Raw genomic sequence first — 57671 nt, 5'->3', positions numbered from 1 at the left:
AAACAAAAACAGAACGTTGTTAATACGCTTCCTATGAGAACCAGGAAATCATTAAAAGAAACTACTGACGAAGAATATATTCAGCATATTCTCAATAATATAAAAGTTACCATTACTCATACAGACTCAAAAGGTAAAGTCAAAGACAGTTCTATTATAGATGTTACAGGAAAATCACAAAAAATAAACCATCACATTGACAAAAAAAAGCCGGAGGCTCCCTACTGGGCGCATGATTATATAAAACAGCATACGGATATCGATAAGGCCAGTGTTGAGCAGAAGTCTTTTTATAAAATATTTAGAGACAAATTTATAAAAGGAGAATACCTGGAGATAGGAAAGAATGTAAACTATGCGTCAGTTTTACTACTTGAGCTCCTGAATGATTATGAAAAGGATAAAAATATTGTAAGACTTGAAAGTCAGCTCAAATTGCTGGCACAAAACTACCCACGTGTAGAGTCAGCCGCAATTAACGCTCTGATAAAGAAGATGGAAGAGCGCGGTGATGATGAAGAAGCAGAGCGGATAAAAACAGAGATTGATGCAACTACTGACGGATATGATACCAGTTCAGACTTCTGGAGATTAGGCCGAAAGTACAATGTTTTATTAAATCTGGATAATGAGCAGGCGAGCCTGCTGGATAGAATTACACATCCGACTAATAATTTCTGTGATATTGAGTTTTGCCTGATTGCCACAGTAAAGCTATATGTTGCTTTAATTGATGAGTTAAGAAAAAAGTATAAAGAAGAAGGTTCTTCTTTTAAAGATATCATTGAGGAAGCTGCGGATATCATTGTAAGAAAAGAACATAAATATAGAAAAGGATCTAATGACTATAAATATTTTATGAAAATTTGTGCCGATGGTATACATACAACTACATTTCAATATTGTGAAAATGCAGTTCGTATAAAACATGGGTATAATCGTAAAATAAATACTGATACCGGTTATTCTAATAAGGACGTAAATAGTATTCTGGAAGAAAAATACTTCTCTAAAGTCAAAGAGTTACTACCTGCTTTATCAGAGCAGATTGAGCTTCCTGATCAAAAATCGGAAGTAGCGCTGAATGCAGTCAGTACTACCCGGTGGAAAAAGCAGTTTGAGGAATTAACAACTGTATTTGATGGAAATGCTAAAAAGTTTGTAGAATCGGTCATTAACCTCGGTAAATTAAATAAAAAAAATCCCAGCGTTGAGAATATCTTTTTTGAGGCCTCAAAATTTATTTCTAAAAGCGACAGGGAGTCTGCTATTTCTCTTTATTTGTATTATTTACATTACGATTTAAAATCGGCTTCTTTTAACAACAAACAACTTACTAAAACAATTCAGAAAAGTTTATTTCAAACGAATGAACAATTACATGCTTTTGAAAAAATTGTAAGTGATCTGATTCATGATAAAGATTTAAAAAAAGCACTTCGTACTGTTCCTGTATTATATGAAGTTAAACGTAAGAAAATTAAACTCGATTCTTCGTTTATAAAAGAAGCCCGGCAACAACATTCAGAAACAGTAGAACTTCTGAACGAATACCTGAAAGATGATTTTGAAGATGATAATACCTCTATTAAAGCGGTGGAAATTAATAGTGAGGAGGTGAAAATGGAAATTGTTAAAAAGAATGAATTGGAACATGCTTCGCCTTTTGTAAACGAATTAGTTTTGAATAACCACCAAACAGATGTTATCGGGCTATTCGTAAAGAGTAACTTTTCTTTAGCAGTAGAGGATTTCGAAATTTATTCTAAAACAAGAGGTCTTTTCAGTAATCAGCTTATAGAAAGCATTAATGAAACATGTTACGAATTATTAGATGATCTACTAATTGAAGAAGAAGAAGGTTTTTATACCATCAACCCTAATTATTTTCAACGAATCAGCGCAATATGATAGATAATATTAAACCTAAAGAAGCTACATCGATTATCAATTCACTTATCGGTGGAGTTGTTCCGAAAATTGGTGTACAGCATATCGCAGTTGGTCGCTCCGAAGAAATCAGTGCCGTTATTACAGCTTTAAATGATGTAAAGGAAGGACACAGTATGGTGAAATTCTGGATTGGCGACTTTGGTTCTGGTAAATCCTTTATGCTTCATCTGCTAAATACTGTTGCCTTAAAGCAAAAGTTTGTTGTATCAAATGCAGATTTTACACCTGACAACAGGCTTTACTCTAATGATGGTAAAGCAGTCATATTATACTCCGCTATCATTGACAACATTTCGATTCAGACAAAACCTGAAGGCGGCGCATTACCAACCTTATTAGAAAAATGGATAGAACAAGCAGTTCTTCAGGCGTCCAGGGTTAACAACATCCCTCTCACAGAAATTCGTAATGAACAGCATTTGCCGTTGGTACAGGCTACCATTATGGAAACGATCAATGAGATTACAGAAGTGGGAAGTTTTGACTTTGGTACAGTGATAATGAAATATTATGAAGGTTATATTAAAGATGATGATTTATTAAGACGGAGTGCATTGAAGTGGCTTAAAGGTGAATACAAAACAAAAACAGAAGCAAAACAAGAGCTGGGTGTAAGGGAAATCATTAACGACCTGAATTATTACGATATGCTTAAAAACTTCTGTCGCCTGTTTGTAAACATGGGCTATAGCGGTTTTATGATCAATCTGGATGAAGCCATTAATCTGTATAAAATTTCAACCTCTGCTATGCGTGAGAAGAACTATGAAAAAATTCTCACTATTTATAATGATTGTTTACAAGGTAAAGTGAATCATCTTTTTATAAACTTTGCTGGAACAAAAGAGGTACTAGAAAATGAGCGACGGGGATTGTTCAGCTATCATGCTTTAAAATCAAGATTATCTACCAATCGGTTTGAAACACAGAATATCCGCGATTTCGCACAGCCTGTAATCAGATTGTTTCCACTTAGTCATAATGAAATTTTCGTGTTACTTCAGAAACTGAAAGCTATTTTTGACTTTCACTATAAAACGCAAATATCCATTACTGATGATGAAATACATCAGTATATGGAAGTTATGTTCAATAAGCCCGGGGCTACGGAGTTTCTCACGCCCAGAGAAGTCATTCGCGACTTTTTGAGTATCCTCAATATTCTTCGTCAGAACCCGCATGTTGATAAGGCTACTCTTTTCGGAGATATTGAAATAACAGACGAACGGCCAGACGAAATCTCATTTGACAGTATAGAAGAATTATAAATGTCGTTTAATTTACTTTCAGAACCTATACGACGATATATTCGTGATCAGGGTTGGGATGAACTTCGCCCTATCCAAAATGCTGCTATTGATCGGATCATAACATCTGACAGTAATTATATCCTTGCATCCAGAACGGCCTCCGGTAAAACCGAAGCGGCATTCTTACCAATTCTAACAAAAGTTAACTTTAAAGAGCCGGGTGTTCAGGTGCTTTATATTTCCCCGTTGATTTCTCTGATCAATGATCAGTTTAATCGAATTGAAGAACTTTGTAAATATCTGGACGTTTCTGTTACCAAATGGCACGGTGAAGCCAACAGATCAGGAAAAGAAAAACTAATTAAAGAGCCCAATGGAATTGTATTGATTACACCCGAATCAATCGAAGCAATGTTCGTAAACAAAACCCATCAGGTAAAACATCTTTTCGGAAATCTCAAGTATGTGGTGGTTGATGAAGTTCATGCATTTATTGGCACAGATCGGGGTATACAGCTGAAATCAGTTTTATCCAGACTACAACAGCTGAACCAAGATTCTTTTAAAATAGTCGGATTATCGGCAACGATCGGAGATTATAGCGAAGCTAAAAAGTTCACGGGAGATGAATTAAATACAAAAGTTTTATTAGATAGAACTGCCAAAGAAATAGCGGTGGAATTCCGCTATTTTAAAAGCACAGGTGATGCCTTGCCGCCCGATCTGTTAGATGATTTGTACGAAGAAACAAAAGATAATAAAGTATTGATTTTTCCGAATAGCAGAGGTCGTACAGAAGAAGTTGCCGTAAGTCTTAAAAAAATTGCTGCCAGGAAAAAAGGACACACGAATTACTTTTCACATCATTCTTCAGTAGATCGTGAAGTAAGAGAATATGTTGAATACTTTGCAAAGAATAATATCCGACAAAATTTTTGTATTTCCTGTACTTCAACACTGGAATTAGGAATAGATATCGGTAGCGTAGATGAAGTTGTTCAGATTGACGCAACGCATAGTATTGCCTCATTGATTCAGCGGGTGGGGAGAAGCGGTAGAAAAAAAGGTCAAACCAGTAACCTGTTTTTGTATGCTACAAAAGAGTGGAGCCTTATACAATCGATCGCCTGTTGGTTACTCTATAAAGAAGACTTTATTGAACCTCCATTTATTAAGGAAAAATCATTTGACATTCTGGCGCATCAGATTTTGTCAATTGTTAGAGGATCTTCAGGAATTAGACCTTCCTCTTTAATAGAAACCCTTAGAAAGAATACTGCTTTCAGCACTATTGAAATACATGAAGTAGAGGCTATCATTACATATTTACTGGAAAATGATTGGTTGGAAAAAATTCAACAGGATTTGATTATTGGTGTTAGCGGTGAAAAAATCGTTAATCACCGAGACTTTTATAGTGCTTTTAAAACAGAAAAAAACTTAAAAGTAATAAATGCCGGAAACAAGATCGGCGAAATTCCTTTTTCTCCACAAATAATACAAGATGAAAATATATTGCTCGCTGCTAAAATCTGGAAAATAAAAGATATCGACCAGGCAGCCGGAAAAATTCATGTAATACCGGCGAATGATGGAAAGAAACCTATGTTTTTTGGAACTGCTGGTATGACTCATTCACGAGTCAGAGAAAAAATGATTGAAATATTATATGAAAAAGAAAGTTACAGCTTCGTTGATAATCCGGGAAGACAGGAAATCAACTCAATGCGTGATTTCTTTTCTTCTTTCAGAATTGATAATATCCGAATCCAACGGCCATTGCTCGTTGCCGATAACTATCTTGAATTGTTTACGTTTGAAAGTACACGAATCAACAGAACATTACAATTGTTCTTAAATATAGCAGAGATAAAAAATGATCTAAAAGAGGATGCCAGTTGTTTCAGGTTAGAAATTTCTAAAGAAGAATTGTTTACGAAATGGAATTCGCTATTAAGCATTGTTCCGCAAATTGACAACCACATCAGTCATCTTTTAGAAACCTGGTCCGGTACTTTAGATCGTTCAAAATGGAGCTTTCTGCTTCCTCTACCTTATCAGGTCGAACTTTTGAAAGCAAACTATTACGATATAGCATCAACTGTCAGGTTTCTGGAAACAGTTGTTTGGGTTAGTAACAGTGTTGAATAATAGTATATATTAATTGGGAATGCTGAAAACCGATTTTACTTCATGTTTAACCGTATTGGATGGCTATCACAAAACCTATGCACCAATAAAAAAATCAAACAAAATATAGAGTGGTTGAACATTAACAACGACTTTATATTTAGTACAACGAAAGTTGTACTAATTTGAATACGTTTTACGTATCAATGTTTTTTAGTTTACTTTATTATTAACAACCTCACTTGCAATGAGTTTTATTTATTTCTTTTTTATAGAATAACTTCAGACATACCCAGGGTAATTATCTAGTGCCATATTTTTCGACTAGTGTATTGATTTCTGTTATACATAACCGTATATTTATTGATACAATTAAACCAATGTATCAATATGACAAAATATATTCCCTTCAGTGGTGCTACCGCCAGTTTTATTGCTAACATCGATGAGGTAAAAGATCAGATTGAGCTGGAATCTGAAAATTTGCTGCGATTAGTTAACTCTAATCAGGTGCAGTTACCTACCAGGTTGAGTGAGCTCGACAGAGAAACCGTTGATATCATTGACCTTTCAGTTGATACGGCACTGGCGCTCCGCATTCCTTTTGGTGCTACAGATAATAAACTGTCGAGAAGAGTGTTTATTCAGGAGTATAAAAAGTATAAAGAAATTACTCAGGGAACCGATACACTTCATTGTGGTATCAGTATCCGTTGGATTGTAAATATTAAAAAATTGAATGCATCAGCCGATGTTTCTTCCTTGCCGATGGTGACGGCTTCTGCCCAGTTTAATAATCTAAGTGCTTCCGTACGTTTTGAGGTAGTCGGAATTTCTTCGAGCGAGATAACCGGATTGCTTCCCTCAAATGTTGACTTGAAAGCAGATACGTATGTAGAACTAAAAAATGCTTTTGAGAAAATCAAATCTAAAATCTGGGAAACGAATACGACAATTCTTCCTGCAATATTGGGTGTTTTCGGTACGATTAAAAGCGAAGAAGAAAAAGTAATGAATGACGCAGTTGCAATTGCTTATGCTTTAAAGAAAATAAAAGACGGAAGAAATTTGCAAAAGGCACTGAGTGATGTTGCTGCTAAACCGGAAACAGTGAAGGATATTGTCAAATCTGTTTATTCGGAAATTAATAAATCTTCGTCTCTGACAGCAGATGTAACCGCCACAGCTAAAGATAAGGCTAAGCAGATTTTGAATGATCTATTGTAGTTAGATTTAATTAGTTAAGAGTAGGGCAGGATTCTTATACCTGAAATGTCACATTTTTACAAGTTTTGGTCTTCTCTTTTTACGAAGATCACCGGAGCAGTTTTTGGAAAATTCAATTTTTTTTCGTATTTTATTATTATCGGAGAACATTTGCTGATGTTCTTTCATAACCTCTTTGGTTTCAGACAGTACGTTGATTTTAAAAAACACCACCTTATGCGGGATGTTCAGAATGTTGAAATACCTTTTAATAAGCTCAGAGCAGTAATACTTTTGCTGATTTCTATCCTGTTTTTGTTAGCAGGTATCTGGCTGATAGTCAGCGATCCTCAGTCTGGTAATTCTTTCTTTGATAATCCTGTGCTAAAAGTAATTGCAAAATATGGTGCCTTAATGTTGGGCACTTTAGGAATATATTTTTTTTCTAAACAACTGTTCAGAGAAAATGCTGCTTTGTTGTTGAGTCAAGATGGAGTATCGGAGAATGTTACCATTTTTAAAAAGGGGCTGATTCCGTGGACTGATATAAAATCAATTGAAGATTGCTCTATTCGAACGGCTGTTTCAAAACAATCATTTGTTGTATTAAAACTTCATGATCCGGAAAAATATATTTCAGCAGAAGCTAATCAGTTCAAGAAAAACCTGTTGAAATCGAATCTGAAACATTATGGTTCTCCTGTATTAATTACTACGAATGATGTAAAGATGGAGCACCGTGAATTATTGAGCTTGTTACATAAATACTTTGAAAGATATAAAATCGCATAAAAGAAAATCCCGGTGAACTTTACCGGGATTTTCTTTTATTCAAACTTGTTTAGGGGAATATTCAATAAACGTGCTGCGTTTTTATAGTAAACTTTCTTTAAAACTTCGTCACTCAGCCCCATTCCATACATTGCCCAAAAAGCATGATACTTCTTATGATAAGGAAAATATTCGTCGTTGGTTTCCAGTACTCTGAAGTAGGTTGTATATTCAGCAGGAACCCAGCTGTCTTTACCAAACAAAATTCTGTCTGAATATTTATCAAAGAATGCTTTTGCTGCTTTAGGCTGGCGGCCAAGTTCAGCAATAACAGCTCCGAACTCAATCATCATATTCGGCATTTGATCGAGGAGTGTTGATAAATGCTGCAGGTCGTTAGGATACCATCCGAAGTGAGCAGCGATAAATGTCGTTTTTGGATGATTTTTGAATAGGCGGTGTTGCTGTGCGATCAATGTATCAAAAGGTGCGGGATCGTTTGCTGAACGCTTCCGGTTAGGATGCGTTAACAGTTCTAACCATCTTTCGTTTGATTCGTCGGGTTCTCCCCAGAAGGAGGGAGGGTCGGCAGTATGGATAAGTACCGGTACTTTTAATTTGCCACAAAGATCCCAAAGCGGCGCCAGGCGTTTATCATCAATTGCCACGTATTTACCATCGGTGTCTTTAACGCTAAAACCAAGGCTTTTAAAAATCTTTACTCCTTTTGCCCCATAGGCAATATCCTCTTTTAATTGCTGTACTGCTTTTTCCGTCCAGCCGGCATTTCCGATGCCATTGAAATCGATATTGGCAAACACTACAAAACGGTCACTGCCGGTTTGTTTCAATGCATCGATCTGTTGTTTTAACCGATCTCCCGAACCACCACTCAGGTTTACCATTACCCGCATATTTAAAGTGTCCATTGCTGAAAGCAGTTGCTTTTGGGCCGCAGCATCCAGATTACGTTGGTGATTGTGTACGTCAATAAAAGGGAACTTCGCGCGTGTTTGTACATGTGCTGCTACTTTTAGTGTACTGGGTGGGTTATAGCTTTCAAAATCAATTCTAGCTTTTTCCTGTGCATTTAAGGTGCTGGTGGATACAAGTGTACCCAGTAATAAAGAGGTTAATCTCATATGGAAGGGGTTAGTCTTTTTGAATTTCTTTTTTTACGAGTTCAATTCTTTCTTTTAAAGTTTCATAAGGAGTAAAGCCGCTACCAATCATATAAAACTTTTGCTCTCCGGCCTGAAAAAAAACTGCAGGATAACCTTTTACCTGTAGTTGCTGACACAGTGCAAACTCATAATGTGCCAGTTCTTTGTATTTTTCACTGTGAAGTTTTTCATAGAACTCCTGGTGATTGATATTGTATTTGTCGAGTAAATGTCTGTAGGCTTCATCATCACACAGATCTCTGCCTTCATAATTGAGTGCATATTGAAGATCAGCTGCGAAATCAACCTGTAAAGACGGGTACATTTCTTTGAAAATGGATAATGCGATGGCTGGTTTTTCTGAGTTTGGGTACCAGTCGCTTTGATCGGTATTGAAAACATGCCAAAGAAAATCTTCACCAAAAGTAACACCGGTTAACTCTTCTACTCTTTTATAATTTTCTTTAATTACCGTTGCCATCGCAGTGATGTGTCGTGGTGTTTCGGGAAGAATCATTCCTCCTGAAAGCACTTCAAACTGCAGCTCTTTTTTATATTCGTGTGCTATTTTTCTGATTACCTTACTGAATCCGTAACACCATCCACAATAAGCGTCGTAGCAATAAATGATTTTGTTCATAGCTCAAATTATTATACAAGTATAACAATATAACTGCTAAAAAGATCTGAAAAAACAACTGTTCGGGCTTGTTTAATAGGAGGAAATAATCTGGATATAAGAACTTGTATTGCGATCTGGAGAGTCATTCAGCTGCATAGAATAGCAAAAAAATACCCTCCATACATTTTGGAGGGTATTTTAAACTTTACATATGTTTATGGTCTGCCGTTACTATTACTACTTGATCTTGAAGGAGCACCGCCACTGCTTCTGGATGACTGGCTACTGCTTCCTCTGGAAACACTGCCACTGCTTCTTGAAGATTGACTGCTGCTACCTCTGGAAACGCTGCTGCCTGAACTTCTGCTAGGGCGTTCGCTGCTGCGTTGAACCGACGCTCCGCTTTGACGGCTTGGAGCACTACTTCCACGCTGTACGCTTCCAGACGATCTGTTAGGCGCCTGCTGTTGCGGACGGCTAACACTGCCACTGTTTCTTTGTGGTGGCGTATTGTTTCTACCGTTATTATTCGGAGTTACTCTCGTATTATTGTTCGGACGGTTAACCTCTCCTCTGTAAGATCTTTCCGGTGTACGGTTTTCACTTATTTGAGGTCGCTGTCCGTTATTTGGTCGTTGCGTACGATCATTGCTGCGGAATGTTCTGTCAGAACCCGCTTGCGGAGCTCCTGCATTTCCACCCGCATTATTGTTGCGATACTCTCTATTAATACCATTGTTTCTGTTTTGTGTAACATTTCCTCTGTTATTAATATTGTTGTTTCGTGTTGAGTTATTATTTCTATAACTACGATCAATCGCTTGTCCGCCGTTTGTTACTCCTTCTCTGCTATTACCATTGTTTCTGTAGCTGCGATCAATTCTTTGACCTCCATTATTGGCCGTTCCTTCATTTCTGTTACTGCGGTCAATACGTCCACCATTTGAAGGATTATTTCTTACCACACGTTCGCCTGCATTCGGATTTTGAAATCTGGCAGAGTTTCTTTCAATATTTCTTGGCGGTCTGGTAATCTGACCATTGTTTCTTTCCGGTTGAATAATTCTACCTCTGTCTCTGCTCACAATATCTCTTCTGTCGCGGTAGATGTTATTATTTCTGATACCTCTGGTAATCTGAGGGCGATAGTTGTTATAATATCTATTGGAATAAAATCCGGTTCTAACCATTTGTCCTCTGAAATAATGTGGTCTGTAAACATAGGAAGGGCGATACATTCTTGGTCCCCACCAACCGCAGTTATTCCATCTCCATGGATTATAGAACCATCCGGAATAGTAATTAAATCCAAACCCGTAACCATACCACGGATTATATCTGATATTGAAGCCCCAGGTATAAGGTCGCGCATAGTAGTGATTTCCGATCCATGGTCTATAAAAATAACCGGTACCGTAAACAACAGTTGGTCCATAGATGTAAGTGTTCAAATATCCAGGTGTATACCCCATGTAAACATAGTCGGGAGTTACGTCATAGATGTAAACATACTTTACGTTGTACACAGGAGAACTTGGTGGAATCAAAGCTACCTGGTCAGGGCGATCAGTTGCTACCTGCCACGGGCCTTGTGCCGAATTTGAAACATACCATACTCCATCTTCTACTGCGTAGAATCTGCCCTGGTATTTAATAACAGAAGCGGGTGAGTTTACAGCATATTGCATGTTGGTGCCATCAATGCTTTCGAACTGAGGCTGGCCGTCATAAGAGATGTTTGTATTAGAAGAAGATCTGCTGATTTTAGCGGTTTGCGGAATCTGTGCATCCAATACAGCCTCTTTTGCGGCATTCGTACCTGCCACAGATGCTAATACATTATCTTTAGAAGAACCTTCAATGATTTGTGCAAAGTCTTTCGGAAGACTTTCGGATGCAATATATTTCCAACTGTTGTTCAGGTTGTTGCTGGTATACCAGCGGCCTGCCAACAATGTATAATATTGCTGAGAGTTGATGTCCATAAAAATGTCATCATCTGAGTTTTCTACAAACAATAGATTGGTTCCTGTAACCGGTGAAAAGTTAGCTTCACCATTACTTTGAATTAATTCTGCCGGTTCAGTACTTACTATAATATCGTAAATAGTGTTTTCATCGTATTCTTCGAATTCCTGGCTATTATTATCTTCCTGAATTTTCTTTAGTGAGCTCTCTACCTGGCTGATTTTTGGTGGAAGATTGGTGGTTAGAGCATAGTTTCCTTTTAGTGAATTAGCTACATACCAATGTTTACCTCCGTATACATAATGTTTTCCGTCAGTATTTTGTACAATAGCGAACGGCGAGTTCACCACCATATTCACTCCTAATTCTTCATTTTTCTGATAATTAGGTGTTCCATCTACCAGAATCAGAATACTTGGCTTTTGGGCATAAATAATTTTTGGAGCATTATGCTGAATGTTTTTAGACAAAGCATTTTCTTTTTGATATAGCTGTAGGGCATTATCAAACTGAGACTTGGTTAGCGTGAAATTAATTTTATCGGACTTAGCCGTTAAATCTGCTTTCAGTGCTGCTTCGGTTTCATCATTCAGTTGTGGAATTTTAATGTCGGTAACATTAATATTTTGAAGTTGAATCTGGCTACCATCTTCAACAGAAGTAGCAGAAATCCACATCATTCCAAAAACAGGGTCTTCGTTGCCTTTATTATAGCTGATCGCTACTTTAGCATTTACCTGATTGCCTGATTTTGATTCTGGTTCTAATTGATAAATCTTCAAATTAGCCCCATCGTTAAGCGGAACTGTTTTGGTTTGAGCATTCACAGCAAAACCAAAAAGAACGCCTAATGTTGTCAGTAAAAATGATAAGTATTTCATAACGGAATCATTAAGAGGTTAATCCAATATACAACGATTAGACGACTAAATCTAGTGTAGGATTAATCGGAAAGTCTTGTTTGTGAAAACTTTATCAAAAGGAAATGTTAAGTGAATTTACACATTAAAGGAGCTGTTATCAGTTGAAAACCGATAACAGCTCCTTTAAGAATGCTTAGATAAAGTGAAACAATTACTTATATAAAAAAGTAGTGTATAAGTATTTGTATCAGAATTAATAAATTTACAGGAGAAATTAAAATGATATTAATGTGCTTCTAACCAATTAAATCCTGCGCCAATTTCAGCTTCTACAGGAACATCATTGGGAAGAGGCAGTGCAGAACGCATACAATCAAGAATAATCGGTTTGATAATATCTACTTCATCTTTATGAGCGTCAAATACCAATTCGTCATGTACCTGAAGAATCATTTTTGATTTAAAGTTCTCTTCTTTAAATCGATTATGAATTTTAATCATAGCGATTTTAATCATATCGGCAGCAGTTCCCTGAATAGGTGAGTTGATGGCGTTTCGTTCAGCAAATCCTCTTACTGTAAAGTTTGAGGAGTTGATATCTTTTAACCAGCGTTTTCTACCCATGAGTGTTTGCACATAACCATTTTCTTTTGCAAAATTGATCATGTTGTTCATGTATTCCTGAATAGCCGCAAACTGTTTTTTATAGTTGTCGATAATTTCTTTTGCTTCAGTTCTGGAAATTCCAAGATTATCGGCTAAACCAAATGCTCCTTGTCCGTAAATGATTCCAAAGTTTACGCTTTTCGCTTTATAGCGCATTTCTTTACTTACTTCTTCTTCTGCTACAGCGTATACTTTTGATGCAGTGGCTGTATGAATATCTTTATTGGCTTTAAAGGCTTCGCACATTGCCGGATCGCCACTAATAGCTGCTACGATTCTCAGTTCGATCTGAGAATAGTCTGCAGAGAGCAGAATGTGGTTTTCATCGCGGGCGATAAATGCTTTTCTGATTTCCCGTCCTCTCTCAGTTCTGACAGGAATATTCTGAAGGTTCGGATTAATGCTTGATAATCGCCCCGTTACAGCTACCGCCTGTGAGTACGAAGTGTGTACTCTACCGGTTTTACTGTTAATCATAGTTGGCAAAGCATCTACATAAGTAGATTTTAACTTCGTTAATTCTCTGAAAGCAAGAATATTGTCTACTATTTTATGTTCTTGTGATAATTTGGTTAACACATCTTCTCCGGTAGCGTATTGACCTGTTTTGGTCTTTTTTGCTTTGGGATCTAATTTCAATTTTTCAAACAAAACTTCCCCCAGTTGTTTTGGAGAAGCAAGATTAAACCTGACGCCTGCTTGTTCGTAAACGGATTCTTCTGCTTCTTTTGCAGCGATTTCCAACTCTTTCGAGTAATTATTTAAGAAATCCGTATCTACTTTAACGCCGGTAAATTCGATATCAGTTAATACCGGAACAAGCGGGTTTTCAACTTCACCGAAAACTTTTTCTACTGCTTTTTCTTTTAATAATGGTGTAAACTGGTGTTTAAGCTGTAATGTGATGTCGGCATCTTCTGCAGCATATTCGGTAATTGTAGGGATATCAACATCGCGCATGTTACCCTGATTTTTTCCTTTTTTACCGATTAGTTTTTCAATTGAAATGGGCGTATAGTTTAAAAATTGTTCACTTAAAAAGTCCATACTTCTTTTACCATCCGGGTCAATTACATAGTGCGCCAGCAGGGTATCGAATGTTTTTCCCTTAAATTCAAAGCCGTACCATTTGAGGATGAGCATATCGAATTTAAAGTTATGGGCTACCCATGTAATTTCAGTATCATCAAACAAGGCTTGTAAGAGTTGAAGTTTTTGAATAGCTTCCTCTCTATCAGGAGGCATTGGGATATAATATCCTTTATTTTTTTCAAAGCTGAAGGATACGCCAACAAGTTCAGCTTCGTTTGCATCCAGGCCAGTCGTTTCGGTGTCAAAGCAAATTTCTTTTTGCTGCAATAAAACTCTTACCAATCCATCAATCTCTTCATCACTTTGTATGGTTTGATATTCGTGCGGCGTGGTTTCAATGGTTTGATGTGTGGAAAAAGTATAATCTTCTTTTTCTTCTTCAGATTCTGTGTTGGTGGTTGCCACAACATTTCCGAACAAGTCGGTTTGAACACCTGCGGCAGGAATTTTACCCGCCACAACGATTTCTTCACCTAGAATTCTGGCTCCGAGCGTTTTGAATTCTAGTTGTGTAAATACCTCTTTTAAGGCAGAACGGTTCCATTCTTTTAGTAAGAAGTCTTCTTCATGAAATGAAACAGGAACATTGGTAATGATGCGCGCCAACTTTTTAGAGATGATGGCGTTGTCTTTACCATTTCTTACTTTTTCGCCTAGAGCTCCTTTAATTTTATCTGCATTTTCCAGCACACCTTCAAGGGATCCCCATTCTTTTAAAAGTTTAGCAGCTGTTTTTTCTCCTACACCTGCAATACCAGGGATATTGTCTACTGCATCGCCCATCAGGCCCAGGATATCTACTACCTGATCAACATGCTCAATGTTCCATTTTTCGCAAATATCGGCAGGGCCTAGTATTTCTGCTTTACCGCCTTGATAACCGGGTTTATATATTTTAATATTTTCTTCTACTAATTGACCGTAATCTTTATCGGGTGTTACCATATACACATCGTATCCCTGAAGTGCAGCCTGCTTGCTAAGTGTTCCGATGATATCATCTGCCTCGTAGCCATCGGCTTCAATGATAGGTATATTAAAGCCTTTCAAAAGTTCTTTAATATCCGGAATTGCGATGATGAGATCTTCCGGAGCTTCCTGGCGGTTCGCTTTGTAATCTGCAAAATCTGTATGTCGTTCGGTAGGGGTCTGTGTATCAAAGCACACGGCCATATGTGAAGGCTTTTGGTTATTGATGAGCTCAAGAAGCGTGTTTGTAAAACCAAACTGAGCATTCACGTTTTTACCTTTAGAAGTAATTCTGGGACTTCTGATAAGAGCGTAGTATGCTCTAAAAACCAATGCCATTGCATCTAAAAGAAATAATTTTTTTTCCATACGCTGTGGTCCTTACTTTTTCATTTGTTTAAGTTTTTCCTGCATTGCAAACATCTGGTCTCTCAAGCGAGCTGCTTCCATAAAATCTAAATCTTTTGCAGCTTTTTCCATTGTCTTTTTCACGTTTTGAATTGCTTTTTCAAGCTGTGGAATCGTTTGATAGATTGTTTCTTCTTCTGCTACTTTAATAAAATCCGCATCTGCGAGTTTTGCTTTTTCATTTTCTGGATCATATCCCTTGATGTCGAGTACAGATGTTTGTGCGAAAACCTGGTCTTTTGATTTTACTACAGTTTTCGGAGTAATTCCGTGTAGTTGATTATAGGCGATTTGTTTTTCTCTTCTTCTGTCGGTCTCTTCCATTGTACGTCGCATACTTTCAGTAATCTTATCTGCATAGAAGATGACTAATCCTTCTACATTTCTTGCTGCCCTTCCTGCTGTTTGTGTAAGTGATTTCTCATTTCTTAAAAAACCTTCTTTATCGGCATCTAAAATTGCGACGAGAGAAACTTCCGGTAAATCTAAACCTTCTCTCAGTAAGTTTACACCCACCAGTACGTCAATGTCTCCAAGTCGGAGTTGTCTTAATATCTCTACACGTTCTAAGGTATCCACTTCGCTGTGAATATATTTACTCTTGATATTTATTTTATGTAAATATTTATCCATTTCTTCTGCCATTCTCTTGGTAAGTGTTGTTACCAATACGCGATCACCTTTTTTTACTCTCTTATCAATTTCTTCTAAGAGATCGTCAATTTGATTATGGCTCGGCCTTACTTCAATTGGTGGATCTAATAGTCCGGTTGGACGAACAACTTGTTCTACAACAATACCTTCACTTTTCTCTAATTCGTATTCTCCTGGCGTGGCTGATACAAAAACTGTTTGATCGATCATGTTTTCGAACTCATGAAAGTTCAATGGCCGGTTATCAAGTGCTGATGGAAGCCGGAAGCCATAATCAACCAAAACAAGCTTTCTGCTTCTGTCTCCTCCATACATTCCAGAGATTTGAGGGATGGTCTGATGACTTTCGTCAATCATACACAAAAAGTCTTTAGGGAAGTAGTCCAGTAAACAGAAGGGACGTGTTCCTGGTCTTCTACGGTCAAAAAATCGTGAATAGTTTTCTACTCCATTACAATATCCTAGTTCCCGAATCATTTCGAGATCATAATTAACTCTTTCGTTGAGACGTTGTGCTTCTATAAATTTTCCTTGTGATTTATAGTATTCAACCTGGGCCTGGCATTCATCCTGTATTTCATGAATGATTTCCTGTAGCATATCTTTTGGTGCAACATATAGATTGGCTGGAAATATAGCCGCTTCTGTTACACGTGCAATTCTTTTATTGGTATCAACGTCGATCGTTTCAATGCTTTCAATTTCATCGCCAAAAAAAGTAACTCTGAATCCATGGTCAACATAGGGTAAATTGATGTCTACCGTATCTCCTTTAACCCTGAAGTTTCCTCGTTTAAAATCTATTTGCGTGCGTGAGTACAGGGCATTTACTAAAGAATGTAGAAAGCCTTGCCTGGAAATTGTTTGTCCCTGAGTGATTCGTACGATACCGTTTTCAAACTCAGCAGGGTTACCAATACCATATATACAGCTTACGGATGCTACGACTATAATATCGCGTCTTCCGGATAATAGTTCGGTAGTGGTTTGCAAACGGAGTTTTTCAAGTTCTTCATTAATACTTAAATCTTTTTCAATATAAGTATCAGATACAGGCATATATGCTTCAGGTTGATAGTAATCATAATATGAAACGAAGTAGCCTACAGCATTATTCGGAAAAAATTGTTTGAACTCTCCATACAGCTGAGCTACCAGGGTTTTATTATGGGTTAAAACCAGGGTAGGCCTTTGTACATTTTGAATAACATTGGCCATTGTGAATGTTTTACCGGAACCGGTAACACCCAATAATGTCTGAAACTTTTCACCTTCTAAAAGCCCGTTGGTCAACTGAGCAATTGCTGTTGGCTGATCGCCAGACGGCTGATAGGGAGAATGTAATTGAAAAGGCATAAACTTAAAATTTCTTCTTCACTATATTATACGAAACACACAGTCAGTTTGGATGACTTATTCTATTTTTCTTTTCAGATAGCCAGAATAGTCTTGCAGTTTTATAGTATATTCTTCATGCATCAATTTAGATGTTAGCACAAAGTCGGCTGTTGAGCGATCCATTGCAACAATACAATTCCATGCCACAGCAACACGTAAAAGCGCTTTTACATCACTGTCATGTGGTTGTGCTTCCATTGGGTCCCAAAAGAAGATGAGTGCGTCTATTTCGCCCTGAGCGATCAAAGCTCCTATTTGCTGGTCACCACCCAGCGGTCCGCTTAGTAGTTTTTTAACGGGGCGATCGAGTTCTTCTTCTAAAAGTTTTCCGGTGGTACCAGTTGCTACTAACTCATGTTTTGCCAGAGCTACTTTATTAAAAATTGCCCAATCGATCAGATCCTTTTTCTTATTGTCGTGTGCCACCAGTGCAATTCTTTTTCTTGCGTGAAGCTTTCTAGATGTATCCATTTGGTTATAAGTTACTTGATAGGAGGTGTTAAAGATACTGTAAATGTATAAGTTGGTTATTTTTTATAATTTTTGAACGGCTTCGTAAGCAATTGAGTTACTTGTTTGAAAAACAAATGCTTACACATTGTTTTTATTTTAATTTAAAACTCCTTGGTTTAGAGCAGTTAATTGATTTTAACAAAGTTGAGCATCAATTAACAATTAATTTAAAAATAACCTTTAAATAGTATTGTGTATTAGGAAAATTGGACTTATTTTTACCTCGGTTTTTCATAGGATATTGGATTTTAAAAGCGGGGTTGAATTTCTATTCTGACCCCTTTTTTTATGTATATAGTTCATTATGAATAATTTGTATATAAAAAATGGCCTGCAACGTAATCGTTGAGACCATTTTTCTACTTTACTAACCCATCCAAGATTTTATGCTTCCTGCATTTCTTTAATTTTTTCTCTGATTTTAGCTTCGATTTCGTTGGCAAGTTCAGGATTATCGATGAGTAATTTTTTCACCGAATCTCTTCCCTGACCCAATTTATCGTTGTTGTAGCTAAACCAGCTACCACTTTTACCAACAACACCGAGATCAACACCCATATCCAGTATTTCACCTGCCTTAGAGATTCCTTCTCCGAAAACGATATCAAATTCTGCACTTCTGAAAGGAGGAGCCACTTTATTTTTTACCACTTTCACTTTCACTCTGTTTCCTACTGCTTCATCACCGTCTTTGATCTGAGCCATACGGCGGATGTCTAAACGTACGGATGAATAGAATTTTAAGGCGTTACCTCCCGTTGTGGTTTCAGGGTTTCCGAACATTACACCGATTTTTTCTCTCAACTGGTTGATAAAGATGCAAATCGTGTTTGTTTTATTAATAGTTGCGGTTAATTTTCTTAAAGCTTGTGACATCAGGCGGGCTTGTAATCCCATTTTACTGTCTCCCATTTCTCCTTCCAGTTCACCTTTAGGAACGAGGGCGGCTACTGAGTCGATCACCACTACGTCTAAAGCTCCTGATAGTATCAGCCGGTCTGCAATTTCAAGTGCCTGCTCACCATAGTCAGGTTGTGAGATTAATAAATTATCAACGTCAACGCCCAATTTGCGTGCGTAAATGCTGTCAAAAGCATGCTCAGCATCTATAATTGCACACATACCACCTTTTTTCTGTGCTTCAGCAATTACGTGAATAGCGATAGTTGTTTTACCAGAAGATTCCGGTCCGTAAATCTCCACAATTCTACCTTTCGGAAAACCGCCGATTCCTAATGCTACATCCAGGCCGATAGAGCCGGTAGAAATAGTTTCTATAGCATCCTGCGATTTTTCATTCATCATCATTACACTACCCTTACCAAAATCTTTTTCGATTTTGTCCATGGTAAGTTTTAGTGCTTTTAATTTTTCGCCACTCTTTTCGCTGTTTTTCTCGCTATTCTTTTCGCTTGACATATTTTGGATCGTTTATAATTTGAATGAATTAGTTGAGAGGTCAAAGATAAATATTATTTTGAAATAACTAATATTTTTAGCAAAAATTAGCTAATTATTTTATCTAACCACTTTTATGCTCATACGAGCCTATATTATATACGTAATATTATTAGAAATAAGTTGAATGTATAATAAATTCAATGAGACTTTTCTGTAGTTGTTGATAACTAATTGTGAAATAATTTTTTAAGAAAGTTATACACTTTTTCGCGCCTATTCCGCGTTATGTTTATCTTAGTGCGTGAATTTTGACCAATAGTTCTTAAAAAACGTTAAAATTCAACAGATTATAGCGCTGGTTTACAACTTTGTTGTTAATTTAGGCACGAATGTTGTTTAAACAGCCTCGGTTGCCGTAGAAACTTTTTTATCATTTAAATTGAGTTATATGAATTTCAAACATGCTTTATTAGCAGGTTTAACCCCAGTCCTGCTTTTCTCATGTGTAAGCCAAAAAAAGTACAAAGAACAGCTTGCAAAAAACGAAGAATTAACTGCAGCAAATGCTAAATTACAAGGTGATTTACAGTCTTGTGAAGATTTAAAAGCTGAAGAAGCTAAAAAAGCGGTTGCATTATTGAACGATATTGAAAGCCTGAAAAAACAAATCGCTTTCTTAAAAGAAAACAACAACTTAGCTTTAAAGCAATTAGAAGATTTATCAGTAATCTCTACAGCTCAGGCACAAAGTATCAAACAATCTTTAGATAACATTGGTGCTAAAGATGCATATATTCAAGGTTTACAAACAACCTTAGCTCGTAAAGACTCATTAAACATGGCTTTAGTGATGAATCTTAAAGGAGCTATCGGTAATCTTGATGATCAGGACGTAAACATCAAAATTGATAAAGGTGTAGTTTACATCGATATCTCTGATAAATTATTATTCAAAAACGGCAGCTTCGAAGTTACTAAAGAAGCTAAAACCGTATTAGGTAAAGTTGCTCAGGTATTGAAAAATCAATCTGATATTGAATTCATGGTTGAAGGTCATACTGACAACGCTGCTTACGCTAAAGGTGCAGACATGGATAACTGGGATCTTTCAGTTAAACGTGCAACTTCAGTGGTTAAATTATTACAAAAAGAGCATGGTTTAGATCCTGCGAAAATGACTGCTGCAGGTCGTGCAGAATACGTACCTGTTGCCAGCAACGATACTAAAGAAGGTAAAGCTGCTAACCGTCGTACCAGAATCGTAATCTTACCTCAGTTAGATCAATTCTTCAAATTATTTGAAACCAAATAATTCGAATAAGATTATAAAAAAACCTCCTCAGAATTTGTACTGAGGAGGTTTTTTGTTTTATATCATTCACTTTTAATTGTTTAAAGCTTCCTGTCGTTTGATATATGCCATTGCTATTTTTATCTGTTCGTAACTGTGTTCTTCGCCGAAGTAGTCTTTTGTTTCTTTAAGACTTACAAATGCGTGTTCTTTTATCAAACGTACCATTTTTTCGAGATCATTTTTCGGTACCAGCTTTTCCGCTTGTATTTTGCCCTGTTCAACACCTTCTGCGAGGTGTGAATATACAGTCGATTCCTTTATTCCTCTGAATTGAGCAATTTGCCCGATGCTCGTTCCGGCAATGAACAAATCGATAGAGGTTTTTCCGGATGTGCCTGACGTACCTTTTTTTCCGGTATATTTTAATAACCTGACATCTGAAGCCTCGAAATTCCGGAGTGCCTGTTCATTCCACTTCAGTAAGTCGCTTTCCTGAATAAAACCTGCTAATAATTGCTCTAAAAATTCCAGTTTCTTTTCTATCAGAAATGCCTGCTGATATTGTTGCGTGTTAAACTTCAGATAAAAAGAATCGGTTCCTTCCGGTTGTTGTTCTATATGCTGATACCAGTCTTCCAGAAAAGGAACCAGTTTTTTGCGGTAATATGCGCAACCGGACAATAAACGTTCTTTTATCCACTCGAAATTATTGCTCTTTTCTGTTTGTAATGCATGGCTTATCTGAGCGATGAAGTTTTTTCCGGTATTGTGATAAAAGTTGATGGTTTTATCCGTTTCCAGCACCCATAACATTTCCTTTTGTTTATCGGGAAGGTTCAGGTGTTTTACTTCTTCTACAAAATCATCCCACTGTATTAAACAGTCTTTCCAGTCAAATGCTTCTACTAACCGTAGCGTCAGATATCTTTTTTTTGCAACGTTCAACAGGTTCTGTAATTCTGTAGAGTGGCTGACACGCTGGTAGAAACGAACAACTCTTTCTTCTACCGTAATACTTGATCGGGATATTCGTGTATTGAGAACGAGCCCTTCTTTATTAGAAAGTCTGCTGAGGGCAACATATACTTGTCCGGCAGCAAATGCATCGCCGGCATCAATAATGGCTTTTTCGAAAGTTAATCCCTGGCTTTTGTGAATGGTAATTGCCCAGGCTAATTTAAGCGGATACTGTTTAAAACTTCCGAGCTCTTCTTCTTTGATGGACTTTGTTTTTTCATCATATGAATAGCGGATATTTATCCATTCTTCTTTTTCGAGCTCAAACGTGTAGCCGTTATCCAGCAGCTTGATCCATATTTTCGCATCACTGATTTTTTCAATCTGTGCCAGTTTGCCGTTGTAGTATCGGCGCTCCTCTCCTTTATCGTTTTTGATAAACATCACCTGTGCCCCTTCTTTAAGTGTCAGTTTAAGATCTGTAGGAAGCGCGTGTGAGGGAAAGTCTCCCTCAATAGATCCTTCAAAATGAAAAGCAGGTGTAGATAATAATTCAAGTTGTTGCTGGTTGATTTTATCGGCAGCTGCATTCAATGCTGTAAGGGTAATATAGTTTTCGTTCGACGGCGCTGTGAAGCCGGGGAAATAATGTTTATTAATTGCATCAATATCTTCCGGTAATAATTGGTTTAACCGGATTCTGTTGAGTAAGTTAATAAACTGAATATCTGTTTGGCGATAAATTTTTTCGAGTTCAATGATAATAGGCGGACTTTGTTTGAATGCTTTACTATCGAATATGAATCCGCTTTCGTAAAAGTTGCCGATACTTTGTTGCCATTCATTGGCTTTAATAACCGGCGGCAATTGATAGAGGTCTCCAAAATAAACGACCTGTACTCCACCGAAAGGGATATGCGGATTTTTTCGTACGGCTCTCAGCACAATATCAATACCGTCCAATACATCAGCCCGCACCATACTTACTTCGTCAATAATGAGCAATTCCAATTCGTTGAGCAATGTGCGTTTTGCTTTGGTGAGTTTCATTTGTTGAACGAGCGGATGGTCTTCGAGCCGTCCTTGCACGAATGGAATGATGGGAGAAAAGGGTAATTGAAAAAGGGAGTGTATCGTTACACCTCCGGCCTGGATGGCAGCTATTCCGGTAGGAGCAGCCACCATTGTATTCTTTAAGGTAGACTTTTGTAAATGTTTTAGCAGAGTGGTTTTTCCGGTACCCGCTTTTCCTGTTATAAAAATACACTGATGGGTATTCATTATAAACTCACAGGCCAACTCAAACTGTATATTTTTCTCCATTACTTTGAATAATATTTACCGGGATCAGCTAGTACTTTGTCCCATTGTTTTTGATGGCTTTGCTGCCATTTTATGTCCGGGTGCACATTCCAGTCTACTTTTTTCAGCGCTTCTTTTACTAAAGGCCGGTAGGTAGTGTTAATAAACAGAGGATGGAAGTAGTGCCAGTTTTCTTTTTGCGAAAATACTTTCCAAAAACTGTAAAAGTCAGTAAAAGACGAATTTTCCAACTGTAATAAATTAGATTCTTCATCAAACAAAGCTTCTTCCACAACTACCTTTCCTGTTATACCTTCCTGATACACAGTGTAACTCACAGCATCTGCAAAAATTTCGAAAAGCAACTCTTCCATGTACAACTATTTTACGTAAATAATGTTTAAAAAGATGATGGCGGCAAACTAGTAAATTTTGCTGTGATCCCAAGTTATATTCTGTAAATTGCGCACATGAAGGAGTATTTAAAAGGTTTGAATGAGAAACAGCGTGAAGCCGTTGAACGAATTAACGGGCCGTTGATGATTGTTGCCGGTGCCGGTAGTGGTAAAACAAAGGTTTTGACTACCAGGATTGCACATTTACTGGCATCAGGGGTAGATGCTTTTAATATTTTGGCGCTTACGTTTACGAATAAGGCAGCGAAGGAAATGAAAGAGCGTATCGAACATATTTTGGGTAATTCTGAAGCCAAAAACTTATACATCGGTACCTTCCACAGTGTTTTTGCGCGCATTCTCCGTGCTGAAGCACATCATATCGGTTATCCGAACAGTTTTACTATTTATGATACAGACGATGCCAAAAGTGTTATTAAAACGGTGGTGAATGAAATGAACCTCGATGATAAGCACTATAAACCGGCTACCGTCTACAGCAGAATTTCTTCTGCAAAAAACTCGTTGGTAGGTCCTGCTGAATATGCTACCGATTATCAAATACAACAGGAAGATAATCGCGCCAATCGTCCGGCGATGGCACAGATTTATGACGCCTATGTAAAACGTTGTTTTAAAAACGGTGCAATGGACTTTGATGATCTGTTGTTAAAGTTTTATGAACTGCTACGGAATGTTCCGGAATGTTTATCAAAGTATCAGCGTAAATTCAAATATATTCTGATCGATGAGTATCAGGATACCAACCCTGCTCAGTATGAAGTAATAAAATTATTAGGTGCTGCACATGAGAATGTTTGTGTGGTAGGTGATGATGCACAAAGTATTTATAGTTTCAGGGGTGCAACGATTCAGAATATCCTGCAATTTCAGGAAGATTATGAAGATGCCCATGTGGTAAAACTGGAACAGAATTACCGTTGTACCAAATCTATATTGAATGCGGCCAACGAAGTAATCCGAAACAACAAGGGGCAGATTCCAAAAGATCTCTGGACGGAAAATGCTCCCGGCGAAAAGATTACCATCGTTCGTACAATGACTGATAATGATGAGGGCAAATTTGTTGCAGATACTATTCAGGAACAAAAGTTAAGAAATCATTTCAGTAATAAAGACTTTGCTATATTATACCGTACGAATGCACAAAGCCGTGCTTTCGAGGAAGCTTTAAGAAGAATGGGTATTCCATATACCATGTTCGGGGGCATTAGTTTCTATCAACGAAAAGAGATTAAAGACTTTGTGGCTTATCTGCGATTGATAGTAAATAAACAGGATGAAGAAGCTTTAAAACGAATTATCAATTATCCGGTTCGGGGCATTGGTAAAACAACAATTGACAGAGTGTTACTGGCGGCTAACCAGAATAATATCACGATGTGGGAAGTGTTGGAGAAAGCAAGTATGTTTGGATTTAAAGCCGGCACACTGGAATCAATCAGCCAGTTTGTAACCATGTTACAAAGCTTTAGTACGATGCTTCAGCATAAAGATGCTTATGATGTTGCTGTTCATGTGGGAAAACAAACGAGTATCGTAAAAGAACTCTTTAATGATAAAAGTACTGAAGGGGTAGCCCGATATGAAAATATTCAGGAGTTATTAAACAGTATTAAAGAGTGGACCGAAAGTCCGGATAATGAAGATGGGGAACTTACTGATAAATCATTGGGGGCATATCTTCAGCAAATTACTTTGTTAACGGATGCCGACGACAAGGATCCGGATGCAGATACGGTAAAGTTAATGACGATTCATGCTGCGAAGGGGTTAGAATTCTCTTGTGTTTTTGCTGCTGGTCTTGAAGAAACCTTGTTTCCGAATGCTATGGCGATTAACTCGAGAGAAGAGTTGGAAGAAGAAAGAAGGTTATTTTATGTGGTAATTACCCGTGCGAAGAAAAAGTTATGGGTAACTTATGCTAATACGCGCTATAGATTCGGGCAGTTGGTTCAGAATGAGCCGAGCAGGTTTCTCGAAGAGTTGCCGGAAGAGAATGTTGACCGGTCATTTGCCGGTGGTGGTGTAAAAAATGCCGGTGGGTTTGGTGGAGGAAGTGCTTATGAAAGAATGAGTGGTAATCGTCCGGGAAGCGGTTGGTCAAATGCAAATGCGGCCAATGTTGCGGAGAAGCAATATGGTCCTCCGCCAAAAAAGAAACCTCCGGTACCGTCTTATGTGGGGCCTAAACCTGCTGCTAAAACGGTAGATCATCAACCTTCCAGCAACTTTGAACCGAGCGATACTTCAAACTTACAGGCTGGCCAGAAAGTAGAACATCAGAAGTTTGGTTTTGGTGAAGTGATAAAGGTGGAAGGATCACAATTGAACCCGATTGCAACTGTAAAGTTTGCTACAAACGGAGAAAAGAAAATAATGTTGAATTATGCTAAGCTGATGATTGTAGGATAATCCATACAAGAAAAAGATTCGTATAATAATAAAATAAATAGTCGTGCGACACAGAAAAGCCCGGAGTCTTAAGACTCCGGGCTTTTCTGTGTGTATCAGAAGGAGCTATACGCCCCGTTTTTAAAAAGATTTTTCTTTACTCTTATACGTAAATACGATACACACGGTTTATGTCAACTTTTGTTTTTATTAACACTTTTTTTGCCGAAATTTTCTTAATTTATGTCACCAATGTGTAGTAAATCATTCACCTATGAACTATCCGATCTACGCATTACACTATAAAACGATTGATAAGATTCATATACTTGAATCAAAGACTGCAAAACAAGTCATTATTGATCTACTAAACAATCTGATCAAACAAAAGCTGATTGTAATGCACGCCTGGTGCCTTACAGATCATCAATTGGATATAATTGCACACTTTCCCGCACCATCCAGTCTGAAAAAATTTGAGAATCATTTTCTCATTCCAAGCGCCGCTTCGGTTATTCAATGCCTGAAAGATGAAAATGACAGTCGACTCGACTGGATATACCCACATCTGGAAAATGCAAGTACACAATTAAAGTCAATTCATCCCTTTTTACTTTGGCAAACATCTACCGAAAAAAAACTACTCTCTCAAAAGAATAAACATGAATTGTATAATGCATTGAATGAAATTCATCGAATTCCAATTGAGTTCGGGTGGATACAAGATCCCTGCCACTATACGTATAGCTCATGCTACTCTTATGCCGGTGGTATCGGATTAATTAACCTTCGACTACTACACTTGGGTGAATAAACTATTGGTAGGCTTCCAGTAATTCTTTGGAGTTTCCTAAAAACAATTTTTTTCCGTCAATTACTGCCGGACGTTTCAAAAATGTATATTCAGATAAGATCAACTTCTTATAATCTGCCTCGGAAAGGTTCCGATCTTTTAAATTCATCGATTTATATTTTTGAGAACGCCTGTTAAATAAAGCTTCGTATGAACCCGCTATTTCCTTTAATTGGTCCAGATCTTGCTCATTAATATGTTCAGTTTTAATGTCTTGAAGCTTAAAACCTTTTTCAGCAGGATTTATTTCTTTGATAATTGTTTTGCAGGTACTACAGGTGGATAAATGGAAAAATTTCTTCATAATCAATAACTTGTGGACTAAATTGCTGAAATATCTAAAATAAAAGAAGGTAAAATTAAAAATTTATGCCGAATTTGTAATAATCTATAAAAGCTGACGACTAATAATAAAAAACTGTCTGTAGGTGAGTCATCAAATGAACCAAAATGACTTTATTGCGCTTATTCAAGAAAACCGAGGTATTATACATAAGGTAACCCATCTGTATTGTACCCAGGAAGAAGATAAGGAGGATTTATTTCAGGAGATCGTAATACAATTATGGAAGTCATATGGAAAGTTCAGAGGTGATGCAAAATTCAGCACATGGATGTACAGAATTGCGATTAACACCGCAATTACCTCCATTCGAAAAACTTCCAGAACAATACGAACCGTTTCTACTGAAGTCATTCCCGTCGAAATACAGTTAGAACAATACGACAAAGAAAAAGAAGCTCAACTCTACCAACTATATACCGCAATCAAAGAGTTGAATGAAATTGAACGAAGTATTGTGATGCTATATCTCGACGATAGGTCATATGATGAAATGGAAGAAATTCTCGGTATTAACCAGAATAACCTGCGGGTAAAAATGAACAGAATTAAAGATAAACTTAGAAAAATAACTAATAATAATTAATATGGAACTGGATAACCTGAAATCGCTCTGGCAAGAACAGGGGCAACCAGCTCAAAAAACTGTTTCGGCAACTGATTTGTTTGAAATCTTGAAAAAGAATTCAAAACATCCTATTGCAATGATTAAAAGAAATGTTTTGCTTGAGTTATGGGTGATGATTATTAGTTACACGGCCATGATTGTTTATTTTGGAACGAAAGAACAAGGCCTATATATTAACAATGCAATTTTTGTTGCTGTCTTTTTGTTTGCAGGACTCTTTTATTATTCCAGAAAGATCTCACTCCTCAACAAAATGCAGAATAATACAGATAAAATAAAAGTTAACCTGATCAAACATCTGAACCTGCTTAAAAAATACGTAAGGTTCTACTACTGGTTCGGAGTATTCTTATTACCCCTCGTTTACTTTATCACTTACATGATGGTAATTGTTGCGCGTGGACAAAAAGAGTTCCCTGAAAAAACCATGTGGGAAAATATTACGACGGAAAGTTCGCTCGTAGTGTTTATTATTACCGGAGTGATTTTAACGTTAATATCCCCATTCATTAATGGATGGTATGTAAAAAAACTTTACGGCAGTCATTTGAATAAACTCGAAAACCTCGTTAAACAAGTAGATGAATAATCTACTATAGGTATCAAAACCAAGAAAGAACCCCCAATTTTTTGGGGGTTAAAATTAAAATATTAAATGACTTCTGTGTTTGAGTGTTTCTTTCGACAGCTCTGCTACCAACTGAATCGAATGAATGTTCCTGATTTCGCTCAGTAATGTGCTAAAATAATCTTCTTCAACTTTTTCTCCCTTCATCAGCCACAGAAAATCCAGGTGTTTATATTCCGGAAGTAAATATTCTCCGTCAAATTTATTGCAATAGATATAATGCTTTAAAGCATGACTTTCACTGCCATGCTGGGCAATGGAGAAATAATATTTTCTCTCTTTCTTCATTAGCTGAATTTCGATATCATTATTGATTCTGAAATCAAAACCCAGGTGTACATTAATTGACCAGCAAAAATGATATTGCTTAATAGGGGCCATAATCCCTATTATGCGAGTGTCTTCAAAAAACTCATCAGTTATTTCTTCAAGGTCTAATTTCAGTTTCATTTTAAAACTCAATCGGTAATTTGATTTCTTCTTCTCCTCTCTTTACGATCACAATAGTCGATTGCCCTTTTTCAAAGCTGCCTAAAGCGTTCATGTAACCGTCCATTGAATTGGTGGCGATATCTCCGATTTTAAGAATAATATCTCCCGCTTTAATGCCGGCTTTCGCACCCGGTCTGCCTTCAGTAACTCCATCAATCTTTACACCCACTCCTGAATAACTGTAGTCGGGCATCACTCCCAAAGTTACGTTGAATTTACGAGTACCCATGGTTGGTTCTTTTGTGGCCTGGAAGGCGATTTCTGTAGCAGTTTCCCCTTTACTCAGCACCTTTTCAAGAAGTTGGGTAATTTTCAACATGCCCAAATAATTTATTTTATCAGCGTCGTCACTTGGTTTATGATAGTCTGTATGCGAGCCCGTAAAGAAAAACAATACCGGAATGTTTTTTCTGTAAAAAGAGGTGTGGTCACTGGGGCCTACACCACTGGTATCAAAGTTTACTTTGTAATCGCTTAAAAAGTTAGGTTGGTTGAACAATGTGCTCCAATATGGAGAGGTACCGAATCCGCCAATGGTAAATTGGTTTTCTTTCATTCTGCCTACCATGTCGAGGTTAATCATAAATTTTACGTTCGACAGGTTCAGTGTAGGATTATCAGCGTAATGCTTTGACCCTAACAGCCCTAACTCTTCAGCTCCGAAAGCGATAAATAAATAGTTGACATCTTTGGTTTTAAAAGTTTGTACTGATTTGCTCAGTTGCAACAATACAGCCGTTCCGCTGGCATTATCATCGGCACCGTTATGAATGGCCTTTACTCCCGAACGGTCGGTAGAATTGCCGTCTTCGCCATAGCCTAAGTGATCATAGTGAGCGCCTACTACAATTGTTTTAGCCGCCCCCCTGTCTAAATAAGCTATTACATTCTGACTGGTTCTGTATTGGTCAGAAACTTTTGCTTTAAAATGAAGATTATATACTTGTTCAGGATCTGCTAAATATTTGTTTGCCGCAGCTTTTGTTACATAAATCACCGGAATTTTACTTACCGGAGTACGGTCCTGCGCTGAAAAACTCAAATCTGCAATTTCTTTACTTTTATTATAAACAATCACTGCTTTTACTCCTTTTTCAGCTAACTGATCTGCATAATTTTTCACCGCATTCATATAGTCAAAATGAGGATGCAGCGTCTCGTTCTTTACAATTTCTCCCAGATCAACGATCCAGGTTGAATTAGGTTCAAGTAACGCAGGCGATACCAGTGCTTCGATATTCTCGGTAGCTTTTGTAAATGGAAACGGGAAGAAATCTGAATTCAACTTTAACTCCTGTTCATCAATGTAAAAAAAACTGGTGGCGTCTACTTTCTTTCCGTCGTAAATATCAAAATTCTGAATAGATGTTTTGGTAATACCGTTTTGCTGAAATTGCTGCTGAATGTAGGCTGCAGCCTTTTTCTCTGCATCAGTACCTGCTCTTCTTCCTTCTAAATCATCACTAGCCAGATGTTGTACCTGGGCCGTCATATACTCTAATTGCGCTTTCTCTGCTTTTTTTAGTTTTTGGGCATTGATAAAAAACGGAGAAATCAGGGCAAGAAAAAGGAAGAATTGTCTCATTTTGTCTTTTTTTAATTCAGGTAAAAAGTACACTTTTAAGTCAAAGTGCATACCAAATCAATGAGTATGAACTCACTGTTTTCAAGTAATACCGCCAAATTAAATATGATTTTCGTTAAAATGAAGCGGAAAACGATATTTCCTTTTTTTACGTCATTTTTTTTACGTTACTTTTGCAGATTGCCCTTTTCTCAACCGTATGCTAATGGAATCAGAAAATTAGTATTAAACCAGGAGTTTTAGCATGGCATTACCCCATCTTATTAAATATGTATATACCAATGGAACCGATGAAGTGATCAGACGTGGTAAAAAAATACACGCGATCGGTTACGTTGAAATGGTGGATTACGACGAATTGTTAGATGCAGTAGTTTTTCGCGTACGCGATGACAGCTATTCTACTAACTATAAAGTTCAGATTCAGAAGTTTAATGACCCGCGGGCACTCACCGTTCGCTGTTCATGTCCATACAACCTGGGGGATATCTGCCGCCATGAATCTGCTGCCCTTTTTCAGTTGCAGGAAATGTTGGATAAAAATCTGCTCAAGGCGGAAGATATTCAATATGATCAGAAACATACGGTGATCAAGATGAAAAGTATTGATCTGAAAACGATCAAGCTGCTGAGCTCCCCTGAAGCCTATCAGGAGGCAGAGGTTTACCTGCGTACAAAACGGGCTGATATTATTTATGCCAAAGATGAAACAGTAAAAGCACTGGTCAATTTTGAAAACGGCCTCAGTAGTGAAGTGGTGATCAGAAAAAATGAAGAACGCAACTTTGATACCTCTGCTACCAATTTCGATGAAATTCAACACCCGTTATGTTTACCTAAAGTAATTGTATTCTTACAGCTGCTGAATGCATACGGTCCGAACTACTTCGACAGTATCAGAAACTGGGATAAAGAAAAAGATAAATTACTCTCATTATACGGATACTCTTTGAATGATGATCTTACCGATAAATTCGAGTTCATCTACAAAGAAGGAAAACCCTTCCTGAGAGTACTTGATCCGTCTATTAAGCGGTTGAATCCTGTAGAAAGCTCTAAAAACTATGTAGCTCAACAGGTTCAGAAGGTAAATACACCGGCTGTTGTTGCCAAACCTAAAGAAGAGGAAGCACAGGCTCTGACAATCGCTCAAAGAATTGGTATTGTGTTACAGATCAAAGATTCTTTCCCCGGCTTTAATCTCGAAGCTGTGGCGGGTGAAGTAAATGATGAACAGGACGAGTTTGTTGGTAATGTTGAAAAATTAGATCTGTCAAAATATCTTCCATTAGACCCTTATCCGGAAAATGACAGGGCACTGGTGCCGTTATTGAGAAAAACACAAAGTGCTGAAATCACAAAATATCTCAATAAAAACTCTCCGTTCAGCGGAATATGGGAAAATATCATTCAACCGGAAGATGAAGAGTTAACCGATGATACCAAGCTGTTAATGGTAGAGTATCTGCATCCTAAAATCAAAAAGTTATTACTTGAAACGCCGATCAGTTTCGTATTGCCCGAACGAAAAGCGTTTAAAACACAATATTTAGATGAAGTTGGTATTGAAACCAATTTCATCGAACCGGTTTTTTATGTTCAACCCGCAGATGGGGGCGTAGAAGTATTGGTAAAGGTTAAGTTGAGCGGACAACTCGTAGGTATTGAAGAAAATGAAATGATCAGTCCCCTGGTGATGTTATACCAGCAAAACCTTTACTTATGGGCTTCTACAGAAATTGTTGATGAACTGATTCCAGTTTACCGTACCGGTAAATACTTTTTTACAAAAGAAGAATGGAGCCAACAGTTGAATAAAAAAATTTTACCCCTCTCTAAAAGATATCACCTTGAGTTTGATCACTCTTTAATTCAGGAGGTGAAAGAAGGCCAGCCTGAAAAAAGAGTGGTGTTGGAAGAAAAAGGCGACTACCTCGTATTCCAACCCTATTTTTCTTACAAAGGTTTTGAAACAAAACCGGGTGGAAAGGATATCTTATATGTTCCGGATAACGGTAAAATCCTGGTGGTTCACCGGGATAAAGAACTGGAAGATGCTTTTGTAAAAGAAATTGAAAACCTCCATTCTAACTTCGTAAAGCCTGAAGAGGGAACTCAGCTGGCTTTAAAAGGAGCGGACGTGTTGAAAAATAACTGGTTCTTTTTGTTTGTTGACGCTATGCGCGATCTCAAAGTTCCGGTGTATGGTTTTGAAGCGTTGAAAAATTTCAGATTTAATACGGCAAAACCACAAACGAAAATTCATATCAGCAGCAATACCGACTGGTTTGATGCAAAAGTAGATATCTATTTTGGCGAACAAAAGGTTACCATTGCTGATGTAAAAAAGGCGCTGGCAAATAAACAACAGTTTGTTCCATTGTCTGATGGCTCTCTAGGTGTACTTCCTGAAGAATGGCTTAAAAAATATTCACTTTTATTCAGAGTAGGTGAAGGGAAACACGATAAGATGAAACTTTCGAAATTCCATCTTAGCGTAATTGACGAGCTATATGAGAATAGAAACGAAGAAGAATTATTCATTCAACTCGAAGAAAAATACGAGCAGCTCCGGAATTTTAAGAATATCGAAGAAATTCCTGTTCCGGAACATTTAAAGCCTATTTTACGCCCTTACCAGGCACACGGTTTCCACTGGCTAAACTACCTGCGTGAAATCGGATGGGGTGGGATTTTAGCCGACGATATGGGTCTTGGTAAAACATTACAGGCACTTTCATATTTATATTACTACAGATATTCCGAAGGAAGTCTGAAAGCGCTCGTCGTTTGTCCTACTACCCTGATGTTTAACTGGGAGAATGAGATTAAAAAATTTACTCCGGGGCTGACTTACTATATTCATCACGGAAGTGAACGTACCCGCAACCGCGAGAAATTGGAAGAAGCAAACATTGTTATTACAACTTACGGAACTTTACGAAGTGATATAAAATTGTTGACAGAAATTGCGTTCGACTTTGCCGTACTCGATGAATCTCAGGCAATTAAGAATCCAACCAGTAAGGTAACGAAAGCGGCAGGGCTGGTAAATGCCCGGCACCGCATTTGTTTAAGTGGTACACCCTTACAGAATAACACCTTTGATATCTTTGCTCAAATGAACTTCCTCAATCCGGGAATGCTGGGAAGTATTGAATTTTTCAGACAGGAGTTTTCTATTCCGATTGATAAATTCGGCGAGCAGGATCGAAAGGATCATTTGCGCAAACTATTGTTTCCGTTCATTTTACGAAGAACAAAAGAACAGGTAGCAAAAGATCTTCCTGAAAAGATCGAAACTATTCTGTTCTGTGAAATGGGTGATGAACAGCGAAATATTTACGATGCCTATAGAAATGAGTTCAGAGACCGTATCATGGGAACAATTGAGTCAAAAGGTATCCAGCGCTCACAGTTAACAATCTTACAGGGCTTGATGAAGTTGAGACAGATTTGCGATTCACCGGCAATCTTGAATGAAGCAGAACGTTTTGAAAATCATTCTATTAAACTAGAAGAGTTGAGCCGCGAAATTGCTGAGAATATGGGAAATCACAAAACATTGGTATTTTCGCAGTTTTTGGGGATGTTAGGATTAATTCGGGAAAAGCTGAAAGAATTAAATGTTGATTTTGAATACTTTGACGGTAGCACCAGTGCTCCGGATCGAGAAAAAGCAATTAATCGTTTCCAAAACGATGAAAATTGCCGTGTATTCCTGATTTCACTCAAAGCAGGTGGTGTGGGTTTAAACCTCACTGCCGCCGATTACGTATATATAGTAGATCCGTGGTGGAACCCGGCAGTTGAACAACAGGCAATTGACCGTACACACCGTATCGGCCAAACCAAAAATATCTTTGCTTACCGCATGATTTGTAAGGATACAATTGAAGATAAAATTCTTACCCTGCAAGAACGGAAAAGATTACTGGCGAAAGACCTGATTACTGATGATGAAGGATTCGTGAAAACATTGTCGAAAGAAGATGTAGAGTATTTATTCAGCTAGTCAAGACAACTTGAAGCGGGTGCAGAAAAAAAGTTAAATTATTCACAGATTACCCACAAGTTTTTGGTAAAGAGGGCGTCTAACATAGTATAATAAGAATAATTTTATGCGATTCCCATTATCAAGGTTTGTTTTGGCGTTGATTGTAACCATTATAAGTGTGCCTGCGCTGGCCCAGAAAGGTTCGGTTTCCGGTACCCTAAAAGACACGATTTATGTTGATATACTTAGTAATGCCACCGTTACTATAAAAAAGGCGGCAGATTCTTCATTGGTAACTTATGCTTTGTCAAATGACAAAGGTGAATTTAATATTAAAGGCCTGGATATTGGTAGATATATAGTACAAATATCTTACCAATCTTACAGACCATATGTAAAGACTTTCTCCATTGCTGCTGATAATTTGAATGTAAATCTCGGCAGTATTCATTTAGATAAACTGGCTGACGAATTAGAAGCGGTTGTAGTGGAAGCTCCGCCGATTTCAGTAAAAAAAGATACGGTAGAATTTAAAGCGGATGCTTTTAAAACAGCCCCGAACTCAACAGCAGAAGACGTTCTGAAAAGAATGCCGGGTATGACTGTTGGCAGTGATGGTACTATTACTGCCCAGGGTGAAGAGGTAACTAAAATATATGTAAACGGTAAAGAGTATTTTGGTACCGATCCTAAAATGGCTACCAAAAATATCACAGCTGACATGATTGAGTCGTTCCAGATGTACGACGACATGAGCGATCAGGCTAAATTTACCCGTATTGACGACGGTAGCCGTACCAGAACCATTAATATCAAATTGAAAAAAGGAATGAACAAAGGTTACTTCGGTAGAGTAATCGGTGGTTACGGTTCAGACGATCGCTACGAAACCAGTCTTTTATTAAACATGTTTAAAGACGACAGAAGAATTTCAATTCTGGGCGGATCTAACAATATCAATAAACAAAACTTCTCCTTTAGCGATATCATGGGTTCATCAGGCGGTGGCGGTGGTAGCTTCGGTGGAGGTGGCGGCGGAAACCGTGGCGGCGGTGGAATGCGTATGGGCGGTATGAGCTTTGGCGGCGGTATGGGTCAAACCGGTGTAAATCGTAACAGTAACGTAGGGTTGAACTATAGTGATAAATGGGGATCAAAAATTGATGTAACAGGTTCTTATTTCTATAGTAATTCTAAAACCATTAACGAACAGGAAAGCTTCAGAACAACTGAATACAAAGCAGACTCTGTTTTCTTACAGGATTCAAAATCTGCCTCTAACTCTTTCAATGAAAACCATCGTTTCAATTTAAGATTAGAATATTACATTGACTCATTCAACTCTATTTTATATACGCCTACTTTAACGTTCCAGAATTCAGAAACGTTTAGCCAGGATACATCAGTGACTTTTTTCAGAGGAAATGGTCTTAACTACATGACCAATACTTCGAACAGAGTGAATACATCGAACAGAGAAGGTTATAACCTGAACAATAACTTACTTTACAGAAGAAAATTCAGAAAAGACGGTAGAACTTTCACCTTAAGATGGCAGAACAGTGTGAATGACGGCGACAACTATTCTTTAGTGATTGCTCCGATTTACAACCTCGATGAATTTGGAAATACAATTGGAATTGTAAGACAGGACGTGGAGCGCTTCCAGGCTACGAAAACCGTAAGCAATACCATTGCTACTACATTTACAGAAGCGATTGCTCCAAATAAAATGTTAGAATTTAACTATTCTTATACCGACAGAGATAATACATCTGACAGTAAAGCATATAATTTTAGCTCTACCGGAAAGTATGATTCTGTGAATCTACAGCAAACAAACTTCTTCGATAACTCAACTAATACACATAGCATCGGTACCAACTTCCGTATCGTTCAACCTAAATACAATATGCAGTTAGGTGCTGCAGTTGAAAGTACCAAAATGTCAAGCAGAAGTGTTCGTGCGTTAACAGGTGTTGACACTACGCTTACACACAGCTTCCTGAACTTTGCACCAAATGCCAGCTTTAACTATCAGTTTAGTCGTCAGAAAAATCTGAGAATGTTCTATCGTGGTAGAACGAGCCAGCCGAGCATCACTCAATTACAGGATGCACCCGACTACTCAAACGTATTACGTATTACCAATGGTAACCCTAATCTGAAGCAGGAGTTTAATAACAACGTGAATATTAACTATAACACGTTTAACTCAAACAGCTTTAGCTTCTTCAACGCAGGTGTAAGAGCTGATTATACGAACAACAAAATAGTAAACAGTATCATGGCTCCTCCGGCAGATATCTTAGAAACTGTACAGGCGGTAGCAGGGGCGGAATATGTAATTCCGGTGAACATGAACGGTATTTATTCGGTTTCTTCTAACCTCACATGGGGTATGCCATTAAAAGGTTCATTGCGTGGATCAAATGTAAGTTTAAGCAACTTTATGAACTATAACCACAACAAGAGCTTGTTACGTGGCGAAGAAAATGTTGCTAAAACATTAGGTATTACTCAGTCAGCAAATATCAGCATGGATATCAAATCAAAACTGAATATCTTATTAAATGCCAGCCTGACTTTCAATAGCATTAATTATACTGTAACTCCAAACAGTAACGAACGCTATTATACTCAAACGTATAGAACAGAAGCAACTTATCAGTTCCTGAAGAGAATGGTTGTGGCCTCTGATTTCAACTACTTAGTTAATACGGGCCGTGCAGAAGGATACAACCAAAGTATCCCTGTTTGGAATGGTAGTCTTGCCGTACAGGTATTCCCTAAAAAGAATGGTGAGGTGAAGTTCTCTGTAAGAGACATCCTGAACCAAAACCAGTCAATTACACGTACGCAGGCAGACAACTACTTTATTGATACCCGCTCTGTAGTGTTAAAACGTTACTTCATGTTGACGTTTACTTATAACCTTAACAGAGCCGGAGATAGAGCTCAGCAAAACAGCGAAAGCCGTTTCGGTCCGGGAAATATGAGAGGTGGAATGCCTGGCGGTTTCCCTACGGGCGGAATGGGCAGACCAGGTGGTAATGTACCTGCAGGTTCTCCCGGAGCTTCTATCAACTTCCCGTATTAGTGTTTTTTCTTGGTTTTGATAGAACACAATAAAAAGACCCTCCCCATAGTGATTGGGGAGGGTTCTTTTTTTTATTTCGTTAATGGCAGCAGCCTATGATTTACGCTTTCTGTAATAGCTGGGCTGTAAAGTAGATTTTCCGTAAAAAATAACGGAAAAAACGTTTAAGAGTAAAGATTGTACAAGATTAGCAGATTTGTACTGACTGTTTACCAATTCATGCTGACGTGTGGATTTGCTGTTTTTCATCATTTTTAGGATTTAGGTTAAAGGATAAAACGTTTTGTGAGTTAATTTATTGTATACGTAGATTTACTATTGCAATTTGCAACGAGCAATTTTACTTTAGTACTGTAAATCCGTGCCTATGCGTTTACCTCTACTTATTTTATTAATAGTATTTGGTTTACAAAGTATTCAGGCTCAATCTGTTTTTACCAATCCTTATACAGATTTGGTAGAACGGGTACTGAATGAACATCAAAGCATTACGGCTCCTATGCTCGATAATGCCTCCAGAAACCGAATTTCTTCCGTTGAAAGCCGAAGTGTTATCACTGCCGACGCTCCCGGTAGTGTTTTCAAAGTTGAAATCAATCACCCTACGAATGAGTGGGAATGGACATGGTCGCAACCCATCGGTCAGATAGAAGAGCTCGCCAAAGACAAATACAAACTGATGGTGAAGCAACTATCAAACTCAATCATCAATTTTCAACAAAAAAATAAATCAGCCGTATTACATATAAAGTCAACCAGCGTAGATAATTCTACAAAGGCTTATTTTGAGCTATTGCCCACTATTGAATCAGTAAGAGTTATTTTAGAGCTGAAATATGAAGGTGAATGGCTTTTAGAAATGAAAGTTGTTCAGTTGAAAACTAAAAACGAATATGCTATGAATTAGGATGTGAGTAGTTAATATAATTGAGTGCCTTTCTAATGTTCTCTTTTTGTTTTTCTGTGTACAACTCAGGGTTCCTTGCTTCTAACTGAAAAATTGTTTTTGCAACAAATCTGTTTACAATATGTCCGTTGACATTATGTTTTTTTAAACCTTTTAGCGCCGCATTGATATATCGTTTGATCGAGTCGTCATTTGGCGCATTGATGATTTTTTCTATAAGCTTATAGCGAAAATCTTCTAATGTTATGGCCATGATTTTTTAATGATTTTTGAAAGGGCTATTTATATAAATCTACTAAAATCTTCATACAATTCGAAATTATTTAAGAAATCTAAGTTTTATTTAACAGTTTACATATAGACGGCAGATGTAATTCTTCTTATACCGGTAAAAAATTGTGCAATCGTACTCTCATAGCAGTTTTATATTGAAAATAGTTACCGGAGGATTGAAATATTGGCCTGTTTCAGGAGATTCATATATTTTTCTAAGTACATCATATCCTTCGATTACTTTCCCAAAAGCAGCATAACCCAGTCCGTCTTCATTGTTTTTACCGCCATAGTCATAACCATATTGATCATCCATACAAATGAAAAACTCGGTGGTAGCTGTGCCTGCTTCGTTTCTTGCCAGCGAAACAGTCCATCGGGTATGTGATAAACCACTTTCTTTGGTGGATTCATGGGGAATACCTGTCAGCGTATCTTTCAGGTGTGCGCTCGTTCTCCACAGCCCCCCCTGAATAATATTTGCTTTATAAGTATCTGAAGGTTGATTAAAATTGTGCATCACACGGTAAAAAGATGATTTTTTAAACAGCCCTCTTTCTACAAATTGTACAAAACGATGCACCGTGTGCGGGGCTTTGTCGGGATAAAGCTCGATTTTGACCATTCCATGAGATGTTTCTATGCCAATAATCGGTTTTTCATCGGTGCTTTCTTTGCAACCAATCAACAACATCATCATTGAAATAAACAAAACAACTCTCATAATTAATCAGATTCGTGTAAAACTAAGATATATAATTCTATCAAGTGATTCAATTCAAAATTATCTTCGCATTCACAAATTGATATCAGAATGACAGGAATTGATGGTGTTGCACTCGAAAAAGTTATTGTACACAAAGTAGGGAATCCTTCCAGAGCAGAAGAGTTAGTTCTTTCGGAAGATCCGCTCACTTTGAATGATGAAATTGTCAGCGGCCTTTTAACTAAATACTTTTTAGGTTCATTTAATGAGCATGAGCTTTATCATTTCACCCATTTGAGTGATTTGTCGATGAATGAAGTATATCAATACTGTTTTCAGATTTTTGAAGACAGAGATACGTTTGTTGATAACTCACGTTTACTCGCCAGGTTTCTTTATGAGAAATCAACTCACAGTAAAGTAAAAGAAGGCGAATTGTATATTGTTATGTTTGATAAAGTTCCTTTTGAAGGTGATTATACAAGAGCTATAGGAATATTCAAATCAGAATCTAAAGAAACCTTCCTCAAGGTATTCCCTCACGGCCGAAACTATGAGGTGATTCATGAAGAAGGAATTAATATCAATAAGTTAGACAAAGGATGTTTAATATTACATGCTAACCTCGCCGAAGGAGGAAAGGTTTGTATTGTTGATCACACCAACAAAAACGGCGATACCAGGTATTGGGTGGAAGAATTTTTGCAGGTAACTCCGTATGCGGATAGCTATCACCAAACCGATAAATATCTGAACCTTTGTAAGTCTTTTATCACCAACGAGTATCCTGAAAAATTTGAAGTATCGAAGAGCGATCAGATTGAAATGTTGAATAAGTCAATCGAATATTTCAAAACAAAAGAACAGTTCAGCCTGGAAGAATTTACCGAAGAAGTAATGCACCATCAGGATATTGTGGATACTTTTATGGACTATAAGCGTAATTTTGAGTCTGCTAAAAGCTTTGAAATTGAAGATGAATTTGCTATTCACGTAAATGCGGTGAAGAAACAACAAAAAGTCTTTAAAACTGTTTTAAAACTAGACAAGAACTTTCATATCTACATACACGGCCGGCGCGATCTGATTGAAAGAGGAATTGATGACGAAACCGGAAGAAAGTTTTATAAAATTTTTTACGAAGAAGAAACTTAACATTATGGAATTCGGGCTTTACACTTTTGTTGAAAACATGTACGATGAAGTGGCTGGAAACAAGCTTTCGCCACAACAGCGGATGCAAGACCTGCTGGAAGAAGCTGAATTGGCAGAACAGGTGGGTCTGGATGTATTTGCTATCGGTGAACACCACCGCGAAGAATATCTTGCCTCTGCACCCGGTATTATTCTGGCCGCAATAGCAGCAAGAACAAACAAAATCAAATTGAGCAGTGCTGTTACCGTATTAAGTTCCGATGATCCGGTCAGAGTATATCAACAGTATGCAACGATTGATTTATTGAGTAAAGGACGTGCTGAAATAATGGTTGGCCGGGGAAGTTTTATTGAAAGTTATCCCTTATTTGGCTACGACCTGGTGAATTACGATAAGCTATTTGCTGAAAAACTCGATTTGCTCATGTTGGCAAATGAAAACGAAACCGTAGAATGGAAAGGTACCACCAGAGCACCGATCAATAATCTTGGAGTGTATCCACGGGCAGAAAAGCCATTACCGATATGGATTGCAGTAGGAGGAACCCCACAGTCTATCATGCGGGCCGCCTATCTTAAACTTCCTCTTGCATTAGCTATTATCGGTGGTGAGCCACATCGTTTTGCCCCCTTTATGAAAATGTATAAAGAAGAAGTGGTGAAAGCCGGCTTACCAAAAGATCAGATACAGACAAGTGTTAACACACACGTATTTATTGGCGAATCTGCTGAACACGCGGCAGAAGTTTTCTGGCCTTCTTATAAAAAACAAATGACTCAACTCGGACATGAAAGAGGATGGTTGCCAATGGAGAAAGAGCAGTATGATTACCTCAGGTCACCGAAAGGGGCATTAATGGTAGGAGACCCACAAATGGTAATCGATAAAATTTTGTATGAGTACGAGCTGTTCGGATTCACCCGCTTTATGGCACAAATGAGTGTCGGATCCTTCCCTCATAAAGAAATGCTGAAGTCGATCGAACTTTTCGGAACGAAAGTAGTTCCCGCAGTGAAAAAAGCTTTGGGTAAATAGTTCGTCTTTTATGCGATGAAAGAGCAGAAAAAATCGCTCTCAAAAATACAAAAAGTGAGAATTCTTGATTTCGGTCATGAGTTCTCTCTTTGTTTATATAAGTTAATGTATGGTATGTGGATTGTTGTTTTGAGATCAAAACAACCGCTATGCGTCTTAACACTCTCCTATTGCTTTGTTTGATTTTTTGGGGCTGTAAAGAAACTTCACAGCTGGAAGATTTTCCGCTGAACATCACAGCTCCGTTGATAGACGGCGATCCCTTAATTATCAGCTGGAACCTGGCCGGAGCAGATTCGTTGAAACTTGATAATGACCTGTTTTTAAAAAGTGATACTGCTTATTTTTATGTAGTAGGCAAAGATGCTGTTCGCTTAAGAGTTTTTAAAAAAGGGGAAGTGGTTTACGAAAAGTATATACGCTATAAAGTGGAAGACGGGGAAAGACTGGGCGATGTAGAGGTGTTAAAAAAACAATCACCGGTGCTAATTCCTCTCGACTACTTAGGGGTATATTTTTCACTTAGAGAAACTGTGGCGTTGATAGGCTCAAAAGAAAAAGCGAATACAATACTGGTAAATCTGTTGAAGAATTTATATGATAAAACAAAACGTATTCCGGTAACTATTACAAAATCAAATGAAGTAGATGAACCTTCCGTGGCTTTGGAAATGCTCAACCTTTTTGCGCATAATTTTCAGGCAGCAGGTTATCAGGTTGAATATTCCATCGAATTGCCCGAGAATAAACAGGAGCATTTTCTCGAGGCATTAAAAAAACACCTGAATGATCAGTTTATCAGAGCGATTATTATAGACTGGGATAAAGCCAGTGAAGTAACAAGAGAATGGGTAAAGAATATGAACCGGTCTATTATAACTACTGCAGGTACGACCGGCATGGCGGTAACCAGTGCACCTCGTTTGCACGAAATAAATCTTGAGAAATGGGTGAATTGCGAAACAAAAGATTCTGCTGTTTTTTTGAATGCTGAACTTTTCTCCAAAACGATCGAAGAGGTTAAGCCTTCCGATCAATATCACAATATTGTTAATCTTACATTACCGTCCTGCTCAAAAACATCCAATACTTTTGAATCGTCTTTATGGCTATTAGACTATTTATTAAGTAGTTTACAAAACGGCGTTGTGCAGGTTAATATTAATATAGGAAGTAAAACGATGACAAACCAAACGAATGCCGGCGGCCCTTTTCTGTTTGAAACACCCCTTGATAACCTCACTCATCATTCAACTACAAAAGGGAAAGATTTTTTTCCGGATGAATATTTACTGAAATCTGTGCAATCACCCTATTATGCCATGTGGATGTTTTCTGATTTGCTGGAAGAAGGAAATCAACTGCAATCTGTGTCGGTGGATTCTACAAAAAGCAATATTAAAGCATATGGTGTATTAACTGCAGCCAATAAGATGAAGTTTGTTTTAATCAATAAGGAGCTATCAAAATCAGGAAGAGTATTTATAAAAGATACTTCTATCCACAGAGCCTGGTCAACCCGTTTAACAGCACCGCAACATTCGAGTGTAAATGGATTAACTTATGGTGGTAGAAGTTTTGACACCAGTACAGACGGTGAATACAGCGGTACTTATTACACCGATAAAGTGGCAGGCAGGAAAACCGGTAACCGGATAGGAATGCCGGCAGTCAGTGCGGCAATCGTACAGTCGAAGCACTAAAATACTTCGTATATTTAGAGTATGACGAGATACGCATTTTTGTTACTCGGTGTTTTAACCTCCGGTAATTTAATATCACAAAGCAGGATTACCGATAGTTTAACTTATCAGACAGATAGCAGTTATCAGTTAACGGTTGCTTTTGAGAAGGCAAAAAAAGCAGATAAGAATGCTGCATATCCGGTAGTGACTTCAACCAACTTAAAAGAAATGAAGTTGTACAAAACCGGTAATAACAAACAATTAGATAAAATCGTGTATCTACCGAAACCGAAAAACCGCAATAAATCGGTAGTCATGTTTATTTTTGGAGGAGGTTGGCGTTCGGGGTCTGCAGAGATGAATCATCATCTGGCATTGGCCCTGGTTGAAAAAGGGTACACTGTAGTGTTACCAAACTATCCTTTGTCAACGCATATGCAATATCCCGCAGCATTGTATAAACTAAAGCACGATATTGCTTTTATCAGATATAACGCAAAGAAATGGAAGGTTCATCCGGATAAAATTGCAGTGGGAGGCTTTTCTGCCGGCGGAATGCTGGCAAGCTTATTGGCAACGTCCGGTGCCGGAATGTATGCAGATGAAAGGATTCATAGCAACGAGAGGTCGATTGTAAATGCCCTCATCAATATTGATGGTACTTTATCGTTTGTACATCCTGAAAGTGGAGAAGGAGATGATTCGGAAAAACTATCTGCAGCCACCATGTGGCTCGGCTATAAGAAAGCAGATAATTATAAGTTATGGGAAGAAGCTTCGCCCTTAACTCATGCAAATGAAAAAACTCCTCCTACCTTATTTATTAACAGTAATATTGACCGGATGCATGCCGGACGCGAAGACTATAAAAAAATACTGGATCGTTATCATATCTATCACGAGCAAAAAACATTTGACACGCCATTACATCACTTTCCTTTTTTTGAACCCTGGTTTACTCCGATGGTCAATGCAATTGATCATTTTTTACGAAAAGTATTCAGGCTAAAGTGATTCGTCAATTAAGTTATTTACCTGAGCGAAATGTACTAATGCGTTAGAACTGTTGACGTGTAGTTTCGTATAGAGGGTTTTCTCCAGATCCTGCACTTTATTCAGATCGCAGTTCATTTTTTCTGCTATTTGTACCTGACTGAGATTGCAACAAAAGAATTTCAGGAACCTCGATTCTTCTTCATTAAACATAGAAGGCGACACCTGGGAAAAAGGGTATAATGCCTGAAGGGTATTTTGTGCCCATTCAGGATAATGGGTTTTGTTTTGAACAACAGTTCTGAGTGCGTTGATGAGTTCTTTGGGTGGGGTTGTTTTGGTCAGATAGCCCAGGGCTCCGGCTTCGAACATACTGACGAAAGATTTGATATCGTTCTGAACCGTATTGGCGATAATTTTAATCTGCGGATAAGTACTTTTTAGCCAGATGGCGGTTTCTTTTCCGTCCATGATTGGCATCGACATATCAAGAAGAACAATGTCGGGTATTTCTGCCCCGTCTTTTAATTTATCCATGAGCATTTGACCGTTTTCTACTTCATAGAGAACCCTGAAGTCGGGAAACTGCTCAATAATAGCTCTGATCGCTGTAGCGATTAACGGATGATCATCTGCGATTACAATTGAATGCTTCATCATAGCTTGGACTTTTCAATCTTAATAATTAAACTGGTTCCTTTATTAAGCTGACTATCGAAGATATAAGTGGCGCCGAGCATTTGAGTTCTTCGTCTCATATTGTTCAGGCCGCTTCCTTTATTCTTATTATCATTCGTATCAAAGCCTATTCCATCGTCTTCGATTTTAAGCTGAAAATGATCGCTGTGTTCGGTTAGTACTATTTTTATGACATTGCATTTAGAATGCTTCAGGCTGTTTTGAATAAATTCCTGAATAATTCTAAGCAGAAAAATTTTAGTGGTTGGTTTCAGGGGGATGTGGATATTCACTTCCAGAATAGCTTTGCATCTTCCGGTAGAAATAATCCTTTCAGCTTCGGTTTGCAGTAACGAAACGATATCCGCTTCCTGTAATCTTTGATCGGTTAAGTTTTTTGATAATTCTCTGAGTTCTTCAATTGCATCGTCGAGTACTTTCAGAATATTATCTAATTCGGGTTGTAAGGGAACACTAATCGGATTCATTCCGACTTTGTGGGTATAAATGGTAGCAAGTGTAATCTTTTGGGCAACTGAGTCGTGAATTTCTTCTCCGATAAACCGCATGGTGTCTTCCTGTGTTTTTACTCTGCTGTGAAGGAGTTGAACATCGAATTGGTCATGCATCCGTTTCTTTTCTACATCATGTTTAATTTTTCTTTCGCGGAACTGAAAAATGAAAACGACGGTTCCTATAATAAAGATTAAAAGAACGGCGCTTACTAAAATGATAAAAATCGTTATTTCGACTTGCTCCATATAAAGCTAATTGAAAAGCAAGCATACATACAAATGTTTAAGGCCATTTGCAGATGCCAGTACAGTTTGAACAATGCTGGATAGTTGTTTCTTAGGGTATTATATAATCCAAAATAAGGCATAGTTCCCAAATAAAAAATTAATAACCCCAAACACACCCAGAACATTTGCTTTTCTCTAAAATAAAGGAGCTCGTTTGATTTCGTAAGGTGATAAAAATATCTAATAATCAGCACCAGTAAGACGATGTTTCCGCAGGTATAGGAGATGGAGTTGAACCAATAGACTCCTCCTTTCATGAAAAACTCATCAAAAATGAAGCTGATCACATAAATAAGTAATGCGGTGAAAGACCAGGTTTTATAATCTTTTTGTTGATCGTGTTTGAAAAAGATCCAAAAGAAGAATAAAAACTGAATGGGAATCCCGACATATTTGTACAGGTTTAACACAAACTGGATATTGGAAAGATCTCTTTGCGCCCATTTCGCCGTCATCTCAATAAGGAAAATGAAGCCTAAATAAAATGGAAAAAACTTCCAATGAGAATTTTTAATTTTTCTAAAGTAAAGGAAGCCTGTAAAACAGGCTAAAAATTCCATTGTATTCAGGCTCCACTTAATAACATTAATACTGTTCATTAATACTACTTGTTTGATGGAGGAAAGTCATCTCCGGGGTAAGGAGGAGGTATTAAATCTCCATGGTTATAAATCCAATCATCATCATCAGGATTGTTTTCACCACCGCGTTTTCTTTCCGATTTTTTGGTATAATATGGAGGATTATCGCAATCGGTCCACTTTACCGGGTTAAAATCTCTAAACTTCTCGCCATCAAAAATAGTAGGCACAAAGAAGAAGGTTAATTTGTTTGCGTACTCAACAGGAACATCTTTTAATGTTGGAGTACGTTTCATGGTTTCTGCATCCGGATACTTAGAGAAATAAATTCTCACACCCAGCGGCTTGTCACAGCCAATTTTTTTTGCAGCTCTTTCAATGCCGGCGATGAATGCATTCAGGCCTTTTAAATTGAAAGAAACAGACTTTGTGTCGTCTACTACTTTTCTTTCGCCATCCGGAGTTGTGATCAGCATTTTTGACTTTACTGTGTCGCCCGAATAATTATGCGAAATCATTTCTGCCGCTTGAAAAGAGATAACTCCTTTTAGGTGTTCATTAATCGGCTCTTCTGGTTTGGGCTGGTGCAAATCATGTTTAAAAAATACGAGATAAGCGATAATGCCCAATAAAACTAGGTTACTGATGATGAGTAGCTTTTTCATTACAAGCTATTTAAAGTGATTGATTGTCAAAAGTAATAGTATGCAATAAGTATTGATGACCTATTTAAGTAGTATTTTCTTTTGACGGGTTAAAATTGGTTGATAATCAAATGTTTGTGCTCTGATTCGAAACTTTTTATTATGATTTATAATAATCTGTAAACGAATCGATTTAATAACGCAAAAAATCTGATTTTATTTATTACCCCTAGTTTATATTATTCCAAATACCTTTTTGTTCATTCTGTGCACTGTCTTGAGCCAGCAAGAACAGCTTTTGATGCCGGCTGTTGGGTGGATAGTTTTTAGCCCAGGCATGTCCGTTTCTGACCAGTTCAAAATTTACAAACTGGTTTTGGCTGTTAAAGCAATAAACGAGGTACCGCTTGTAACGATCTAAACTGTCTTTATCAAAGCTGATATACACGACCGAATCCGGAAGTAATTGTATCAGCGCCCGTGTAGCACTGTCGCCGTAAATATGTTTCTTCTGTTGAAAGCTGTTTGATTTTTCCGGGGCATCAATTCCGATCAGACGGTATTTTTTATTTTGGTTGTGTTGATTGATGGCCCAAAAGGTATCCCCGTCAACGATTTTAGTAATTTTTAGCTGCTGACGCCCTGCTGATAAGTCGATAATAGTGTCGGGCCGGTTAACATAGCAGGCTGCCAGCACACCGGTGGTTAAAAGAATAATGGACGATAATATTCGAATCATTCTTAAAAATAAAAAACACTTACTAATAATAGTAAGTGTTTTTTTCCGATTGCCTGTGTAATCAAAATTATTTAAAATAGTAGTGTAAACCGATACCTCCCACTAAACCAAACAGACCACCTGTACGGCTAACACCGAACTGACCTAAACCGATTTCCGCTGAAATACCGAAATGTTTTTCCAGTACTACTTCAGCACCACCACCAAAACTGAATGAAACGAAACTGTCGCTTTCTCTGTAGCCTCCCCAGTAGTCATACTTGTAGGTAACTAAACCAATCGCACCGAATGCATATGGGTCTAAAGAAATACCGCCACCCAAATCAGCTGCATCGAGCCAACGGTGAAGGTATCTGCCTGCAAAATAGTTTCTGTTCCATGTACCAATGCCAAAAGGAGATACAATTGCCTGAACAACTGATTGGTCAGTGATCGCGTATTTAGCACTTAATCCAAAAGTCGGGAAAGAGCTTTGAAGCCCCACACCAAAATTTCTGTTTACGTCTTGTGCTTTTACAGCAAAAGTAGCACAGATAATAACTGTTAATAATGCAATTTTTCTCATGATTCGAATGTCCTACTCATTTGGCTTTTCGGTTACGCCCCGTTTAAATGGTTGCTGGTCTCCATAAAAATGTTTATATTTAATTACCCCGATCCCTTATCAATATCAAATTAAAAAAGTGGTAAGAGATGAGTACAATCGTCAATATTAGTTTAAGCAGCGACTCAACGCTGAAGCATTATGGCCGCCAGTTCAATGATGCTGTAAACCTGCTGAATGTAATTATCAGAAAATCATCCTTCCGTGAACTAGTCAATTCGTTTAAATATGACTGGAAACATGTTGATTTCCAAGTCGAAGACGCGTCTGTATACGAGCATCTTTTTGTTCGGAAAAAAATGCATGAAATGCAGGTGCATGTTCGAAATTCTTTAGGAAAATTTGGAAGAAAATCTACTGAAATATTGGGTACAACTGTGGTTGGCAGCCCGGTTACAGTGGTAAATGAACATTGGATTTCTAAACTTCCTTTAAACTGTTTTCACACTGTAATGGCTTTGTCGGCGCATCTTGCTCATGAATATTGTCATCAGTTGGGTTTCTATGATGGTAAACATACTAAACAGATTAATGTGGTTCCTTATTACATCGGCGATCTGGTTTATGATTTTGCCAATGATTTATTTGCTACGCAAAAGTAGATAAATAATATATATAAGTTATATCTATACTATGAGGGTGATTAGGTAATTTTTTCATTTCTCAAAAAAGCTTTGTAATTGTTTGATAGCTTTCTATTAATATATTTATAGAAAGCTAATTTATTTTTTCAGAAAATCAATTTTTGCCGACGAACAGCAAAATCATTTCATCTTATCATAAAGTATGCCTCTTCAATATAATTCATGAATATTCTTCACATTTATTTTATCATGAACATTTGATATTTATTTAATACCCTTCAGTTTGCCGGTATGCCTGAGCTTATTAATATTCATTCTCCCCATCTCTTCACTTGCTTCAGCATATGCTGTACAAAGCAGATTAATTGATTAGAAAGCCTGTTACTATTACTTGCAAGTTCGTTCTATTTCAATGAATTGCATGTTGAAAGACTCCGGAAACTATTGAATAATAAAAAAAATTATTGTTTTTCGATAGGTATTTCGTGAAAAAAGTATGTATAGTAAATACTGATTTATGAAAAATGCGCAAGTTATATTTAAGGTACTTACTGTAATGACCTGGTTAGTCATAGTCGGAAACAATAAAAGCCGGCACATTACTGACCTCTTATTATATAAGTCATCATAATTCTAAAGCAGCGAGTGATTTGTACAGAGCGCTTGATTTTTCTGTTATTTACAAATACAGGTTCATTTTTTGTTCAGTGACGGTTTTTATACTCGTTGCATTGGAAGTTATGAAAGCACAGATAGCCTATAAGGTGATTAAGCTCATGCAAAATATTAAAATGGAATCTCCTTTTAATATAAATATTGCCAGAAGCCTGGAATCAATTTGTTGCAGTATGTTTGGTTTATGGGTTGTTACAATAATTTATAACATCCAGATAAAAGGTTATCGAAAAAAGTGGGTGGTTTGCCTGGTGCTTCTTTGGGTGATGAGTTTATTTTAATCATATTGATATTATATGTGTTTGCGCAAATTATGAGAAGAGGCGTACAGATGCAAAAAGAAAATGAACTGACAGTTTAATGACGTACACACAATTTAATTTTTGAAGGTATATATTACTTCTTCAGATTAAAAAGATATTAATAACAAAAAAATAATCCACTAAACCTCTCCTATCTGCATAAAAAGCAACTAAAGAGAAATTTGTTGCTTAATAAAAAACGCTTTAGATAATTGAATTACCAAATGCATTTCATCTGATCAGATGAAATGCATTTTTGTTTTATAAATATTAGTAAATGCACGAATGCATACAATGTTTTTCGTAAATGCATTTATTGAAAATGTAGTTTTCGGTAATAGCGTTTTTGGCGGAGTAAATCACTTTTCTATGTTATTGCTGTGGTGAGTGGGTATAATGTATTTTAACGGTCGCTACAAAGCGCATATTGCATTGTGTGATGATTTGTAGTGTGTACATGTATGGTATAAAAAACGTTCATATTTTAAAACATTTATTCTTTTGTGCTATTTGAAGGAGTGAACTGATCCTTTAACTTTAAAAAGTTATGTACAATTTCATCATTTAAAATCAATCAGATTATGAAAAAAGTGAAGAAGCTTTCTCTTAACAAAGAGAAGATTTCAAAACTGAACAATGAAGACATGTCTGCTCTGAACGGTGGTTTAGCTGCTGCTACTAAAGGCGGTGGTGAAAACCATGTGTTCTGTACTTTAGGAACAGGTGCTTCTATTGTTTCGATCATTTACAGTGTTATATCAATCATTAAAGAAACAATGGAGCCCGATCCTCCTCCACCACCGCCACCAATTGATTGTTGCGGTACAGTGGTGAACAGATAATCTTTATATATAAGATTAAACTTAGCCGTGCAGAGAAGAGAATATTATACTGAGCAGTTGTTATTTTTCTTCTCTGCCGCTAATGTGCAACAACATTGATATGTTGTTGTGTTGATTGATTCAGTTTATAACGGTTGCTTGCGTGTACATCTTAATTATCACATTTCGTTCACTCATTTCTCAGTACGCGTCCTAAATTTTTTAACACCAAATTCAAATGTTTGTGAAAAAGATTAAACGTCTCTCAGTCAATAAGGAAATTATTTCCCGCTTGAATAACAATGATATGGAAGTATTAAAGGGAGGGTTTGCTGCAGCTACTGTAGGTAACGGTTCTGATAATAAAGCCCTCAATGCTTTCAGCATTACTACTACTTTTCCAAGTGTTACCATTACCATTATTGAAACAACACTTACTATAACAGTTCAGCCTTCTCCGGATCCTCCGGGTGATTGCTGTGGAACAGTAAACCGATAAACTATTCTCCGGTACTTTTCTTACATCCGGATATAGTTCTCCTTTTGAGTATAATAATAACGTGTTGAGTTTTCTCAAACGTCACCTGCTTTTATCTTAATGAGGCAGAACAGGAATTCTTTTGCATATACGCGACCATTATACATCTGTGATTTGTCAGCGTGTGTGATTGTATTCCTATGCCGCTATTAATAAATATTTATCCGGGAGAAAGGCTTTGTTCTATGACTCGGACTTGTTTTACGAATGGATTTAAGCGATCAGCATTGGATTTTCATCTCTTGTAAGTTTTTTGGATATCCAATTATTTAAACATTTAAAACAACAAGTTTATGAAAAAAATCAAAAAGCTGTCTCTTAACAAAGAGACCATCTCAAAGCTGAACAACGAAGACATGTCTACTTTAAAAGGTGGTTTGGCTGCTGCTACCAGTAACCAGGTTGTCGTTCAGGCAGATGCTCAGGTGATGTGCGGCTTAGGTACTGTTGCTTCTGTTATTTCAATCATCGGAAGTATTATTTCAATTATTAAAGATACAATGGGGCCTTCTGATCCTCAACCGCCAATCGATTGTTGCGGAACTGTAATTGTCAGAAAATAATTACAAACCAAAATACAGGGAAGAGAACTTTTACGCTGTTAATGCTCTTCTCATTTCTTTAATTAATTTAAATGTAACTCATGAAAAAAGTAAAAAAGCTTTCTTTAAATAAAGAAACGATCTCTAAGCTGAACAACGAAGACATGTCTACTTTAAAAGGTGGTTTAGCTGCTGCTACCAGTGGTAAACAAGCTCAGTTAGAAGCTCAGGCAATGTGCGGCTTAGGTACTGTTGCTTCTGTTATTTCAATCATCGGAAGTATTATTTCAATTATTAAAGATACAATGGGGCCTTCTGATCCTCAACCGCCAATTGATTGTTGCGGAACTGTAATTGTTCAAAAATAATTATAGCTAAAATTCAGTGGAAGAAAATTATCACCCTATTGAATGCTCTTCCCCGATTCTTTAATTAGTTTAAATACAACTGATGAAAAAAGTAAAAAAACTTTCTTTAAACAAAGAAACGATCTCTAAGCTGAATAACGAAGATATGTCTACTTTGAAAGGTGGACTTGCAGCTGCTACCACTGGTAAGCAAGCTCAGTTAGATGCACAGGTTGCTTGTACAGGTGGTACTGTTGCTTCTGTTGTTTCAATTGTAGCAAGTCTTATTTCTATTATCAAAGATACTTTGACTCCTTCACCTAGTCCTCAACCTCCAATCGATTGTTGTGGAACTGTGATTATTCAAAAGTAATTACGGTAAATATTACGGAGAAGAGAATACCACTATTTAATTCTCTTCTCTTATTCTTTTATTGTATAAATATTAAACAATGAAAAAAATCAAAAAACTTTCTTTAAATAAAGAAAAGATTGATCAGTTAAACAACGAAGATATGTCTGTTTTGAAGGGTGGTCAGGCTGCTGCTACAAACGCCAGCTTCCCGACAATTACCTGTACCGGCGGAACAATTGCTTCGATTGTTTCTATTATAGAAAGCGTGATTTCTATAATTAAAGAAACACTTCCGTCTCCGGAGCCGCAGCCACCGATTGATTGTTGCGGAACAATCATTATTCAAAAATAATCAGATTGTAATAATCATAGGAAGAGAAGAACGCCTTTCCTTTCCAAAACTTCTCTTCCTCTTTCACTCTTTAAATAAAAACACCGCTATATGAAAAAGAATAAAAAACTTTCTTTAAACAAAGAAACTATCTCCAGACTAAACAACGAAGATATGTCTGTATTGAAAGGTGGTTTGGCAGCTGCTACTAACGAAAGCTTTCCTACAGTTACCTGTACAGCTGCTACTATTGCTTCAGTAGTTTCTATTATACATAGTTTGATTTCAATTACTAAAGATCTTACATCTCCTCAGCCTGATCAACCACCAATTGATTGCTGCGGAACTATTGTTGGGTAATCATTAATCGTTTATTCTGACATTTATTTATAAATATTCAATAAGAGCCAAATGGATAGTACCCTCCATTTTCTCTTTTCATGATCATTATGAATAATATAGCTGTTGAATTAAAGTTAGAAGAGTTCAGACTGTATGTTGAACGTGAAATTGAGTACTTCCCTGTTATCGGCGTAAAAAAAGGGAAACTGGGGGCGCTGCTTTTTCTGATGCACTATTATAAAGAAAAGCAGATTGAAAACATTGAGCTGATCGAGGATGTTCTTTGGAGCGTGCTCAATAATGTAGAACTGATTTATGAAAGTGACCGACCCAGTCAGGAATTGGCTGAGCTGGGCTGGTTTGTTCATTATATAGAAAAAGAAGGATTGTATGAGATTGATTCGGATGAGTTATTAGAAGACATTGATGAAGTTGTTTACAAAAGTATGATGGATTTTGTAAGCCAGCAGAATTATGATACCGTTTTCGGATCTGTGCCGAATGCATTATACTTTCTGGAGAGAATGACTGCTAACGGAAGAGGTGCTGAAAAAGCCCGGCAGTTTCTCAATGAGTTTGTAGATGCAGTTCTCCATCAATTGCAGCATGACCGGGATTCTGTCATCATAAATGTTAATTATACCGGTATTTCACACGGGTTTTCAGGCCTTTTGTTGTGTATCATTAATTTGTACGAACACGGAGTACAGCCTGATAAAAGTGCTTTAATTATTAAAATACTACAGAAACTTATTTGGGAGAGCCGTTTAAAAGATTTTGAAGTAACGTCAAATTCATTTTTTCCAGTATCTCTGAAACATTATAAAACCGATGATTCTAAATGGTTCGACTGCTGGTCATATGGAGACATCGGTATTTTATTCGCACAGCTAAGAATAGCAAAATTATGGAACGATAGCCTATTAGAAAAAGAGGTGCTTGAGTTGATACGGCTTAAATCAATTGATAAAGTTGCTACAGAAAAAACTTTCAGACAAAATGATTATAGTGTGTGGTATGGAAGTAACGGCTTTGCTTTTTTTTATCAACAGGTTATTTCGATGGGATATGAACATGATTATTTGTTGGAGTCCTACAATTATTGGGTTAAAAGAACAATAGCATTCGCTGTAACAATTGATAAGGATGAAGACAATGATCCTGAATATCCAAGGTTGTTCAATTTTGGAGAAAAGTATCCCAGTGAAAAAGTTTTACTAACAGGGATACCCGCAGTAGGCATGTTGCTATTGTGTTATATAAATAAAAGTCACCTCAGTTTTATAAGATTTTTAAACTATTTGTAAAATGATACTAGTAGACAATCATACAGATATTTTAGAGCAGATTTTACAAAGAGTGAACAACGGGCTGCGTTTGCATAATAATAAGTATCCTGGCTTGTTAGACGGCCAATTGGGTATTCTCTTGTATAAGGCAACCATTGCTCATACTTATAAAAACACGGTTCTGCAAAAAGAAGTAGAAACTGCTTTCGAAGAAGTGTTAAACAATGCTTTTGAAGACCCTTTTACCGTTGTAAGTGGCTTTGGCTTAAACAGGGGCATCTTAGGGCTTTTGCAGTTGCGTCAGCTAATGATAGAATACGATTTTTATATTTCCGATGAATTCTCTTTTGTAGAATTCGATGAATATGTTTTTGAATGGACGGTGAACATGTTCAATGAAAAAAATCTCGATTATCTGCACGGTGCTTTCGGTGCTGTGAATTACTTTATCTGTAGTGGCCAGGCAGAAACGGCATTGAAATTTGTTCCTTATATATATAACTGTATTGAGAACAAGTTTATTCAGTCTATTACTGTTAATCATCAAAGAGGCGTGTTGGATACAAGTCTTGTACATGGACAAGCCGGCTTCTTACTCGTAATGCTGCGTTTAATTCAGGCTGACCCACAAAATACTCAGTTACGTGATGTGTCACGCGCATTGATATATACATTGATTAATACCTCTTCCGGTTCTGATGATGATGAAAAAAATAAAACACTTTTCCCCAGATACATTCTGCCAGACGGGTCTTTCGACTATACACCTAAATACGCCTGGTGTATCGGCGACCTTGGTATTACTTACATGCTATTTAAAGCAGTGGAAGTATTAAAAGATGATTTTATTTATGAGTTCGCAGTAAAAATAGCACCGGTTATTTCAAATAAATCTTTCGGGATGAACGATAAAAGAAACAATTCTTTTTTCTGTCATGGAACAGCGGGCGTTATTCATATGTACGAACATCTTTATGAAATTTCTAAACTTGAAATTTTTAAAGAAAAATCATCTTTCTGGCTGGAAGTGCTGATAACGGAATTAAATGAATTGGATCCTGATTACTTTGATTCCTCTATTCTCAACGGAAACATTGGTATAGGACTCGTATTGAACGATCTGATCAACAGCGATAGAAAATCATTATGGAGTAACAATATATTCTTGGTATAATATGAAAATAGGTTTATTAAATTTTGCAACAGGCGGTTTAGAAAACATGAATAAACTGGTAGAGAATTTAGTAGATTATTCATGTAAAGCCGACGAGTTAGGTTTTTCCAGAATATGGCTGGGAGAACATTATTATGTAAATAATACTATCTGGAACAATCCTGAAGTGCTATTGCCTGTGATTGCCGGAATGACGGAAAATATTAAAGTCGGTGCAGCCGGTCTTTTAATGTCGTACCACAATCCATACCGTGTAGCGCTCAACTTTAAACTGCTCGCCAACTTATTTCCCGGACGAATTGATTTGGGCTTTGCAAACGGTGGTGTTCCAGAGTTTGTAAGAAAAAAAATGCTGCCCGGAAGCAGAAAATTCCCACACGAAATGAAAGGATACTTTCAACGAAAGATGGGCGAAACTGTTTCTCTTCTGACCAAAGAAGAAGACTATATTTTTGACGGCCAAACTATTATTCCTCCTTACAAGGGAACCATCCCTTCGTTATGGGCGCTTAGTGTGAGAGGTGCGGGCGAAGATGCTCTCAGGTACGGAATTAACTTCTCCAAATCAATATTTCATATAGAAAATATAGATCTGAAAGCAGAAGCTGAAAAGATTATCCGATTTAAAGCTTTGTTTTTTGAAAAGTATAGTGTACTGCCCGAAGTTACTATTGCTGTAGCAGGTTTGTGCCATGAAACTTCTCAAAAAGCTGCTGAGATCAGAAAAGGAATACTGAACGATGGGGGTACCATTTCGTTTAACGAAATCATAGGTTGCCCAAATTATTTCTTCGATAAATTATCTGAATTACAGGAGCTGTTTCAGGTGGATGAGTTTACTTTCTTAAATAAAGCTTATTCCACCGAAGACAGAATACTGGGGTTAGAACTTTTAAGTGAAAAATTTAATTTAAGGAATAATGAAAACGTACAATTCATTGAAAATTTTGCCTAAAACGTTTTTAAGAGTTCCATTATGCTCGCTGAGCAAAACCGATGAATTCTTTAAAACGAAAGACGAAGATAAAGCCATCAGGTTTTTAACTCAATTCTTTAAGGTTAAAATAAACAACGATGCTTTAAAAATTGCATCGAGTGCATTACATGATGCTTTTTCAGAGTTTGTAATTGCCAAAAAAGAAATTTCACAAAAACAAAAACAACGGCTATTCTACTCTTTGTATAAATATTTTGTTCGTATGTGTAGCCGGCCTACACCTTTCGGATTGTTTGCAGGCTGTAATGTAAGTGATATTAATCAGGATGATACTGTAAATACGGCACGGTTAAATGCACAGGCCATTATGCCGTTTTTCAGATACGACTCGGTTTTTCTCTATACGTTGGTAGAAGAGCTACTCAAGAATGAGGCGATACTGATGAGTGGTAAGTTCTTTTTGAATACATCCATCTGGGAAAAAGACGATAAGGTCAGATACATCGAGAATGCCAATAATGCCACAGGAACCTTGTATGAACTTTCTACTGTTGAGCTGGATGATGGTTTGCAGGAAGTATTGCAACTGGTGCGTGAAGGCAAATCAAGAATGGAAATTATTGAAAAACTCAAATCATTCGGTATCTCAAAAAAAGAGATTAATGAATACCTGATGGAGTTGACCAGGAGTAATATTCTGGTGCACGAGCTGATCGCATCACTCATGAGCCCTGATCCTATGCCTGCATTGCTGGCATTTCTTAATTCCTTTAAAGAAAAGTCAACCATCCATCTTTGGGGTAAAAAAGTTACTATTGGTAAATTACAGAAAGAGTTACAATCCTTATATATCTTAAAAGATATTACTGGCGATAATCAGTTACACAAAAACTTCTCTAAGTTTTTAAAAGGTTTTCAACAGTCTTTGCTAAACGTTGATGACGCTGTTTCCATTTCTAAAAAGTTGAGAGTAGACTATCTGCCTGATTTTTCAAGTACCCGGGTGATGAATATTGATGAAGACGCGAAGGAAATTCTTTCCATGATTGCTGCGTTTCACTTTAATCATGACAATGCTTATTTAGAAGGGTTTAAAAATTTGTTTTCTGAGCGGCATGATCTGGCACCTGTACCACTATTAAATATTTTAGATAATGAAATAGGTATTAATTACCTGACCAATACGGGTATGAATGCAGCTGCATCAAAAAAAAGTTCGGCAGAGCATCCTTTGAGCAGACTTATTTTTGACAGATATTTTTCTTTTGCCGGTTCTGGCTCAACCTCTTTGAATCTTACCAGAGCTGATCTGGAATATGTGATTGCCAATCAATCGCGCCCCCATCGCTTACAAACATTATTAACAACCTGTTATAATCTGGTGGTTTTAAGAGAACAGGAACAAAATCAATATCGGGTAAGATGGTATGCAGCACCTTGTCATGGTTTTTTGAACAGGTTTCAATACATGTCTGCCGAAATCTCAAAACTTATTCAGGAAATTGTTGGCTATGATCAAACACTAATTGATGGAGAGGCTTTTGAATTTGTAGATATTTTACATAAGCCTACGCGCCACAGATCTGGTAATGTAACTCAGTTTGAGCGGTTGTT

Annotated in this window: 48 protein-coding genes (1 of these 48 only partly in view); 29 read left to right on the top strand and 19 right to left on the bottom strand. The window is 37.3% G+C overall.

What is annotated here, in order from left to right:
• The first annotated feature begins 33 nt into the window (after positions 1–33).
• The 5 genes from D9O48_RS07050 (at position 34) to D9O48_RS07030 (ending at position 7331) form a co-directional block, all read left to right on the top strand.
• A complete protein-coding gene (locus tag D9O48_RS07050; protein WP_158624841.1) occupies positions 34–1911 on the top strand; it encodes a tellurite resistance TerB C-terminal domain-containing protein in 1878 nt (625 codons plus the stop codon).
• Positions 1908–3221 (top strand): ATP-binding protein, encoded by a 1314-nt coding sequence (locus tag D9O48_RS07045; RefSeq protein WP_126972075.1) that lies wholly within the window; start codon positions 1908–1910, stop codon positions 3219–3221. Before D9O48_RS07050 ends, D9O48_RS07045 begins: the two co-directional genes overlap by 4 nt.
• Complete coding sequence (locus D9O48_RS07040; protein ID WP_126972073.1) at positions 3222–5354, top strand: DEAD/DEAH box helicase; 2133 nt, start codon at positions 3222–3224, stop codon at positions 5352–5354. It abuts the gene before it with no gap.
• Between the two features lie 369 nt (positions 5355–5723).
• On the top strand, positions 5724–6560 hold the full coding sequence (locus D9O48_RS07035; protein ID WP_126972071.1) for a hypothetical protein: 837 nt from the start codon (positions 5724–5726) through the stop codon (positions 6558–6560).
• A 216-nt stretch (positions 6561–6776) separates the two neighbouring features.
• The gene (locus D9O48_RS07030) at positions 6777–7331 is read left to right on the top strand and encodes an STM3941 family protein (protein WP_126972069.1); all 555 of its coding nucleotides are present in this window, start codon (positions 6777–6779) and stop codon (positions 7329–7331) included.
• A 35-nt stretch (positions 7332–7366) separates the two neighbouring features.
• Here the strand turns inward: D9O48_RS07030 and D9O48_RS07025 are convergent, their stop codons facing one another.
• The 7 genes from D9O48_RS07025 to recA form a co-directional block, all read right to left on the bottom strand.
• Positions 7367–8452 (bottom strand): amidohydrolase family protein, encoded by a 1086-nt coding sequence (locus tag D9O48_RS07025; protein ID WP_126972067.1) that lies wholly within the window; start codon positions 8450–8452, stop codon positions 7367–7369.
• A 10-nt stretch (positions 8453–8462) separates the two neighbouring features.
• On the bottom strand, positions 8463–9113 hold the full coding sequence (locus D9O48_RS07020) for a DsbA family protein (protein WP_126972065.1): 651 nt from the start codon (positions 9111–9113) through the stop codon (positions 8463–8465).
• 197 nt (positions 9114–9310) lie between these two features.
• Complete coding sequence (locus D9O48_RS07015; RefSeq protein ID WP_126972063.1) at positions 9311–11944, bottom strand: hypothetical protein; 2634 nt, start codon at positions 11942–11944, stop codon at positions 9311–9313.
• A gap of 267 nt (positions 11945–12211) precedes the next feature.
• Positions 12212–15022, bottom strand: a complete 2811-nt coding sequence (gene polA / locus D9O48_RS07010; protein ID WP_126972061.1) for a DNA polymerase I — start codon at positions 15020–15022, stop codon at positions 12212–12214.
• A gap of 12 nt (positions 15023–15034) precedes the next feature.
• Entirely contained in the window at positions 15035–17071 is a 2037-nt protein-coding gene (gene uvrB, locus D9O48_RS07005; protein WP_126972059.1) for an excinuclease ABC subunit UvrB, read from the bottom strand.
• Positions 17072–17128: 57 nt separating this feature from the next.
• Positions 17129–17584, bottom strand: a complete 456-nt coding sequence (locus tag D9O48_RS07000) for a methylglyoxal synthase (RefSeq protein ID WP_126972057.1) — start codon at positions 17582–17584, stop codon at positions 17129–17131.
• A 426-nt stretch (positions 17585–18010) separates the two neighbouring features.
• On the bottom strand, positions 18011–19045 hold the full coding sequence (recA, locus tag D9O48_RS06995; RefSeq protein WP_126972055.1) for a recombinase RecA: 1035 nt from the start codon (positions 19043–19045) through the stop codon (positions 18011–18013).
• 430 nt (positions 19046–19475) lie between these two features.
• On the opposite strand from recA, the gene D9O48_RS06990 reads away from it, so the two are divergent.
• Complete coding sequence (locus tag D9O48_RS06990) at positions 19476–20339, top strand: OmpA family protein (protein WP_126972053.1); 864 nt, start codon at positions 19476–19478, stop codon at positions 20337–20339.
• A gap of 72 nt (positions 20340–20411) precedes the next feature.
• Here D9O48_RS06990 and D9O48_RS06985 read toward each other — a convergent pair whose 3' ends face one another.
• Positions 20412–22601, bottom strand: coding sequence for a helix-turn-helix domain-containing protein (locus D9O48_RS06985; RefSeq protein ID WP_126972051.1), 2190 nt, complete (start codon positions 22599–22601; stop codon positions 20412–20414).
• Complete coding sequence (locus tag D9O48_RS06980) at positions 22601–22954, bottom strand: hypothetical protein (protein WP_126972049.1); 354 nt, start codon at positions 22952–22954, stop codon at positions 22601–22603. Before D9O48_RS06980 ends, D9O48_RS06985 begins: the two co-directional genes overlap by 1 nt.
• A 96-nt stretch (positions 22955–23050) precedes the next feature.
• On the opposite strand from D9O48_RS06980, the gene D9O48_RS06975 reads away from it, so the two are divergent.
• Positions 23051–25411, top strand: coding sequence for an ATP-dependent helicase (locus D9O48_RS06975; protein ID WP_126972047.1), 2361 nt, complete (start codon positions 23051–23053; stop codon positions 25409–25411).
• A gap of 253 nt (positions 25412–25664) precedes the next feature.
• Positions 25665–26204, top strand: a complete 540-nt coding sequence (locus D9O48_RS06970) for a hypothetical protein (protein WP_126972045.1) — start codon at positions 25665–25667, stop codon at positions 26202–26204.
• 1 nt (position 26205) lies between these two features.
• Here D9O48_RS06970 and D9O48_RS06965 read toward each other — a convergent pair whose 3' ends face one another.
• Positions 26206–26547 carry an arsenate reductase family protein gene (locus D9O48_RS06965; RefSeq protein ID WP_126972043.1) on the bottom strand — a complete coding sequence of 114 codons (342 nt, stop codon included), beginning with the start codon at positions 26545–26547 and terminating at the stop codon, positions 26206–26208.
• Between the two features lie 124 nt (positions 26548–26671).
• Between D9O48_RS06965 and D9O48_RS06960 the strand changes: the two genes are divergently transcribed.
• Positions 26672–27172, top strand: a complete 501-nt coding sequence (locus tag D9O48_RS06960; RefSeq protein ID WP_199750525.1) for an RNA polymerase sigma factor — start codon at positions 26672–26674, stop codon at positions 27170–27172.
• Between the two features lies 1 nt (position 27173).
• Positions 27174–27803 carry a hypothetical protein gene (locus tag D9O48_RS06955; RefSeq protein WP_126972041.1) on the top strand — a complete coding sequence of 210 codons (630 nt, stop codon included), beginning with the start codon at positions 27174–27176 and terminating at the stop codon, positions 27801–27803.
• Positions 27804–27857: 54 nt separating this feature from the next.
• On the opposite strand, the gene D9O48_RS06950 is transcribed toward D9O48_RS06955, so the two are convergent.
• On the bottom strand, positions 27858–28292 hold the full coding sequence (locus D9O48_RS06950) for an IPExxxVDY family protein (RefSeq protein WP_126972039.1): 435 nt from the start codon (positions 28290–28292) through the stop codon (positions 27858–27860).
• 1 nt (position 28293) lies between these two features.
• On the bottom strand, positions 28294–29919 hold the full coding sequence (locus tag D9O48_RS06945) for a M28 family peptidase (RefSeq protein ID WP_126972037.1): 1626 nt from the start codon (positions 29917–29919) through the stop codon (positions 28294–28296).
• Between the two features lie 244 nt (positions 29920–30163).
• Here D9O48_RS06945 and D9O48_RS06940 point away from each other — a divergent pair, with 244 nt between their 5' ends.
• The 3 genes from D9O48_RS06940 (at position 30164) to D9O48_RS06930 (ending at position 37923) form a co-directional block, all read left to right on the top strand.
• Entirely contained in the window at positions 30164–33934 is a 3771-nt protein-coding gene (locus D9O48_RS06940; RefSeq protein WP_126972035.1) for a DEAD/DEAH box helicase, read from the top strand.
• Positions 33935–34040: 106 nt separating this feature from the next.
• Entirely contained in the window at positions 34041–37016 is a 2976-nt protein-coding gene (locus D9O48_RS06935; RefSeq protein ID WP_126972033.1) for an outer membrane beta-barrel protein, read from the top strand.
• Positions 37017–37383: 367 nt separating this feature from the next.
• Positions 37384–37923: a hypothetical protein gene (locus D9O48_RS06930; RefSeq protein ID WP_126972031.1), complete on the top strand. Its 540-nt coding sequence runs from the start codon at positions 37384–37386 to the stop codon at positions 37921–37923.
• Here D9O48_RS06930 and D9O48_RS06925 read toward each other — a convergent pair.
• Entirely contained in the window at positions 37913–38176 is a 264-nt protein-coding gene (locus D9O48_RS06925; RefSeq protein WP_126972029.1) for a hypothetical protein, read from the bottom strand. The genes D9O48_RS06930 and D9O48_RS06925 overlap by 11 nt on opposite strands.
• Before the next feature lie 159 nt (positions 38177–38335).
• Complete coding sequence (locus D9O48_RS06920; RefSeq protein WP_126972027.1) at positions 38336–38920, bottom strand: peptidylprolyl isomerase; 585 nt, start codon at positions 38918–38920, stop codon at positions 38336–38338.
• Between the two features lie 90 nt (positions 38921–39010).
• Here D9O48_RS06920 and D9O48_RS06915 point away from each other — a divergent pair, with 90 nt between their 5' ends.
• The 4 genes from D9O48_RS06915 (at position 39011) to D9O48_RS06900 (ending at position 43792) form a co-directional block, all read left to right on the top strand.
• Entirely contained in the window at positions 39011–40057 is a 1047-nt protein-coding gene (locus D9O48_RS06915) for a nucleoid-associated protein (RefSeq protein WP_126972025.1), read from the top strand.
• A 4-nt stretch (positions 40058–40061) separates the two neighbouring features.
• A complete protein-coding gene (locus D9O48_RS06910) occupies positions 40062–41093 on the top strand; it encodes an LLM class flavin-dependent oxidoreductase (protein ID WP_126972024.1) in 1032 nt (343 codons plus the stop codon).
• A 149-nt stretch (positions 41094–41242) separates the two neighbouring features.
• Positions 41243–42796, top strand: a complete 1554-nt coding sequence (locus D9O48_RS06905; protein WP_126972022.1) for a glycosyl hydrolase family 79 C-terminal domain-containing protein — start codon at positions 41243–41245, stop codon at positions 42794–42796.
• A 21-nt stretch (positions 42797–42817) separates the two neighbouring features.
• Positions 42818–43792 carry an alpha/beta hydrolase gene (locus D9O48_RS06900; RefSeq protein WP_126972020.1) on the top strand — a complete coding sequence of 325 codons (975 nt, stop codon included), beginning with the start codon at positions 42818–42820 and terminating at the stop codon, positions 43790–43792.
• On the opposite strand, the gene D9O48_RS06895 is transcribed toward D9O48_RS06900, so the two are convergent.
• The 5 genes from D9O48_RS06895 to D9O48_RS06875 all read right to left on the bottom strand — a co-directional run bounded on the left by D9O48_RS06895 (position 43784) and on the right by D9O48_RS06875 (position 47781).
• Positions 43784–44431: a response regulator gene (locus D9O48_RS06895; protein ID WP_126972018.1), complete on the bottom strand. Its 648-nt coding sequence runs from the start codon at positions 44429–44431 to the stop codon at positions 43784–43786. The two genes, D9O48_RS06900 and D9O48_RS06895, sit on opposite strands and share 9 nt — an antisense overlap.
• Positions 44428–45210, bottom strand: coding sequence for a sensor histidine kinase (locus tag D9O48_RS06890; RefSeq protein ID WP_126972016.1), 783 nt, complete (start codon positions 45208–45210; stop codon positions 44428–44430). The genes D9O48_RS06895 and D9O48_RS06890 overlap by 4 nt, the downstream gene beginning before the upstream one ends.
• A 646-nt stretch (positions 45211–45856) precedes the next feature.
• A complete protein-coding gene (locus D9O48_RS06885; RefSeq protein ID WP_126972014.1) occupies positions 45857–46498 on the bottom strand; it encodes a hypothetical protein in 642 nt (213 codons plus the stop codon).
• A 208-nt stretch (positions 46499–46706) separates the two neighbouring features.
• Complete coding sequence (locus tag D9O48_RS06880; protein WP_126972012.1) at positions 46707–47216, bottom strand: thermonuclease family protein; 510 nt, start codon at positions 47214–47216, stop codon at positions 46707–46709.
• Positions 47217–47283: 67 nt separating this feature from the next.
• The gene (locus D9O48_RS06875) at positions 47284–47781 is read right to left on the bottom strand and encodes a hypothetical protein (RefSeq protein ID WP_126972010.1); all 498 of its coding nucleotides are present in this window, start codon (positions 47779–47781) and stop codon (positions 47284–47286) included.
• A 128-nt stretch (positions 47782–47909) separates the two neighbouring features.
• On the opposite strand from D9O48_RS06875, the gene D9O48_RS06870 reads away from it, so the two are divergent.
• From D9O48_RS06870 to D9O48_RS06815, 12 genes are all read left to right on the top strand, one after another.
• The gene (locus D9O48_RS06870; protein ID WP_126972008.1) at positions 47910–48422 is read left to right on the top strand and encodes a hypothetical protein; all 513 of its coding nucleotides are present in this window, start codon (positions 47910–47912) and stop codon (positions 48420–48422) included.
• Positions 48423–49962: 1540 nt separating this feature from the next.
• Positions 49963–50223, top strand: a complete 261-nt coding sequence (locus D9O48_RS06865) for a class I lanthipeptide (RefSeq protein WP_126972006.1) — start codon at positions 49963–49965, stop codon at positions 50221–50223.
• 223 nt (positions 50224–50446) lie between these two features.
• Positions 50447–50701 (top strand): class I lanthipeptide, encoded by a 255-nt coding sequence (locus D9O48_RS06860; protein WP_126972004.1) that lies wholly within the window; start codon positions 50447–50449, stop codon positions 50699–50701.
• A 332-nt stretch (positions 50702–51033) separates the two neighbouring features.
• The gene (locus D9O48_RS06855) at positions 51034–51303 is read left to right on the top strand and encodes a TIGR04149 family rSAM-modified RiPP (RefSeq protein ID WP_126972002.1); all 270 of its coding nucleotides are present in this window, start codon (positions 51034–51036) and stop codon (positions 51301–51303) included.
• An 80-nt stretch (positions 51304–51383) separates the two neighbouring features.
• On the top strand, positions 51384–51650 hold the full coding sequence (locus tag D9O48_RS06850; RefSeq protein ID WP_126972000.1) for a class I lanthipeptide: 267 nt from the start codon (positions 51384–51386) through the stop codon (positions 51648–51650).
• A gap of 82 nt (positions 51651–51732) precedes the next feature.
• Positions 51733–52002: a TIGR04149 family rSAM-modified RiPP gene (locus tag D9O48_RS06845; protein ID WP_126971998.1), complete on the top strand. Its 270-nt coding sequence runs from the start codon at positions 51733–51735 to the stop codon at positions 52000–52002.
• Positions 52003–52081: 79 nt separating this feature from the next.
• Positions 52082–52336: a TIGR04149 family rSAM-modified RiPP gene (locus D9O48_RS06840; protein WP_126971996.1), complete on the top strand. Its 255-nt coding sequence runs from the start codon at positions 52082–52084 to the stop codon at positions 52334–52336.
• 90 nt (positions 52337–52426) lie between these two features.
• Positions 52427–52675, top strand: coding sequence for a class I lanthipeptide (locus D9O48_RS06835; RefSeq protein ID WP_126971994.1), 249 nt, complete (start codon positions 52427–52429; stop codon positions 52673–52675).
• An 89-nt stretch (positions 52676–52764) separates the two neighbouring features.
• The gene (locus D9O48_RS06830) at positions 52765–53964 is read left to right on the top strand and encodes a lanthionine synthetase LanC family protein (protein WP_158624840.1); all 1200 of its coding nucleotides are present in this window, start codon (positions 52765–52767) and stop codon (positions 53962–53964) included.
• Between the two features lies 1 nt (position 53965).
• Positions 53966–55120 carry a lanthionine synthetase LanC family protein gene (locus D9O48_RS06825; protein ID WP_126971990.1) on the top strand — a complete coding sequence of 385 codons (1155 nt, stop codon included), beginning with the start codon at positions 53966–53968 and terminating at the stop codon, positions 55118–55120.
• Position 55121: 1 nt separating this feature from the next.
• Entirely contained in the window at positions 55122–56075 is a 954-nt protein-coding gene (locus D9O48_RS06820) for an LLM class flavin-dependent oxidoreductase (RefSeq protein WP_126971988.1), read from the top strand.
• Positions 56041–57671, top strand: the 5' portion of a protein-coding gene (locus D9O48_RS06815) for a lantibiotic dehydratase (RefSeq protein ID WP_126971986.1). 1561 nt of this gene lie beyond the right edge of the window; the window shows 1631 of its 3192 coding nt (coding positions 1–1631); its start codon is at positions 56041–56043; the stop codon falls past the right edge of the window. The genes D9O48_RS06820 and D9O48_RS06815 overlap by 35 nt, the downstream gene beginning before the upstream one ends.

The organism is Gynurincola endophyticus (assembly GCF_003991195.1).
Taxonomy (GTDB): Bacteria; Bacteroidota; Bacteroidia; order Chitinophagales; family Chitinophagaceae; genus Gynurincola; species Gynurincola endophyticus.
The sequence above is the reverse complement of the archived record's forward strand: the minus strand, read 5'-3'. Positions and strand labels throughout refer to the sequence as shown.

Bases quoted from the DNA above. Each gene is read 5' to 3' on its own strand.
- D9O48_RS07050 (WP_158624841.1), top strand. From the start codon at position 34: ATGAGAACCAGGAAATCATTAAAAGAAACTACTGACGAAGAATATATT.
- D9O48_RS07045 (WP_126972075.1), top strand. From the start codon at position 1,908: ATGATAGATAATATTAAACCTAAAGAAGCTACATCGATTATCAATTCA.
- D9O48_RS07040 (WP_126972073.1), top strand. From the start codon at position 3,222: ATGTCGTTTAATTTACTTTCAGAACCTATACGACGATATATTCGTGAT.
- D9O48_RS07035 (WP_126972071.1), top strand. From the start codon at position 5,724: ATGACAAAATATATTCCCTTCAGTGGTGCTACCGCCAGTTTTATTGCT.
- D9O48_RS07030 (WP_126972069.1), top strand. From the start codon at position 6,777: ATGCGGGATGTTCAGAATGTTGAAATACCTTTTAATAAGCTCAGAGCA.
- D9O48_RS07025 (WP_126972067.1), bottom strand. From the start codon at position 8,452: ATGAGATTAACCTCTTTATTACTGGGTACACTTGTATCCACCAGCACC.
- D9O48_RS07020 (WP_126972065.1), bottom strand. From the start codon at position 9,113: ATGAACAAAATCATTTATTGCTACGACGCTTATTGTGGATGGTGTTAC.
- D9O48_RS07015 (WP_126972063.1), bottom strand. From the start codon at position 11,944: ATGAAATACTTATCATTTTTACTGACAACATTAGGCGTTCTTTTTGGT.
- polA (WP_126972061.1), bottom strand. From the start codon at position 15,022: ATGGAAAAAAAATTATTTCTTTTAGATGCAATGGCATTGGTTTTTAGA.
- uvrB (WP_126972059.1), bottom strand. From the start codon at position 17,071: ATGCCTTTTCAATTACATTCTCCCTATCAGCCGTCTGGCGATCAGCCA.
- D9O48_RS07000 (WP_126972057.1), bottom strand. From the start codon at position 17,584: ATGGATACATCTAGAAAGCTTCACGCAAGAAAAAGAATTGCACTGGTG.
- recA (WP_126972055.1), bottom strand. From the start codon at position 19,045: ATGTCAAGCGAAAAGAATAGCGAGAAAAACAGCGAAAAGAGTGGCGAA.
- D9O48_RS06990 (WP_126972053.1), top strand. From the start codon at position 19,476: ATGAATTTCAAACATGCTTTATTAGCAGGTTTAACCCCAGTCCTGCTT.
- D9O48_RS06985 (WP_126972051.1), bottom strand. From the start codon at position 22,601: ATGGAGAAAAATATACAGTTTGAGTTGGCCTGTGAGTTTATAATGAAT.
- D9O48_RS06980 (WP_126972049.1), bottom strand. From the start codon at position 22,954: ATGGAAGAGTTGCTTTTCGAAATTTTTGCAGATGCTGTGAGTTACACT.
- D9O48_RS06975 (WP_126972047.1), top strand. From the start codon at position 23,051: ATGAAGGAGTATTTAAAAGGTTTGAATGAGAAACAGCGTGAAGCCGTT.
- D9O48_RS06970 (WP_126972045.1), top strand. From the start codon at position 25,665: ATGAACTATCCGATCTACGCATTACACTATAAAACGATTGATAAGATT.
- D9O48_RS06965 (WP_126972043.1), bottom strand. From the start codon at position 26,547: ATGAAGAAATTTTTCCATTTATCCACCTGTAGTACCTGCAAAACAATT.
- D9O48_RS06955 (WP_126972041.1), top strand. From the start codon at position 27,174: ATGGAACTGGATAACCTGAAATCGCTCTGGCAAGAACAGGGGCAACCA.
- D9O48_RS06950 (WP_126972039.1), bottom strand. From the start codon at position 28,292: ATGAAACTGAAATTAGACCTTGAAGAAATAACTGATGAGTTTTTTGAA.
- D9O48_RS06945 (WP_126972037.1), bottom strand. From the start codon at position 29,919: ATGAGACAATTCTTCCTTTTTCTTGCCCTGATTTCTCCGTTTTTTATC.
- D9O48_RS06940 (WP_126972035.1), top strand. From the start codon at position 30,164: ATGGCATTACCCCATCTTATTAAATATGTATATACCAATGGAACCGAT.
- D9O48_RS06935 (WP_126972033.1), top strand. From the start codon at position 34,041: ATGCGATTCCCATTATCAAGGTTTGTTTTGGCGTTGATTGTAACCATT.
- D9O48_RS06930 (WP_126972031.1), top strand. From the start codon at position 37,384: ATGCGTTTACCTCTACTTATTTTATTAATAGTATTTGGTTTACAAAGT.
- D9O48_RS06925 (WP_126972029.1), bottom strand. From the start codon at position 38,176: ATGGCCATAACATTAGAAGATTTTCGCTATAAGCTTATAGAAAAAATC.
- D9O48_RS06920 (WP_126972027.1), bottom strand. From the start codon at position 38,920: ATGAGAGTTGTTTTGTTTATTTCAATGATGATGTTGTTGATTGGTTGC.
- D9O48_RS06915 (WP_126972025.1), top strand. From the start codon at position 39,011: ATGACAGGAATTGATGGTGTTGCACTCGAAAAAGTTATTGTACACAAA.
- D9O48_RS06910 (WP_126972024.1), top strand. From the start codon at position 40,062: ATGGAATTCGGGCTTTACACTTTTGTTGAAAACATGTACGATGAAGTG.
- D9O48_RS06905 (WP_126972022.1), top strand. From the start codon at position 41,243: ATGCGTCTTAACACTCTCCTATTGCTTTGTTTGATTTTTTGGGGCTGT.
- D9O48_RS06900 (WP_126972020.1), top strand. From the start codon at position 42,818: ATGACGAGATACGCATTTTTGTTACTCGGTGTTTTAACCTCCGGTAAT.
- D9O48_RS06895 (WP_126972018.1), bottom strand. From the start codon at position 44,431: ATGATGAAGCATTCAATTGTAATCGCAGATGATCATCCGTTAATCGCT.
- D9O48_RS06890 (WP_126972016.1), bottom strand. From the start codon at position 45,210: ATGGAGCAAGTCGAAATAACGATTTTTATCATTTTAGTAAGCGCCGTT.
- D9O48_RS06885 (WP_126972014.1), bottom strand. From the start codon at position 46,498: ATGAAAAAGCTACTCATCATCAGTAACCTAGTTTTATTGGGCATTATC.
- D9O48_RS06880 (WP_126972012.1), bottom strand. From the start codon at position 47,216: ATGATTCGAATATTATCGTCCATTATTCTTTTAACCACCGGTGTGCTG.
- D9O48_RS06875 (WP_126972010.1), bottom strand. From the start codon at position 47,781: ATGAGAAAAATTGCATTATTAACAGTTATTATCTGTGCTACTTTTGCT.
- D9O48_RS06870 (WP_126972008.1), top strand. From the start codon at position 47,910: ATGAGTACAATCGTCAATATTAGTTTAAGCAGCGACTCAACGCTGAAG.
- D9O48_RS06865 (WP_126972006.1), top strand. From the start codon at position 49,963: ATGAAAAAAGTGAAGAAGCTTTCTCTTAACAAAGAGAAGATTTCAAAA.
- D9O48_RS06855 (WP_126972002.1), top strand. From the start codon at position 51,034: ATGAAAAAAATCAAAAAGCTGTCTCTTAACAAAGAGACCATCTCAAAG.
- D9O48_RS06850 (WP_126972000.1), top strand. From the start codon at position 51,384: ATGAAAAAAGTAAAAAAGCTTTCTTTAAATAAAGAAACGATCTCTAAG.
- D9O48_RS06845 (WP_126971998.1), top strand. From the start codon at position 51,733: ATGAAAAAAGTAAAAAAACTTTCTTTAAACAAAGAAACGATCTCTAAG.
- D9O48_RS06840 (WP_126971996.1), top strand. From the start codon at position 52,082: ATGAAAAAAATCAAAAAACTTTCTTTAAATAAAGAAAAGATTGATCAG.
- D9O48_RS06835 (WP_126971994.1), top strand. From the start codon at position 52,427: ATGAAAAAGAATAAAAAACTTTCTTTAAACAAAGAAACTATCTCCAGA.
- D9O48_RS06830 (WP_158624840.1), top strand. From the start codon at position 52,765: ATGAATAATATAGCTGTTGAATTAAAGTTAGAAGAGTTCAGACTGTAT.
- D9O48_RS06825 (WP_126971990.1), top strand. From the start codon at position 53,966: ATGATACTAGTAGACAATCATACAGATATTTTAGAGCAGATTTTACAA.
- D9O48_RS06820 (WP_126971988.1), top strand. From the start codon at position 55,122: ATGAAAATAGGTTTATTAAATTTTGCAACAGGCGGTTTAGAAAACATG.